The sequence below is a fragment of the Brevundimonas sp. Root608 genome (assembly GCF_001427825.1).
In the GTDB taxonomy this organism is placed as follows: domain Bacteria; phylum Pseudomonadota; class Alphaproteobacteria; order Caulobacterales; family Caulobacteraceae; genus Brevundimonas.
Genome location: NZ_LMGT01000009.1, coordinates 1 through 53918, shown reverse-complemented (window position 1 = coordinate 53918; position 53918 = coordinate 1). Strand labels below are relative to the sequence as shown.

The window sequence follows — 53918 nt, the reverse complement described above, 5'->3', positions numbered from 1 at the left end:
ACCGCCACCGATCCGTCTACGGGAAAGCCCAATCCCTGATCCCGGCCGCCTCGCGAGCCTTCGCTGAATCTACGCACGGAACGACCCGGCCGTCCGGGGATTGGGTTCGGACACAGCCATTGTCCGGATTCCCATGTCGCTTCGCCTGATCCTCGCCTCCGCCAGTTTCCTCGCCCTCGCCGCCTGCGGCGCGCCCGACCCCGTCGAACCCGCTCAACCGGCGCCGGGAGAGCAGGCCCAGGGCCAGACCGGGGGCCCGCCCGTTCTCACCGTCGCCCAGATCGAGGCCGGCGTGCCCGCCGCCCCCGCGCCGGCCGCGTCGGGCGCGTCCCCCCTGCCCGCTCCGGCCCCGGCCACGGGCGAGACAGGCGCCGCGGCCGCGACGACCGCGCCCGACCCCGGACTGGTGCGACTGCAGATCCTGCTGGACCGGACGCCGTTCTCCCCCGGCATGATCGACGGGCTGGCGGGCGACAACACGCGTCAGGCCATCGGGGCCTACCGCAAGGCCAACGGTCTGGGCGAAGGCGACGCCGCCGACACCGCCCTGCTCCAGCATCTCGTCGCCGCGGACACCGGCAAGGTCATGACGCAGTACGTCCTGACCCAGGCGGATGTGGCCGGGCCGTTCAGCCCGCCCTCGACCGGCGATCTGGCGGATCTGGCGCGGTCCGGCGTCAACTACGCCAGCGCCCTCGAACGGCTGGCGGAGCGCTACCACATGACGGAGGCCCTGCTTCAGGGCCTGAACCCGGGCGTCGACTTCCGCCGCGCGGGCCAGACCATCGTCGTCCCCGCGGTGACCGACACGCCCCTCGCCGGCGTCGCCCGCATCGTCGTCGACAAGACCGAACGCTCCGCGCGGGCCTATGACGCCGCAGGCAAGCTGCTGGCCTTCTATCCCGCCACCATCGGCTCCAGCGAGCGCCCGGCGCCGTCGGGCACGGTCACGGTGACCGGCGTCGCACCCGAGCCGAACTACACCTACGACCCCAGCCGGGTGACCTACGACCGCGGCGACGAGAAGATTGTCATCCCCCCCGGCCCCAACAACCCCGTGGGCACGGTCTGGATCGACCTGTCGCGCGACACCTACGGCATCCACGGGTCGCCCGATCCGTCGAAGATCGGCAAGACCGCCTCGAACGGCTGCGTGCGCCTGACCAACTGGGACGCCGAACAGCTGGCCGCCGGGGTCAGGCCGGGCGTCGTGGTGCGGTTTATCTGAGGCGCCCCCGGGCGAGGGCTATCGCGACCTGTAGGCGCCGAGGCGATTCGACCCATAATGCGCGACGGAACGCCGGCGTGGATGGTTGGCGTAGGGGCTCTCATGAGACATCGTCGTGATATTGACGGCTTGCGGGCGCTTGCGGTCATACCGGTCGTATTGTTCCATGCGCGCCGCGAGTGGTTTCCCGGCGGATTCGTCGGTGTCGACGTCTTCTTCGTGATTTCCGGCTTCCTCGTCGCGAGGCTTTTGGTCTCCGAAATTCGCCTGGGCCCCCTTGATCTCTGGCGCTTCTACGATCGCCGCGTCCGGCGACTCTTGCCGGCGTTCCTATGCTTTCTGATCTTCAGCGCGATAGCGGCCTGCATTTTTCTCCTGCCCTCGGAGATGCGTATTTTCGCCCGATCGTCCATCGCTGCGATTCTCTTCGCGTCCAACATCTTCTTCTGGCGATCGGCGGACTATTTCGGGCCAGATGCTGAAGCCAATCCACTGTTGCATACGTGGTCTCTGGCGGTCGAAGAACAGTATTATGTCCTGTTCCCGATCGCGCTGGCGATCATCTTCAGGTTCGGATGGTCGCGGCATTTGCCGGCCTTGATCATGACCGCCGCACTGGCTTCGCTGATCCTCGCGGAAGTCCTGCTGAGCCGATCACCGCCTGCGGCCTTCTATCTGCTTCCCACGCGCGCCTGGGAACTTCTGGTCGGCGCCTGGCTGGCCTGCCGGTCACCGGGCCCGGCGCCCCGGAGGTCCCTGGCAAACGTCGCGGGAATATGCGGTCTGTTGCTCATCCTCGCGCCCATGATCCTGTATGACGATCACACCCGATTTCCCGGTCTAGGCGCTCTGCCCGTGTGCATCGGAACCTTGTTGATCCTCTGGTCGGGCGACAGAAATAAGACGTCGGTTTCTCATCTTCTTTCGGCACGACCCTTGGTCTGGATCGGTCTGATCTCCTATTCCCTTTATCTGTGGCACTGGCCGCTACTGGCGTTCCCGGAGATTGTGCTGCAGCGGGCCTTGGCGACGGATGAACTACTGGTGTCGATCGTCGCCGCCCTCGCCATTTCGACATTGTCCTGGCGGTACGTGGAGCAACCGTTTCGCGGGCCCCCTAAGGCGTACCACGGCTCGGGTCGCCAGCCGCGAACCGTCACGCTGAGCGTGACCATCGCGGTGGCCGTACTTCTCGGAATGACGCCGCTGCTGGATGGAGGACAATGGCGGACGCCGGCTCTGGTGAACCAGCTGGACGCCCCTGGCGCTTCGCCTGCACCGGCCACCCCATGCGAAATGTTTGCGAATCGGCCGGCCTCGTGCCCCCGCTCCGCCTTGCCAATCGTTGTGCTGTGGGGCGATTCACATGCGGCCCACTATCACCGGGCCTTGGCAGGCCTCGGACGCGAGCGGGGCTTCGACGTGCGCATCGCCAGTCTGGCCGGATGTGCGCCCCTCCCTCATTCCGAATTGGCCTCGGCTCAAGGCGCCGTCCGCGCTGACTGTCAGAAATTCAACGATGATGTCCTCCAGGAGCTCAGGGGATCGCCCGGCGTCAGGCTCGTCATCCTGAGTGCGCGCTGGAACCGATTCTTCTTCGACAGCACCGATCCCGAATTGATGATGCTGGGACCGACCGGTTCGGGCGACGACGCCCCGGCGGACCGGCTCGCCGAAGGCCTCGAAGCGACACTGGACGATTTATCCCGAATGGGCCTGATCAACGCCGTGATCGGACCAGGGCCTGAGTTTGTTCTGCCTCTCCCCGGCTGCTTGGCCAGGCCGGTCTGGCAGGGAAGGCCCGCCTCGAACTGTGTGCTCCATCCGCACACCAAACCGGGCGAAAAAGGCGATGCGGTGGTGGCGGCCGTGCTGGCCGAGTACCCGGCGACGCTGACAATCCGGCCCTACGACAGCCTGTGTCCGCGCGGTCGCTGTCATACGGTGGTGATGGGGAGGCCGGCTCTGATCGACACCGACCACCTGAGCTATCACGCCGCAGAGCAGGTCCTTCGATCCGTCGACTGGCCCGAACTCAGGCGGGACCAGTAGGCGCTGACGGCATCTGTCGGACATCGAGGGAAGCAGTATCTGCAAGGCCATCTACGCGAAGCCCCCGCCGGCTTGCGCTGGCGGGGGCTCTGTTAGGCGTGCCCTCGACGAGAGACTATTCGGTGATCTTGCTCACCACGCCGGCGCCGACGGTGCGGCCGCCTTCGCGGGGTGATCAGCTCGACGTTCAGCTCGGCGTTGTCGCCGGGCATGATCATCTCGACACCTTCCTTGAGGTGCACGATGCCGGTCACGTCCGTGGTGCGGAAGTAGAACTGCGGGCGGTAGTTGGTGAAGAACGGGGTGTGACGGCCGCCCTCTTCCTTGGTCAGGATGTAGGCCTCGGCCAGGAATTTSGTGTGCGGGGTGATCGAACCCGGCTTGCACAGMACCTGRCCGCGCTCGACGTCCTCACGCTTGGTGCCGCGCAGCAGCACGCCGACGTTGTCGCCCGCCTGGCCCTGGTCCAGCAGCTTGCGGAACATYTCCACGCCCGTGCAGGTCGTCTTCTGGACCGGRCGGATGCCGACGATCTCGACTTCCTCGCCGACCTTGACGATGCCGCGCTCGACCCGGCCCGTGACCACGGTGCCGCGGCCCGAGATCGAGAACACGTCTTCCACCGGCATCAGGAACGGCAGGTCCAGCGGACGCGCCGGCTGCGGGATGTAGTCGTCGACCGTCTGCATCAGCTTSAGCACCGACTGCTCGCCGATCTCCGGGTTCACGCCGTCGGTCGCGGCCTTGGCCGAACCCGCCGTGATCGGAATGTCGTCGCCCGGGAACTGGTACGAGCTCAGCAGCTCGCGCACTTCCATCTCGACCAGCTCCAGCAGCTCGGCGTCGTCCACCAGGTCGACCTTGTTCAGATAGACCACCAGAGCCGGCACGCCGACCTGACGGGCCAGCAGGATGTGCTCGCGCGTCTGCGGCATCGGGCCGTCAGCGGCCGAAACCACCAGGATGGCGCCGTCCATCTGCGCGGCGCCCGTGATCATGTTCTTCACATAGTCGGCGTGGCCGGGGCAGTCGACGTGCGCATAGTGACGGGCGGCCGTCTCATACTCGACGTGCGCCGTGTTGATCGTGATGCCGCGCGCCTTCTCTTCCGGAGCCGCGTCGATGTCGGCGTAGTTCATCGCCTTGCCGCCGCTGGCCTTGGCCAGAACCATCGTGATCGCCGCCGTCAGCGTCGTCTTGCCGTGGTCAACGTGACCAATCGTGCCGATGTTGCAGTGCGGCTTGTTACGTTCGAACTTTTCCTTGGCCATNCAGAACCATCGTGATCGCCGCCGTCAGCGTCGTCTTGCCGTGGTCAACGTGACCAATCGTGCCGATGTTGCAGTGCGGCTTGTTACGTTCGAACTTTTCCTTGGCCATGGCCAAAACTCCTGTGGCCCGGGAAGGGGCAATTGGGTCAGCTTAAGAATTCTGGAGCGGGTAGACGGAATCGAACCGACATATTCAGCTTGGAAGGCTGCTGTACTACCATTGTACTATACCCGCACGGAGACTGCGTCGGGCGCCTCAGCCCTTCGCAGCCGACCCGAGATGGGGTCCGGACCTTCGTTTCGAAACCGCGTGGTGGGGGAAGCAGGACTCGAACCTGCGAAGCTTACGCAGGGGATTTACAGTCCCCCCCCTTTGCCGCTCGGGACATTCCCCCAGCGCGTTTTCGAACCGTCGGACCGATGCGTCGGCGACCTTTCGGTCGTCGAAACAACAAAAGCTCTCGGTGTCCCGCGTCGCCTGGTTTAGGAGGGGCGCCAGACCCGAAAGCCCTCAGGGCTCCAAATCGGAGGGCGTCTTATAGTGTCGAGAAATCCAGAACGCAACGACCGGAAATCGGGCAAGAAACCGGTCTTCGGCGACAAGTCCGCGCCCCGCTCCGGCGGGCCCGGAACCGGCGCCAAGGCCCCGTCAGCGGGTGGTCCGGACCGCGGCGGCTGGAACCCCAATCCCAAGCCGAAGACCTTCAATGATTCCGCGCCGCGCCCGTCACGCGCGAAGGCGGACGCCGATAATTTCGTCTGGGGCCGCCATCCGGTGCTCGCGGCGCTCGCCAATCCGGCCCGCAGAGGCATGGGGCGGCTGCTGGCGACCGCCGACCGCGCCGCCGAGCTTGAGCGCGATCAGGCGACCCACGGCCACAAGATCGAGATCATCGAGGTCCAGGCCCTCGACCGCATGCTGCCGCCCGGCGCCGTGCACCAGGGCCTGGCCTTCAAGGTCCAGCCGCTGGAAGGGGTGGCGCTGGAGGACATCGCGGGCGAGGGCGGCGTCATCGTCATGCTGGACCAGCTGACCGACCCCCAGAACGTCGGCGCCATCTTCCGCTCGGCCCTGGCCTTCGGCGCGAAGGGCGTCGTGGTGCAGGACCGGCACTCCCCCGCCCTCGCAGGAGCGCTGGCCAAGGCGTCGGCCGGGGCCACCGAACGCCTGCCCTGCGCCCGCGTGACCAATCTCAGCCGCGCGCTCGAGAAGCTGGCCGACCTCGGCTGGCGCGCCGTGGGTCTGGACGGCTCGGCCGAGCTGACGCTGGACCAGGCGCTGGACAGCCGTCCGACGGTGCTGGTCATGGGCTCCGAAGGCGACGGCATCCGTCGTCTGGTGGCCGAGCACTGCGACGTGCTGGCGAAGATCCCCATGCCCGGCGGGTTCGAAAGCCTGAACGTCTCCAATGCGGCGGCCGTGGCCCTGTACGAGGCCAGCCGGAAACAGACCGGCTGATCCGGCATTGATGCCCGGCTGATCCTGTCCTAGAGCGCGCCGTATGGAATTCCTCTCGTCTCCCGAACTCGCCAGCCAGGCCTCTGCGCTCGGCCAGGTGCTGATGATCGATCTGGTGCTGGCAGGCGACAACGCCGTCGCCGTCGGCCTCGCCGCCGCCGCCCTGGCGCCCGAACAGCGCAAGAAGGCGATCCTGATCGGCCTGGCCGCCGCCGTCGTCCTGCGCATCGGCTTCGCCCTGATCACCGTGCAGCTTCTGGCCATCATCGGCCTTCTGCTGGCGGGCGGCATCCTGCTGCTGTGGGTCTGCTGGAAGATGTGGCGCGAACTGCAGGAGCAACGCACCCACGACCAGGCCGAGGCCGAGGCCGAGCTGGAAACCGCCCTGTCCGCCCACCACGGCGGCGGCCCGCCGCCCGAGGCCCTCGGCCTCAAGCGCAAATCCTTCGGCGCGGCCCTGCTCCAGATCATGATCGCCGACGTCACCATGTCGCTGGACAACGTGCTGGCCGTGGCCGGCGCCGCCCATGAGCACCCGTGGATCATGGTCTTCGGCCTGATCCTGTCCATCGGCCTGATGGGCGTGGCCGCGACCTTCATCGCCAAGCTGCTGACGAAGCACCGCTGGATCGGCTACGTCGGCCTGGTCATCGTCCTCTATGTCGCCCTGCACATGGTCTGGGACGGGGCGCGGTCGGTGATCGTGCGAACCGACCGCATGGACGCCTTCAACGCCTCCGCCCCCGCCTTCCTCGACATCAGTGAAGAGGAGAAGGCCAAATTCCTGAAGGGGGTGCAGGGCGAGGAAACGGCGGCCCCGGCCCCGGCGCCGGCGGCGCCGGCGGTGGCTACGCCTCCGGCAGGGTCCCCCACCGCCGCATCGCCCGCCTGAGCGACTCCGGCGCCCCGGCCAGGTCTGGCTGGGGCGTGACGATCGCCGCCGCGCGCGCCTCCATCTCGGCCAGCGGCGGCACGTCGTTGGCGAGGCGCTCGGCGTCGGTTGTCGCCGGATCGACGTCCCACAGCCGCCAGCCGACGCCGTCGGGCACGATGTTGGTGCCGTATTTCTGCGGCCGTTCCGCATACATCAGCGAACGATCCAGCGCCGCGGCGGCGAGCCAGCGGGCGCCGGCGCGGCCCATGTCAGCGGCCCGCGCCGCCAGCCGGCTGCCGAGCGCGGCTTCTTCGGACAGGTCCCCGTGATTCAACACCCAAGCGGCGGCGTAGAGGGCCTCGGCGTCGTCGGGCCAGCCGTCGGCCAGCAGCGCCATGACCGCCTCCCGACGCGCCCGGTCGCGGGTTCGCAGCGCGACATAGGCGGGCTGTCCCGCCAGCACCGCGCGATCCTCGGCCTGGTCCTCGGCCAGCAGCCTCGCAAGGGCGGCGGACCGGTCCACGGTCAGGCGTCCGCGCCGCCGAAGCGTTCGGACCACTCGGCCACCTGTGCATCCTCGATCTTGGTGAACAGCACTCCGGCCGCCGCCACCGTCTGACCGCGTGGCAGGACGTCCAGCAACGGCGCGTCCGCCGAGGGCCAGCCCAGGTCCGTCGCCCCCACCGCCGCCGCGATCCTGACCGCCGAGTCCGGCATCACCGGCGCGGCCAGACGGGCGAACAGGGCCACCAGGTTCAGGCCCGTGCGGACGCCGACGGCGGCCCGATCCACATCGGTCTTGAAGGCGGTCCAGGGCGCCGCTTCCTGCAGATACTCGTTGCCCAGAACCCAGACGGCGCGCAGGGCCACGGCGGCCTTGCGGAACTCCATGGCCTCGAACTGGGCCGTGGCCTCGGCGATGCCGGCGCGCAGGTCGGCCTCCAGTTTCGCTTCCAGCGGCCCGGGCTCGCCCGCGTCCGGAACGACGCCGTCGAATTTGCTCTCGGCGAATTTGACGATGCGGTTGACGAAATTGCCCAGCACGTCGGCCAGGTCCTTGTTGGTCGTCGACTGGAACTGCTCCCATGTGAAGGCGGCGTCGGAATGCTCGGGCCCATAGGCCGTCAGATGCCAGCGCCAATAGTCGGCGGGCAGCAGCTCAAGCGCCTGGTCCATGAAGACGCCGCGCTTCTGGCTGGTCGAGAATTTGCCGCCGTACCAGTTCAGCCAGTTGAAGGCCTTCAGCGTGTCGACCGTCTTCCACGGCTCGCCCGAGCCCAGGATCGTGGCCGGGAAGCTGACGGTGTGGAAGGCCACATTGTCCTTGCCCATGAACTGGACGTAGCGGACGTCGGCGGCGCCCTCGTCGGTGCGCCACCAGTCGCGCCACGTCCGGCCCGTGGCGTCGGCCCATTCCTCGGTCGCGCCGATGTATTCGATGGGGGCGTCGAACCAGACGTAGAAGACCTTGCCCTCCATGCCCGGTCGCGGACCGCCGTCGGGCCCGACCACCGGCACGCCCCACTTGAGGTCGCGGGTGATGCCTCGATCGATCAGCCCCTCGTCGAGGTGTTTCAGGGCGATGGATTTCGCCAGCGTCTGCCAGTCGGTCTTGGTCCCGATCCAGTCGCGGATGCGCTGTTCCAGCTTCGTCTGCAGCAGGTAGAGATGGCGGGTGTCGCGCACCTCGAGGTTCCGCGAGCCGGACACGGCCGAATACGGATCGATCAGATCGGTCGGGTCCAGCAGCCGGCCGCAGTTGTCGCACTGGTCGCCCCGCGCCCCGACGTGGCCGCAATGCGGGCAGGTGCCCTCGACATAGCGGTCGGGCAGGAAGCGGGCGTCGTCGACGGAATAGATCATCCGGTCGACGCGCTCCTCGATCAGCCCGTTCTTCTCCAGCACATTGGCGAAATGCTGGGTCAGGCGGCGGTTGGGCGCATTCGAGGAGCGGCCGAACCAGTCATAGCTGAGGCCGAAAGCCTGACCCGCCGCCTTCTGGACCTCATGCTGCTCGTCGCAATAGGTCCGCACGTCCTGACCGGCGGCGGCGGCGGCCAGCTCGGCCGGGGTGCCGTGCTCGTCGGTGGCGCAGATGTAGAGGACCTCATGGCCCTGCGCCCGCTTGAACCGCGCATAGACGTCCGCCGGCAGCATCGAGCCCGCCAGATTCCCCAGATGCTTGATGCCGTTGATGTACGGCAGCGCCGAGGTGATGAGGATGCGGGACATGGAGGCCAGGGGCTGGGGACTGGGGATGAGGGATCAGGGATTAGTCACGGTTAGTGGCGAGTGCGGTGGCATATCGCAACCCTGCCGCCCCTAATCCCTGATCTCTCATCCCTGCGGCGCCAGCCGCTTCGCCACCCGCACGAAGCGCCCCGTCAGCAGCGCCGACGACACCAGGCTGGCGATGATCACCGCCCAGACCAGGCCGTTGACGCCCATCGCGTGCGCGAACCACCAGCCCAGCGGCATCATGATCAGGCTGTAGGCGGCGAAATGCATGATCGTCGGCCACCAGACGTCGCCCGCGGCGCGGTTGGCCGAGGCTGAAACCACCTGGATGCCGTCGGCCACGAAGAACAGGGTCGTCAGCACCAGGGCCGGAACGACCACCGCCAGCAGTTCGGGGTCGCGGTTGTAGGCGCTGGCGATCAGCGGCGCGCCCGGCCAGACGGCCAGGGCCACCGCCAGGGTCAGGGCGATGACCACGCCGATGCCGACCAGGCCGGCGCGCAGCACGCCGCGCCCGTCTCGCGCCCCGTAGGCCCGGCCCACCAGCACCGCGGTCGCCGACGACAGCCCCATGGGGACCATGAAGACGATGGCCGAAACGTTGAGCACGATGGCCCAGGCCGAGGTCTCGATCGCACCCAGCTGGCCGGCGATGAAGGTCATGGCGGCGAAGGCGCCCACCTCGATGAAGTACGAACTGCCGGCGCCGTAGCCGACCTTGCGCTGCGCCCGCTCGTCGGCCGGGTTGCGCGCCGGGCGGCGGAACACGCCCAGCGCCCGCGCCTCGGGCAGGCGGACGATGTAGACCAGCAGGAAGACCGCCAGCGAGGTCCGGGCGAAGAAGGTCGCCCAGGCCGACGCGATCGCGCCGTCCATCCCGAGGCCGAGGATGTCGGGCACCAGCAGCAGGTTCAGGGCCAGGTTCAGCCCGTTGGCGATCCACATGGCCCACATGCCCGCGCGGGGCCGATGCAGGGCCTCGAGGAAGAACTGGGCCGCCACGCTGACCAGATAGCCCGGCATGGACAGGGCGAAGACCACCAGCACCGGAGAAGCCCCCTCGCCCAGGCCCGGCGCCAGACCCATGTGCTGAAGCGCCCAGGGTCCGATCAGGATCAGGCCGATCATCGAGGTCACGCCCAGCTGCAACGAATAGACCACGCCCCGCCGCAACACGCCGCCGACCTCGCCGCGCCGGCCCTCGCCGATCAGGCGGGCGGTCATGACCTGCACCCCCATCATCAGGCCGACCGCGGTGGTGACTATGATGGCCGTCGGGGCCAGCGCCAGCGAGCTGTAGGCCAGCTCCAGCCCGGACCAGTTGCCGACCACGATCACGTCGGTCAGACCCATGGTCATGATGCCGATGCGCGCCAGCACCACCGGCCACGCCAGGTGCAGCAGCTCACGCAGGGTCGTCCGGGTCTGGGTGTTGAAGCCGATCATGGGACGCGCCTCAGGCCACGGTCGCGCCGCGAGGTCAACCTGGGAAAGCCGACCGACCCATAAGCGGGATCACCACGCGCCCGCGCGTCCGGCCTGCCGGGCGCTGTTGACGGGACGCACCGCACCGGAGACGGTGGCCCCCTCGCTCCGGGAGATGTCCATTGCTGGACCTGCTGTTCGCCGCCGCCCTGATCACCGTTCCCGCCCAGGATGATGAGCCCCCGTGCGAAGCCTATGACTCCGACCAGCTGAGCATCGGCGTAGCCATCGCGCCCGGACGCCCCGGGGGCGAGGTTGCGATCCACGCCAACGACGGCCTGCACGGCATGATCGGCGTGCCGCTGAAATGCTTCAGCCGGTGGTCGTCGTCCGACCCCGCCGTCACCGTCGCGCCCGAGCGCCGCCGGATCGTGATCGGACCTGACGCGACGCCCGGACGGGATGTGGAAATCGCGGGGACGCTGGGCTCACGGACGGTCCGGACCCGATTCCGCATCGCCCCCGCCGAAGGACCCGTGCTGACAGGCTTCTGGTCGCAGGCCTCGGTGGATTGCGGCGGCCCGGTCCCGCGCGACCCGTTGCGCGAACTCCGGTTCAGCAGCGACGGCCGCTTCGCCGTCACCTTCGTGCCGTTCGAGGTCCGCCAGGACTACTGGGGATCGGTCGAGTTCGACCCGGTCGCCGGGCGCATCGGCTTCGTCGTCGAACGCGGCAACACCGTGCCTGCCGACCTGATGCTGAAAGGACGGGCGCGGGTGCAGGGCGACGACCGGTTGGCGATGGACGGCGTCTATTTCGGCGGGCTGGATGTCGGGCCGCCGGCGGGAGGCTGCCGCTACGTGTTCCAGCGGCGCTAGGGCTTTTCCCGGCGCGGCAAGCCCCCTACACCAGCGGCATGCCCAAGCTGACTTCCGCTATCGATCCGCACAGCCCCGCCTTCAAGGCGCTGGACGCCCACAACCGGGGCCTCCGCGACGAACTCCACGCCAGGGTCGCCAAGGCGGCGCGCGGCGGTTCGGAGGCCAGCCGCGACCGCCACGTCGCGCGCGGCAAGCTGCTGCCCCGCGACCGCGTCGAACGCCTGCTGGATCCCGGCTCGCCCTTCCTGGAGATCGGCCAGCTGGCGGCGAACGGGATGTATGGCGACGGCGCGCCCGGCGCGGGCATGATCTGCGGCGTCGGCCGCGTCTCGGGCCGCGAAGTCATGATCGTCGCCAACGACCCGACGGTGAAGGGCGGCGCCTATTTCCCGATGACGGTGAAGAAGCACCTCCGCGCCCAGGAGATCGCCGAACAGAACCGCCTGCCCTGCGTCTATCTGGTCGATTCCGGCGGGGCCAACCTGCCGCACCAGGCCGAGGTCTTCCCCGACCGCGACCATTTCGGCCGCATCTTCTTCAACCAGGCCCGGATGTCGGCGAAGGGAATCCCCCAGATCGCCTGCGTCATGGGCAGCTGCACCGCCGGCGGCGCCTATGTCCCGGCCATGTCGGACGAGAGCGTCATCGTCCGCGAGCAGGGCACCATCTTCCTGGCCGGCCCGCCGCTGGTGAAGGCCGCGACGGGCGAGGTCATCTCCGCCGAGGAGCTGGGCGGGGCCGAGACCCACGGCCGCAGGTCCGGTGTCGTCGACTATGTCGCCGAGAACGACGAGCACGCCCTCGAGATCGTCCGGACCATCGTCGACAGCCTGAACACGGTGAAGTCGGTCGAGCTGGACGTGCGCGAGCCCCGCGCTCCGGCCTTCGACGCCGAGGAGCTGTACGGCCTGATCCCCGACGACGTCCGCGCCCCCTATGACGTCCGCGAGGTCATCGCCCGCCTCGTCGACGGCTCGGAGTTCGACGAGTTCAAGGCCCTGTACGGCACGACGCTGGTCTGCGGCTTCGCGCGCATCTGGGGCTATCCCGTCGCCATCCTGGCCAACAACGGCGTGCTGTTCTCGGAGAGCGCGCTCAAGGGCGCCCACTTCATCGAACTGGCCTGCAAGCGGAAGATCCCGCTAGTCTTCCTGCAGAACATCTCGGGCTTCATGGTCGGCGGCAAATACGAGGCCGAGGGCATCGCCAAGAACGGCGCCAAACTGGTCACCGCCGTGGCTTCGGCGGAGGTTCCGAAATTCACCGTCCTGATCGGCGGCAGCTTCGGAGCCGGCAACTACGGCATGTGCGGCCGCGCCTTCGGCCCGCGCTTCCTGTTCACCTGGCCCAACAGCCGGATCAGCGTCATGGGGGGCGAACAGGCCGCCGCGGTGCTGGCCACCGTCCACCGCGACGCCGACAGCTGGACCCCGGAGCAGGCGGAAGAGTTCAAGGCGCCCGTGCGCCGGAAATACGAGGACGAGGGCAATCCGTACCATGCCACCGCCCGCCTCTGGGACGACGGGATCATCGATCCGGCCCAGACCCGCGACGTTCTCGGTCTGGCCATTTCCGCCTCGCTGAACGCGCCGATCCCGGAGACGACCTTCGGCGTGTTCAGGATGTAAGCGGCGGCCTGACCGTGCCGTCCAGCGCCCAGCGGTAGGAATCCGGGCCGAACGGCAGTTCGAACAGATGCGGCGCCACGTCGGCGGCGGCCGGATCGGCGTGCAGTTCGAAGGCTGACAGCAGGGCGCGCCGCGCGCGGTCGGCCGCCAGTCCGCTCAGGCCCTTGCGCTGCAGGATCCGGCCGATGATCACCTCACGATGGGCGGCGCCGCCCTGGTCCATGAGCTGCTGCCGGATTTCAGCGGCCAGCTTCGCCTTTCCGGGCGTCAGTCGCGCGGGTTTCCGGGATCGCGTGGCGTGCGGCATGTCGTCCTCGCAGGCTTTCCTGAGCTGCCGCGATCAATTCCCTCGTTCCCTGCCCTGTCAAGAAACGAGCCCGGCATCGACAAGCGTCGCTGCCATTCCGCAAGCCATGCGCTACAATCGACTATCCGCGAAGGACCGATCATGACCGACAAGCCCACCGAAGCCGACATCAACGCCCTGGACATCACCGACGCCGAGGCCGCCGAGATCAACGCCATCTCGCACCCTCTGCTGGCCGACCCGGCGCCGGACGCCAATGACGATCTGGTCCAGATCGACTCGACGGCCGACGGGATCGTCTTCGTCACCATCAACCGGCCCGACAAGCGCAACGCCTTCGACGCACCCACCATCGCCGCGCTCTATGAAGCGTTCGAGACCCTGCATGGGGCCGACAATGTGCGGCTGGTCTTCGTTCGCGGCGCGGGCGGCACGTTCAGCGCCGGCGCCGATCTGGGCTGGATGAGCGACGCGGCCGGCTGGTCGGAGAGCGACAACCGCGACGACGCCATGGGTCTGGCGAAGATGCTGAAGGCCCTGCACGACGTTCCCGCCCTGACCTGCGCCATCGTCGAGGGCGCGGCCATGGGCGGCGGAGCCGGCATCGTCGCCGCCTGCGACATGGCCGTGGCCGTCGAGGGCGCCCGCTTCGCCTTCTCCGAGGTCAAGCTGGGCCTGATCCCGGCGACCATCGCCCCCTATGTCGTCGAGGCCGTCGGCGCCCGCCGCGCGCGCCAGCTGTTCCTGTCGGCCAACATCTTCGACGCCGACTATGCGGCCCACGCCGGCCTGATCGATATGGTCCTGCCCGAGGGATCGGTCGACGAATTCATCTCCATGCTGACCGACAGCATCAGCGCCAATGCGCCGGGCGCCATGGGCGAGGCCAAGCGGCTGGTGAATGACGTCGCCGGCCACAAGATCGACCACGGCCTGATGGAGGAAACCGCCAAACGCATCGCCCGCGCCCGCGTGTCGGCCGAGGGTCAGGAAGGCGTTCGCGCGTTCCTGGAGAAGCGAAAACCCCGCTGGGCGGAATAGCGAGCGCCGTCTCCTCCCCCGCCACCTTCTCCGCCAGCGACAGACCGGCTAGACACCTCCCATGTTCAAATCCGTCCTGGTCGCCAATCGCGGCGAGATCGCCTGCCGCGTCTTCCGCACCGCCCGCCACATGGGCATCCGGACCATCGCCGTCTATTCCGAAGCCGACGCCGACGCCCTGCATGTGCGCGAGGCCGACGAGGCGGTGCTGATCGGCCCCGCCCCGGCGCGCGAAAGCTATCTCGACCCGGCGAAAGTGCTGGCGGCCGCGAAGGCCACAGGGGCCGAGGCCATCCACCCCGGCTATGGCTTCCTGTCCGAGAACGCCGACTTCGCCGAGGCCGTCATGGCCGCCGGCCTGGTCTGGATCGGCCCGCCCCCCGCCGCCATCCGCGCCATGGGGCTGAAGGACGCCGCCAAGACGCTGATGATCGAGGCCGGGGTGCCGGTCACGCCCGGCTACCAGGGCGAGGACCAGTCGGACGCCACCCTGACCGCCGAGGCGGCGCGCATCGGCTATCCGGTGCTGATCAAGGCCGTCGCCGGCGGCGGCGGCAAGGGCATGAAGCGTGTCGACCGGCCCGAGGACTTCGCCGCCGGCCTGGCCAGCGCCCGGCGCGAGGGCCAGTCGTCCTTCGGCGATCCGCGCGTCCTGATCGAGAGCTACATCACCCGCCCGCGCCACATCGAGGTGCAGATCTTCGGCGACAGCCACGGCAAGGTCGTCCACCTCTACGAGCGGGACTGCTCGCTGCAGCGCCGCCACCAGAAGGTGATCGAGGAGGCCCCCGCCCCCGGCATGGACGACGCCACCCGCAAGGCCGTCACCGACGCCGCCGTCCGCGCCGCCCGGGCGGTGAACTACGAGGGCGCCGGCACCATCGAATTCATCGCCGACGCGTCGGACGGGCTGAAGGCTGACCGCATCTGGTTCATGGAGATGAACACCCGGCTGCAGGTCGAGCATCCGGTGACGGAAGAGGTCACGGGCGTTGATCTGGTGGAATGGCAGTTTCTTGTCGCCGCGGGCGAGCCCCTGCCGCTGGAGCAGGACGAGATCTCCCTGAACGGCTGGGCCATGGAGGCGCGGCTCTACGCCGAGGATCCGGCCAACGGCTTCCTGCCCAGCATCGGCCGGCTGGACCATTTCCTGATGCCGAACCCGGACAACTACCGGGCGCCCCACGATGTACGGGTCGACACCGGCGTCGAGGAGGGCGGCGAGGTCAGCCAGTTCTACGACCCCATGATCTCCAAGATCATCGCCCACGCCGACACCCGGACCGGGGCGGCCGAACGGCTGGCCGCCGCCTGCCGTCAGGTCGAGGTCTGGCCCGTCCGCACCAACGCCGCCTTCCTGTCGCGCTGCCTCGAACACCCGCGCTTCGTCGCCGGTGACGTGGACACCGGCTTCATCGCCGCCGAGGAAGCGTCGCTGATCAGCACCGAAATCCCTGAAGCGGTTATCGCCGCCGCCTTCGCGGCGCAGGCGGACAAGGACGACTACTACCGCACGAAAATGTACGGCGACGGGCAGGAAATCTGGCGCTCATCGTCCCACGCCCTCTTCGGCTTCCGCCTCAACGGGCCGGGATATTTCCGGCGATCGATGAGCGTCGCCGGTCAGCCGGTGGAGGCTGAATTCCGCGCCATGGACGGCGACACCTGGTGGGAGGTCAAGACCGGCGACCGCACCTGGGGCGCCGGCGCCGTGGCCGGCGGCCAGGTGGTGCTGGACGATGCGATCACAGGCGAGGACGCCTCGGTCGAGGTGGACGACGAGCTGTCGGTCCTCTTCCTCGACGGCCAGGCCTGGCCCTACGGTCCGCTGACGCATGGCGGAGGGTCGGATCATTCCGCCGCCTCCGACGGCTCCCTGCGCGCGCCCATGCCCGGCAAGATCGTCGCCACGCCGGCCAGACCCGGCGACACGGTGACCAGGGGCCAGCCCGTGGTGGTGCTTGAGGCCATGAAGATGGAGCACGCCCTCGTCGCGCCGTTCGACGGCGTCGTCGGCGAAGTGGGCGTCGCGGTCGGCGATCAGGTCTCGGCGGATACGGTGGTGGCGGTCGTCACGGCGACTGACTAGATCCAGACCATGCCTCTCCACATGATCAAGCTGTGCGTCGGCGTCGCAAAGGTCGAGACGCTGGAGCGCCGCGCCGCCAAGGGCGAATGGCTGACGGTCAACACCCGGATGACGCCCAAACGCGCCGCCGAGCTTGAAGACGGCGGTTCGCTGTTCTGGGTCATGAAGGGCTCGGTCACCTGCCGCATGCCGATCCTGGACATCACCACCAAAGGCGAAGGCAAGACGTCGCACTGCCTGATCAAACTGTCCCCCGAGGTGATCCGCACCGCGCCCCAGGCCCGCCGCCCCTTCCAGGGCTGGCGCTATCTGGAGCCCAAGGACGCGCCGATGGACCTGTCGACCCTCGACGCCGGCGAGGTGCCGCCGGAACTGGCGAAGCAGTTGCGGGAGATGGGGGCGTGGTAGGTTCTAGGGATTAGGGGCGGATACTGCGACCATGGCCCTTGTCGATTCCCTAGCCCCTAGAACCTGACCCCTAGAACCCGCTATGCCCGCTCCCCGCTCCGACCGGCTGGAAGACGCCCTGCACCGCATCTTCGAGGGCGGGAAGAACACGCGCGCCAGCTGGTTCGCCCTGACAGGCGGCGAGACCCTGTTCGCCGAGGGCGACGGCGCCGATACCCTGTACCTGCTGCGCAGCGGCCGCCTCGGCGTCTTCCGGCGCGATCACGACGAGGACCGTCCGCCCCAGTTCGTCGGCGTCATCCGGCCCGGCGAGCCGGCTGGGGAGATGGCCATGCTGGCGGGCACGGTCCACACCGCCGACGTCGTCGCCCTGCGCGACTGCGAGGTCCTGGCCCTGCCCCGGGACGCCTTCTTCGAGGCCGCCCGGACCGAACCCGATCTGATGGTCGAGCTGTCGCGGCTCATGATCCAGCGCGCGCGGGACCGCCGGTCCGGCGGCGGCGAACCCAGCGTGTTCGGCTTCGTTTCCGCCCGCCCCCGCCCGATCCGCGCCTTCGTAGAACGCATCGCGGCGGCGATCGAGGCCGACGGTTTCACCTGCCAGGTCATCGACCATTCCGCCCTCGCCTCGGCCGCGGAATGGTTCAGCCGGGTCGAGGATTCCCACGATCTCGTCCTCTATGTAGCCGAACAGGATGAACCCGCCTGGGCCGCCCTCTGCGCGCGCCAGGTCGACCGGGTGTTCGTGGTCGGCAACGGCCTGATGGCGCCGCCCAACCGCCCCATGCCCCACGCCGGGGTGCTTGACGCCCAGCGGCGCACCGACCTGATCCTGTTGCGCGATCCGCGCATGCCCAGGCCCGCCAACACCGCCGTCTGGCTGGACGCCGTCCAGCCGGGACGCTGGTTCCAGTGCATCGAGGGGGATCGGGCCGACGCCGAACGGATGGCGCGCGTCGTCACCGGTTCGGCGGTCGGCGTGGTCATGTCGGGCGGCGGCGCCCGGGCCTATTCCCACATCGGGGCGCTGAGGGCCCTGACCGAGGCCGGCGTCCCGATCGACTTCGTCGGCGGCTCGTCCATGGGCGCGGTCATCGCCGCCGGGCCCGCGCTCGGCTGGACGCAGGACGAACTGGAGCGGCGGATCCACAAGGCCTTCGTCGAGAGCGACCCGCTGTCGGACCTGACCTTCCCCATGCTGGCCATGACCCGGGCGCACAAGGTCGACCGGTTGCTGCTCGAGGCCTATGGCGACATCGATCTGGCGGACCTCAACCGGCCGTTCTTCGCCGTCTCCACCAATCTGACCAGCGGCAAGATCGAGGTCCACCGGCGCGGGCTGATGCGCCGGGCCATCCGGGCCTCGATCGCCATACCGGGTCTGCTGCCGCCGATCGTCATGGACGGGCAGGTTCTGGTCGACGGCGCGGTGCTGAAGAACCTCCCCACCGAGGTCATGCGCCAGATGCACGGCGGCCCGATCATCGGCATCGACATGTCGGAAGCGCGGGGCGTCGATCCGGACCTGATCGAACACCCGCCCTCCATCTGGCGACTGATCGTCACCGGGGCGTGGCGTCGGGGCCCGCCGATCGTCTCCATCCTGATGCGGTCGGCGACCCTGACCACGGACGCGGATATCGAGAGCTCGCGCGCCGCGTCCGACCTCCTGATCCAGCCGACGCCGGACGGGCTCGATATCCGCGACTGGAAGGGTTTCGACCTCGGCGTCGCCGCAGGCTACCGCGCCACCCGGGACGTTCTCGCGACGCTGGACGGGCCGGTCACCGGCCTGCACCGGCGTCGGGCCCTCAACGACGCCGCGCTATCAGGAACAGGCGGGGAAACGGCAGCAGGGTCGCCCCGTCCGGCCGTCGCGGAAACGCTTCGGCGAGCCGCGCGCCGAGGGCGGAAAGAAACGCCGAGCCCGTAGCCGCATCGTCCGCCAGCGTCGACATGTAGGGGCGCAGGGCCGTGCCCTTCATCCATTCCAGCACCGCGTCCGGTCCGCCGAGGACATGCAGATAGCGCGTCGACCAGATGTCGATGCCCGTGAAGTCGCGGTCCAGCAGGTCGTAATAGGCTTCGGCGGAAAGCAGGGGCGCGATCGACCGCACCCCGGCCAGACGGCCCGCCCAGGGTTCCTGCCCCGCGACATCCCGCATCAGCGTATGATGGCGGGTTTCGTGAGCCATGGGCATCTGCACCGCGATCACGCCGCCCGGGGCCAGCGCCACGGCCAGACGCGAGAAGACCGCCGCATGGTCGGGGACCCACTGCAGCGAGGCGTTGGCGAGGATGAGGTCCGCGGGAACTTCGGGGGTCCAGACGGCCAGGTCGCCCTGCCGCCAGTCTATGTCCGGCTCGGCCGACCGCGCGCGCTCCAGCATGGCCGCGCTCGCATCCAGCCCGTGCACGCTCGCGCCGGGATGGCGGCGCTTCAGCTGGATGGCGTGTTGGCCGGCGCCGCAGCCGAGGTCCCAGATCTCCCGCGGCGCCAGGTCCGGGGGCAGGCGCGCGAGCAAGTCCTGGGCGGCGCGATCGCGCTCCGCCTCGAACCGTTGATACTGCACGGGATCCCAGCTTGGGCCGGGCGGCTGGCGGGACGTGTCGGTCATGCCGCGAACGCCTCCACCAGGTGAGGATGGTACCGCCTCTCAGGCTTGAACTGAGGACCTCCGGTTCCACAAACCGGCGCTCTAACCAACTGAGCTAAGGCGGCGCTATCAGCGCGAGGGCGGTATCTACCGGGACAGTCCCGCCCGATCAAGCGACCGGGCGGGAATATTCACCTCCGGACGCCTCAGGCCCAGCCGCGGCTGGCGATGTACTGCTCCAGCGCCGCGATACGGGTCGAGTCCGAGGGGTGGGTCGAAGCGAACTCGGGGTTGGAGCCCTGGCGCTGTTGAGCCATCAGTCGCCACAGGGCGACGGCCTCCGACGGCTTGTAGCCCGCACGCTGCAGGTAATCGACGCCGAGGCGATCGGCCTCGAGCTCGTGATTGCGCGAGAAGGGCAGCAGGAAGCCGAGTTGAGCCCCCAGGCCGCCAATCGCGCCGGCGGCTCGACCATAGTCGCCCGCCGCGCTCTGGACCCCGCTGAGTCCGATGCTGGTGAGAGCGCTGGTCGAATAGCGCTCGGCCGCATGCCGGGCGACCACATGGCCGACCTCGTGTCCCAGAACGGTCGCCAGCTGATCGTCGTTGCGGACGAGCGCCAGCAGGCCCGTCGTCACGCCGATCTTGCCCGACGGCAGGACGAAGGCGTTGGGGCTGTTGCTGACGAACAGGGCGTAGTCCCAGCGGCGATCGGTCAGGCCCGCGGCCTGGACGATCCTGTCGCCCACCCGGCGGATGCGGGCATTGCCGGCGGCGTCGGATGAGACACGCTGGGTGCGCAGGGCCTCGGCCCAGGCGGCTTCCGACTGTTGCGTCAGGGCGCTTTCGTCGACGATCAGCAGCTGGTTGCGGCCCAGGGTCTCGTTGTAGGCGCAACCGCCCAGGGCGACGGCGCTGGCCAGCGCGGCGGCGGCGATAAGGGATTTCATAGGGGCGTCTCCATAGCAGCCCCGCCATAATGTCCGGCCGCCGGAAAGGCTCCCCCGCATGAAAAAACGCCCCGGAGGCGGAGCTCCGGGGCGTTCTGTTCTCGGATGTCAGGACACCCTTAGTCGGCGGGCGCCCGGAAGCTGACCGTATAGCGGACGGTCGCGCCCTGGGCCGCGCCATCCACCGTGCGGGGCGAAACCCGCGAACGGCGCGCCGCGGCGAGAGCCGCCTGACCAAAGCCGGCTCCGGCCGGATCTTCCGACGTGACCGAGCAGTTGGACAGGCTGCCGTCCTGTTGAACGGTGCAGCTGATCCCGACCCGGCCGGACTCGATGCCCCGGCTCATGGCCCGTTCCGGGTACTCAGGAAGCACCTGACGCGCCCAGCTCGGTTGCGTGATCACCGACGGCCGCGGCGGAGCCGGCGGAGCCGGAGGCGGCGGCGGTCCGGGAACGATGACGGGCGGACCCGTATATTCGACCCGGTCCTCCTTCTTCGTCGGTTCGATCGGCAGCGTCACCGGAGGCGGCGGAGCGTTCGGAACGACGACCGGGGGGCGCACCTGCAGCTTGGGCGGCGGGGGCGTGTCCGGCGGAGGCGGCGGCGGAGGCGGAGGCGGAGGCGGGATCGGTTCGATGATCTCCACGTCGACCGCGTCGTCGGAGTAATTGATCTCCTTCAACTTGAACCGCGCGTTGATGAAGTAGAAGGCCAGCACGGTGAACAGGAGGGCGACGATCAGCAGGCTGCCGAGCAGAACCCCCGGCGGGACCCCGAACAGGCCCTTGGCCTTGGGAGCGTCGTACCTGGAACGATGGTATTCAATGTCTGTCATGATTCACCAGCGCCCCTACTCGGCCGAGTTGTCTTCACCCACCAGGGCAACGCTGTAGAAGCCGTTGTCCTGCAGCGAGTTCATGACCTGCATGAAATCGCCGTAGCGGGTGGTCCGGTCCGCGCGGATGAATATCCGTTCGTCCGCGGGATTGCGACGGCCGATCTGCCCCGTCAGCTCCGGACCAATCTGGTCCAGTTCGACGGGGAAATCGCCCAGGAAGGCCCGACCATTGCTCTGGATAGAGATATAGATCGGGACAGGCGGGTTCTGGGCGGGCGGGGCGACAGCACGCGGGAGCTTCACTTCGACCGACGGGGTAGCAAGCGGTGCCGCCACCATGAAGATGATGAGCAGAACCAGCATGATATCCACGAACGGCGTAACGTTGATCTCGCTGTTTTGCTCGACCTGATACTTGCCGCCGCCGCCGCCTGAGAGTTTGGCGGCCATCTGGCTTACGCTCCCTTGTCGAGGTTACGCGAGATGGCGTTGGTCAGTTCAGCGGCGAAGCCATCCGAACGGGTGCCGTACGCCGAGATGCGGGTGTTGAAGTAGTTGTAGAAGATAACCGCCGGGATAGCGGCGAACAGGCCGATACCCGTGGCCAGCAGCGCCTCGGCGATACCGGGGGCGACGACGGCCAGGTTGGTCGTGTTGGTGTTCGCGATGCCGATGAAGGAGTTCATGATCCCGTAGACGGTGCCGAACAGACCGATGAACGGACCGGTCGAACCCACCGAGGCGAGGAACTGCTGGCCGCCCGAGAGGCGCTTGGCGAGGCCGGCCTGAACGGCGGCGACGGCTTGCTGGGCGCGCATCAGGGCCGAGTCGGCGTGATCGCCGGTGACCGAGAGGCCTGCCTGACGCGACAGTTCGATTTCGTCGGTCGCCGCGGCGGCCATGTCGGCCAGCGGGTTGCCGTCGAACTCGTCCGCCGTCGCCACGCGGCGCATGTCGGCGATGGTGCGGGCCTGGCGGAAGGATTCCAGGAACTGGTCCGTCTTGCGGTTCAGCGAGCCGAACTCGAAGATCTTGATGAGCAGCAGCACCCAGGAGAAGACCGAGGCGAGGAGCAGGCCGACCATCACGACCTTAACGACCGGGTCAGCCTGCATGAACATGCCGGCCGGGGTCAGCTTGCCATGGGCCTCGCCGCCGACGACGGCGGGCTCGGGAGCGGCGGCGGCGTCAGCGGCCGGAGCGGGGGTAGCCGGAGCGGCGGCGGCGTCAGCGGCCGGAGCAGCTGCAGCGGCGGCCGGATCGGCGGCGGGGGCATCCTGCGCGAGAACCGGCGTGCCGGCCATAAGCACGCCAGCGGCGGCCATGGCCAGGAGGATGTTGGTTTTCTTGATATCGAACATAGTTCGCCAGTTCCTGCTGTTTTGGTCTGACTTGTGGAACCCAAAAGAAACGGCCGCAGACGACGACCGCTCTCGATGAAATTCTCGCCCGTAGCGACAGGGTTAAGGAACCCCGGACTGCGGAACGCCTGCTGACGCTTCCGGTTGCCAAGTAGCTTCCGGCGCGGCGCCGACGAACCGGGAAAACCGTTTTCCCTTCCCGCCGACCGCCCGCAAAGGAAAGCGGTCAAGCTCCTTTGGCGAACGCATACCAGAGCGTCAAGTGCGGGACGGCGCTTTTCCCCTCGCGAGGGAGCCAACGGCCCGATCACCGAAGATCAGGGCGGAAAGCGACATTTTCGTGATGGCGGCGAACCCGGTTCCGGCCTCGGAAAGGGAGCGATGGTGCCTGGGGGCGGATTCGAACCACCGACACGTGGATTTTCAATCCACTGCTCTACCAACTGAGCTACCCAGGCGCACGCGTCGCGGCGCGGAGGCGGCGTCTATAGGCGAGCGGTCAGGGGGTGTCCAGCCGTCAGATCAGTCTTCTTCGCCATCGTCCGTCGGCACGTCCCCGCCGCTGTCGGGCAGGACATATCCGCCCGTGAACCAGCGCTGCAAATCCACGTCGGCGCAGCGCTTCGAGCAGAAGGGTTTGTATTTCTCGTCCGCCGGGTGACGGCGGCAGATGGGACAGGTCGTCATGGCTGCTCCGCCTCGACTGCGAATTCACTGTACCGCAGCGCGTCGTCGCCCTTCACATGGGCGCGCGGCCCCAGTCGCGCCACCAGCGGCGCGGCCAGTTCGGCGGTCCTCGGGGCGCAGCGGACCGTGACGCGCGCCGTCGTTGTGTCTCCGAGCATCGCGTGCCGCAGCCGGCGTGTCGCCTCCACGGCCCCGGCGCGCGGGTCCCAGGACTGCATTCGCGGATGACGGAACAGCCGCTCCTCGAGAGGCTCGAACCGCCACGGCAGGGACAGCATCATGACCCCGAAGCGGTTGACCGGGCCGAACACGATATCCGGGTCGCTCCCGAACTCAGCCCTGGCCGTCTTCAGCAGGGCGTCGCCATCCTGACCCGCGCCCACCAGGTCGATCGCCACGAGCCCGCCCACGCTGCGTAGACGGAGCGTCCGGGCCACCGCTTTCAGACCCCGTCGATTCGCCTCCAGCCGATCCTGCGGCGCTGCACGCCGGCCGGGCGTCGGCATATAGTCAAAGTCCGCCGCGATCATGGCCCGCGTTCGCTCGACCGTCACCACGGGCCCCTGAGACAGGAAGGGCTGTTCCATCGCTTCGCGAACGGCGCTCCATCCCGCTTCGATCGCCCTGACGCCTTCGATCGGCTCGACGCCGGGTGCGAGCCGTCCCAGCCATTCCCGCACCGTCGGTCCGGGCGTCAACAGCCGGGGCTCGCCCTGCCCCTTGCCCGACAGCTTCAGCGTGACCCCCTTCATCTCCCGGCGCTCGGAGACGACCTCGACCTCGATCTTTTCGCCCTCGTGCAGCCGCTGTCCGCCGCCGACCGGCAAAAAGGCCCGCCCGCCATCGCGCTGTCCCAGATCGACGAAGACGCCTTTCAGACTGGGCTCGATCCTCTCCACCCGGCCCACCGAGCGCGCGCCCAGTTTCTGCTGCGGGTCTTCGCCCTCGAAATCGGTCAGGACATGCTGCCAGCCGATGTCATCGAAGATGATCCCGCGCGTCTCACCCGGCGTATCGTCCAGATAGGTCAGCAGAGGCGGCTCTCTCACGCCCGCCAGCCCGCGCCGTTCAACAGATTGACCGTCTCGAACAGCGGCAGACCCATGACGGCGGGATAGCTGCCGACCAGACGGGTGACGAAGGCCCCTGCCCGGCCCTGGATGCCGTAGCCGCCCGCCTTGCCCCGCCATTCGCCCGAGGCGACATAGGCGGCGATCTCGGCGTCGGACAGAACCTTGAAACTGACGCGGGTGTCGACGACCCGGTGCGTGGTCCGCACCCCCGCGGTCACCGCCACGCCGGTGAAGACCCGGTGATTGCGGCCCGAAAGCAATTTCAGGAACCGGACGGCCTCGGCCTCGTCGGCGGGCTTTTCCAGCAGGCGTCGGCCCACGGCCACCACGGTGTCGGCGGCCAGCACGACCGCGTCCGGCGCCCCGGCCGCCACGGCCTCGGCCTTCGAGATCGCCAGCCGCGCGGCGAGGCGCGTCGGCGTCTCGTCCTTCAGCGGGGTCTCGTCGATGTCGGCGGGATCGACGCGGTCGGGCGCGATCCCGATCAGCGCCAGCAGTTCGATGCGGCGCGGGCTGGCCGAGGCCAGCACGAGTTCAGGACGGCTCATGTGAGCCCGTCCTTACTTGAAGCGGTAGGTGATGCGGCCCTTGGTCAGGTCATAGGGCGTCATCTCGACCAGGACCTTGTCGCCGGCCAGCACGCGGATGCGGTTCTTGCGCATCTTGCCGGCGGTATGGGCGATGATCTCGTGGTCGTTGCCCTCGAGCAGCACGCGGAACGTCGCATTCGGCAGCAGTTCGCTGACGACGCCGGGAAACTCGAGCAGTTCTTCCTTAGCCATGCGGCCTCTCGCGCCCTGTGAATACGAGTCAGGACGCGCGCCGGGCGAAAGCGCGCGTCGAAAAGAGCGGGCCTAATGCCCGAAAACGCCGGGATAGTCGAGATCAACCGCGCCGGTACAGCGCCGTGACCAGGGTGAACAGCCGACGCGCCGTCTCGTGGTCGATGGCGATCTTGCCGTCCAGCCGCGCCTTCAGCAGCTCGGCGCCTTCATTGTGCAGACCGCGCCGGCCCATGTCGACGGCCTCGATCTGGGCCGGGGATGTGCCGCGAAGGGCCTCGTAATAGCTGTCGCAGATGGCGATATAGTCCTTCACCACCTTGTTCAGCGGCGTCAGCGACAGGCCATGGACGCGATGGAAGTCCGGGCCCGTGATCTCGAACGCCAGCCGGCCGTCCACCAGCGACAGCTTCAGCGCATAGGGTCCGCCCGCCGCGCCCGCCGGCTCGAAACTGTTCTTCTCGATCAGGTCGAAGATGGCGACCCGCCGCTCGTGCTCGATCTCGGCCGTGGCGGCCGACAGGGTCGCGGCGTCCAGATCGACCGAGGCGAGGCGGTGCTCCCTCACGCGGGATCCGCCTCTTCGGACAGATGGGTGGGCGCCATCTTCACCGGCCAGCGCTCGGACAGGTCCGTCAGCACGGCGTCCAGGCATTCGACGTCGATCCGCAGGTCGCCGCCGCCCGCGAACATCAGGATCACGCGTCCGCCCGGCGCCTCGTCCGGCACGAAATCCATGGCCAGCAGCTCAAGCGCGCTTTCGGGCAGGCGCGGCAGGCGCCGGCTCTTGACCGCGATCACGTCGCCGAACTGCATCGCCGCCATCACCCGGGTGCCGCCGCATTCCCAGCAGAACCGGCTCAGCTTCAGCGTCACCCGTCGCCCCGACGGCTCCCAGACGATGTCCACCGGGCGCAGGATGGCGTCCTGCAGGGCCGCCGAGATGATGTGCAGGTCGTCGGCGTCCTCGGCCAGCAGGCGCAGCGGCTCGACCGGCGCGCCCGCCGCCGCCTCCGTCTCGCCGCTGCGGCCGTCAGTGGTCATGCTCGTCGCCCTTGATCCGGCGAATGTCGGCGCCGCAGGCGCCCAGCTTCTCTTCCAGCCGTTCGAAGCCGCGGTCCAGATGATAGACGCGGCCCACCGTGGTCTCGCCCTCGGCCGCCAGGCCGGCGATCACCAGGCTGACCGAGGCCCGCAGGTCGGTGGCCATCACGGGGGCGCCATGCAGGACCGGCACGCCCCGAACCACGGCCTCGCCGGCGTGCACATGGATGTCCGCCCCCAGCCGCGCCAGTTCGGGCGCGTGCATGAAGCGGTTCTCGAAGATGTTCTCGTGAATGACGCTGTCGCCCTCGGCCGTCGTCATCAGGGCCATGAACTGGGCCTGCAGGTCGGTGGCGAAGCCCGGATAGACCTCCGTCGCCACATTGACCGCCTTCAGCCGGACCGCCGGATCGCGCTTGACGATCACCCCGTCCGCCGTCGGCGTCACCTCGACCCCGGCCTCGATCATCTTCTCGCTCAGCGCTGTCATCAGTTCGGGCCGTGCCTTCGTCAGCCGCACCTCGCCCCCGGCCATGGCCGCCGCGACGGCGTAGGAGCCCATCTCGATCCGGTCGGGAATCACCGACCAGGTCGCGCCGCCCAGGGACGACACGCCGGTGATGACCAGTTCGTCGGTGTCGATGCCGCTGATGTTCGCGCCCATCGCCGTCAGGCAGTGCGCCAGATCCCCGATCTCGGGCTCGCGCGCGGCCCGCTTCAGCACCGTCACGCCCTCGGCCAGCACGGAGGCCAGCAGGGCGTGTTCGGTCGCGCCGACCGAGACGAACGGAAACTCGATCTCCGCGCCCTTCAGACCGTGGGGCGCGCGGGCCGTGACATAGCCTTCGTCCAGTTCGATCTCGGCGCCCAGGGCCGTCAGCGCCTGCAGGTGCAGATCGACAGGCCGCGCGCCGATCGTGCAGCCGCCCGGCAGCGACACCTTGGCCTCGCCCGTGCGCGCCAGCAGGGGCCCCAGGACATTGAACGAGGCCCGCATCTGGCGGACCAGATCATAGGGAGCGAAGGTCGAGCTGATGCGCCCGGCGTGGAACAGGGTCTCCTGCCCGTCGGCCCCGTCGCGTTCGGTCACCTCGACGCCCAGTTCGCGCAGCAGCCGGCCCAGGAATTTCGTATCCGCGAGCCTCGGCATGTTGGTCAGCAGCAACGGCTGGTCCGTGAGGATCGCCGCCGCCATCAGCTTGAGGGCGGAGTTCTTGGCGCCGCTGATCGGAATGCTTCCGTTCAGCCGGGCGCCGCCGGTGATGGCGATGCTGTCCATGTCGTCTCTTGCGGCCCCGTGCGGGGCGCAAGGGGGATCGGCTATCTAGCGCGGACGGTTGCGGTTGCGAAAGGCCGGCGGCGACGCGGCCGATGACATTCAGTTGCTCGGCGCTGCCGGCTTGACCGCCCGGCTCGCCGCCTTGCGTCGTCTCAGGTTGTCGCGAAGCGCCGTGGACAGCCGCTGGGCCCGGGCCGTGGCAGGCGTTTTCGCCGGGGCCAGCGGATCCGGCAGGCTTGTCGGCAGTGGGGGCTGAGGCCCTGCGATCTTCGACTCATCCATGGGTCGATCTGACCCGGCGCCGCACTTTTCCGCAAGCATCGGAAATGGGGGCTTCCCCCTTTGTCCCCGGTTGGCTATAGGGCCGCTTCCTCAGATCAGGCCGCCGTAGCTCAGTGGTAGAGCGCATCCTTGGTAAGGCTGAGGTCGTGGGTTCGATTCCCCCCGGCGGCACCACTCTGAAACCCTGACGGGGCCTGACTTTGCAGTCAGGCCCCGTTTGGCGTTCAGGGCCGGGCGATTCGCTCCGGCGACCGGCGGCCGGACGCAAAAAAGCCCCGCCGGCGGAGCCGGCGGGGCCTTGTCGGCCTTGTGGGGCGAGACTTAATCGCTTTCGGAATCGTCGTCCGTCGCGACGACGATGGTGGCGATGATCACGGCGGCGCCGATCAGCAGCACCGGCAGCGGCACGCCAGCGAACTCGCTGGATTCCGCCGTCGAGGCGCCGACGCGGTCGCCGATGCGGGCGGCGGCAGTGTCATTGGCCGCAGCCGCCTGACCGGCGACGAGCAGCAGGCCCGCCGTAACGGCGGCGATGGTTTTCTTCATGGGGTGACTCCGATAGCCGTGGTTATGAGGCGGGTCGACACACCTTGCTGTGCGTCGACTCGCCTCATGCCATACAACTAATGGGATTGCGATCCGGTTTACGCGATTAAGCTTGGCCGTGCCCCCCGGAGCGCAGTAGCGCGCCGCATCACGGCGGTTCTCGTTTAAAGCGAAGGGCCCGACGCCGTCAGGGCTCGGCGCGTTCCAACTGAACCAGGGGCCGCCGGTTCGGCGGTCCCTCGGGCCGCATGACCTCGGCCTCGAACCGGGCCGCGGCGCCGGGGCGATATCCCGGAAACACGTAGCCGCCGTCGAACGCCGCCCCGCCATGACCCTGACCGTAGGTGTAGCCGTCCCCATAGCCATATCCATGGCCGCCATAAGGATAACCGTTCTCGGTCTGGCGGTAGCTGAGGCTGAGCCGGCCGTTCTCGCCGATGGGCATGGAAACCGCCGCTCCATAGTCGCGATAGCCGCCGGTTCCGATGCTGGCGCTGAACGCGCCATGCGGCAGGCCGTCATCCAGCGGCTCGCCGGGGTCACGGCCATAGGGCCTGTCATCCACGGATCGCGTCGCGATCCAGCGGTCGATCTGCTCGTCGGTGGTCAGATTGTGGGGCACGCCCGCTTGGGCCGCGCCCTCGACCGACGGCCCGACGGGCTGGACCGTCGCCCCCAGATCGACCCGGGTGGCCGGGGCGGTGGCGACCACGCCGTCCGGATCCCCCATTGTCAGGGCTCCGGCCATCAGCATCGCGGTGATCAGCATGCGCCCGACTCCAGTACTGTCGCCACCCTAGCCCCAATTGCGGCCAAGGTCAGGCCTTGCCGTCGCCGCGTCCCAGCGGGTCCGGCAGGGGCGAGCCCTCCGGCACGAAAGTCAGCGCCACGGAATTGATGCAGTAGCGCAGGCCGGTCGGTCCGGGGCCGTCCGGGAAGACATGGCCCTGATGGCTGCCGCAGCGGGCGCATCGGGTCTCGGTCCGCGTCATTCCATACGAGCGGTCAGTGATCGCGGTCACATGAGTCGCATCGACCGGCTCGGTGAAACTGGGCCAGCCCGTGCCGCTTTCGAACTTGGTCCCGGCGCGGAAGAGCGGCAGACCGCATTCGCGGCAGCAGAACACCCCCGCCCGCTTTTCGCCGAGGAGCGTGCCGCAGAACGGGGCCTCGGTGCCGTGCGCCAGCAGGACGCGCTTCTCCTCCGGCGACAGGTCCGCCTCCAGCGCGAGCCGCTGCGCCTCGCCGGGCGGCGTCAGGTCGTAGCCGGAGGGGGAACGCAGGCTCGGGGCGATGTCGGTCTCGGTCATTGTGTCCACGTAGGAGGCGTCCGGGCCGTTCGCAAACCCCGTGTTCGGAACCGGGCGGTCGTGCAGACCGTTCCGCGCCCATGAAGAAAAAATCCGAAGCCGAACTGATCACCGATCCGTTGACGCCCAAGGCCACTCATGGGGTCGTTGTGGTCAAGGATCCGCCCGAGGCGGCCATGAACCTGACCGCCGACGCGGCCGAGATGTCCGGCCTGCGCCTGATGGACGCCGCCGACCGGGCCCGGAAGCGCGATTAGGCGGGCGTCACCGGGGCAAATGAAAGGCCGGCCCGGGTTTCCCCTGGCCGGCCTTTTTGTCTCATGGAAGTCCCGGATCAGCCGCCGAACAGGCTGCCCACCCAGGCCCGCACCGCCGTCTCGTCGGCGGGACTGCCGGTGTAAACCAGGCCCTGCGCGGGCGTGTAGGGCTGGTTGTTGGCGCGCGGACGCGAGGTCCAGGCCTTGTGGCCGTAGCTGAGGTCCGAATAGTTCGACGGCAGACGCATCACGGTGGGCTCGACGAAGATCGAGTCGGTGGCCGTGGTCGAACCGGCGATGCGCACGTTCGGCAGTTTGGACAGCAGGTCCAGGGTGTCCAGGCAACCGCCCGAGCAGCCGGCGTCGACCAGAACGACCACCGGGCCCTGCACGGGGTTCGAAGCGCCCGTGTCGGCGACCGCGGCGCGGCCCGCCAGGGTGAAGGTGGGCTGGCCGGCGGCGATGGCGGCGTCGAAGGCGGCCACGATCTCGCGGGTCTGCTCGATCACCGGGGTGGCTTCCTGCACGAACTGCGGATCAGCCTCCATGCGACCGAGCGCTGCGGCGTACCAGTCGCGGTTGCCCTGGGTGGCGCGATAGGTCAGCTCGCCGGCCGCCGGCTGGCGGCTGACGGTGAACTCCGGCGTCCAGATGCGGTTGGCCAGGCCATAGCCGCGGGCGGTCGACGAGTTCAGACCCGAACCCGAGGCGGCGCGAAGGTCCAGCACGAAGCCCTGCGGCCCCCGCAGGGTCGCGGCCTGGCCCTCGACGGCGGCGTTGAACGCCTGCCAGCCGGCGCTGTCGGCGAAGGAGTGCACGTGCACCCACGGCCGGCCGTTGACGGTCTCGACCGCCAGCGGCGCCGCGGGCGGCATATAGACCGTGGCGCGGTAGGCGGCCTCAAGGTCGCCCGCGACCACCGGAATGGGCCGGATCTGGATGTCGCGCGGGCGGCCGCGGCCCGACTGGAAGCTGCACATCGACGGCACCCCGGCGGCGAACGGGTTGTTGCGATTCCACAGGAGATAGGGGGCCGAGGTCACGCGGCCCGCCTCGGTTTCGAGGTTGCCCTCCCACAGGTCCAGCTTCTTCCGGGCGAATTCCTCGATCGGGGTCAGGTTGCACTCGACCACCGCATCTCCGATACGCGGCGCGCCGCGGGTGCCCGGCTTCACATAGGTGACGACGTATTTGCCGCCGCGCCAGCCGGTGGTGAAACCGGGCCAGCTGGTGCCGAAATACGGCCCCATGCCCTCGAAGGTCGGGGTGATGGCGATGTTCGAATCGCGGAAGCCCGCCGCGTAGTAGCGCATCAGATAGGCATGGGCGTCGCCGCTGTTGGCCTGACCTGCGCGGCCCAGGGCGTCCTGGAGGCCGGCGTCCAGCCAGCTGCGGAAGCTCTGGCTCGCTGCGCCCGACACGGCCGGCGCCGGATGGTTGGCGGCCAGTTCGTCGTGAGCCCTTTGCAGGTCCTGGCGCGCCAGGGCGCGGAAGTCCTGGGCGGCGACAGGCGCGACACCAGCCGCGAGGGTCAGGGTCGCAGCAGCGGCGAAGGTAAGGATGCGGGACATCAGGTCAGGCTCCGGGCCAGTAAGCGGGACGGGGGAGTGGACAAAAATGAACGGGCGTCGATGAACGGGACTGGAACGGCTTTAACCCCATCGATACAGGCTTTGCCAAGCCCGAACGCTGGCCGGTTGAAAGCCCCCTTGGTTTACTCACGCCAGATCGCGGCCTAATCGGGGCAGCCGCTTCACGCCGCGATCACGTTCGCCTCAGATTCAAAGACACATGTTCTCCAAAATCCTGATCGCCAACCGCGGCGAAATCGCCGTCCGCATCATCAAGACCTGCCGCCGCATGGGCATCAAGACGGTGCAGGTCTATTCCGAGGCCGACGCCGGCTCCCTGGCTGTCGAAATGGCCGACGAGTCCGTACTGATCGGTCCCGCCCCCGCCGCCCAGTCCTATCTGCTGCAGGACAGGATCGTCGACGCGGTGCGCCAGACGGGCGCCGAGGCGGTCCACCCCGGTTTCGGCTTCCTCAGCGAGAACGCCGCCTTCGCCCGCCGCCTCGAGGCCGAGGGCATCACCTTCATCGGCCCCAATCCCCACGCCATCGAGGCCATGGGCGACAAGATCACCTCCAAGAAATTCGCCGCGGAGGCCGGCGTCTCGACCGTCCCCGGCCACATGGGCCTGATCGAGACGACCGAACACGCCGTCGAGATCGCCAACCAGATCGGCTATCCGGTCATGATCAAGGCCTCGGCCGGCGGCGGCGGCAAGGGCATCCGCGTCGCCCACTCGGACGCCGACATGGCCGAAGGCTTCGCCGCCGTGAAGGCCGAGGCGCTCAACGCCTTCGGCGACGACCGCGTCTTCCTCGAGAAATTCATCATCGACCCGCGCCACATCGAGATCCAGGTGCTGGGCGACAAGCACGGCAATGTCGTCCACCTGTTCGAGCGCGAATGCTCGATCCAGCGTCGCAATCAGAAGGTCATCGAGGAGGCGCCCTCCCCGCTGCTCGACGAAGCCACCCGCGCCGCCATGGGGGCCCAGGCCGTCGCCCTCGCCAGGGCCGTCAACTACGACAGCGCCGGCACGGTCGAGTTCGTGGCGGGACAGGACAAGTCGTTCTTCTTCCTTGAGATGAACACGCGGCTTCAGGTCGAGCATCCGGTCACCGAACTGATCACCGGCGTCGATCTGGTCGAGCAGATGATCCGCTCGGCCTGGGGCGAGACGCTGGCGTTCGCACAGGATGATCTGGCCATCGACGGCTGGGCCATCGAGAGCCGCATCTACGCCGAGGACCCCTATCGCGGCTTCCTGCCGTCGATCGGCCGCCTCGTCCGCTACGAGCAGCCGGAAGAGGGCGAGCACGAGGACGGCTATGTCGTGCGCAACGATTCCGGCGTCCGCGAGGGCGACGAGATCAGCATGTTCTACGACCCCATGATCGCCAAGCTGTGCGCCTGGGGGCCCACCCGTGACGAGGCCCTGACCGGCATGGCCCGGGCGCTGGAGGACACCCACCTGCAGGGCGTCGGCCACAACATCCCCTTCCTCTCCGCCGTCATGGACCAGCCGCGCTTCCGCGGCGGGAACATCTCGACCAGCTACATCAAGGACGAATTCCCCGACGGCTTCCACGGCCTGAGGCCCGACGCGCGCCAGACGCAGATCATGATCGCCGCCGCCGTGGCCATGAACGAGATCGCCGCCGAACAGGCCGGCGACCCGTCCGACCGCACCGACTGGGTCGTGCTGATCGACAAGACCCCCCACGGCGTCGACCTGTCCTACGACGCCGACGAGGCCCTGCTGCTGGCCTTCACCGGCGGCGGCCACGCCCGGCTGACGGAGATCGACTGGCGCCCCGGCCTGGCCCAGTTCCGCGCCGAGCTGGACGGCGAGCCCTTCACCGCCGAGGTCGCCCGCGTCGCCGACGGCTTCGTCATCCGCCACCGCGCGGCGAAGGCCCGCGTCCGCGTCCTCACCCCGCATACGGCCGAGCTCTACGCCCGCCTGCCGGAAAAGGTCGCCGCCGACACCTCGAAACTGGTCGTCTCCCCCATGCCCGGCCTGGTGGTAGCCATCCCGGTGACCGTGGGCCAGGAGGTCAAGGCCGGCGAGACCGTCGCCATCATCGAGGCCATGAAGATGCAGAACATCCTCAAGGCCGAACGCGACGGCGTGGTGAAGGCTGTCGGCGCCGCCGCCGGCGACCCGGTGGCCGCGGATGACGTGCTGGTGGAGTTCGCCTGACCGCGCGCCGCCGCCTCAGTCCGCGCCCTGCCGCGTGAACCGCAGGCCGCGCAGCAGCGGATCGCTGTAGCTGAAGGCCACGACGGCGCCGCCCGCGTCGCGGTGGAACCGCGCCACCATCGCCCCCGTCCGGAACACGTCCGGCGCCGCCGCCGCCAGCTCCAGCCGGCTCAGCGACCCGCGCCCGAAGCGCACCGCCACCCCGCGCTCCCCGGTCGTCACCTCGGCGCAGGTGCCCAGGGCGCCGCTGTCGTAGCGTCCGGCGTAGTCGGGCAGTTCGGGCGTCGGGGGCATGGCGTCACCGGGGTCTGAGGGAGCCCGCAGACTGACGCGCCGCCGGGTGAGCGGCATGAGGGAAAGGTGAGGAGTTGGTGAAAACGGCGCCGACGCGTTGGCGTGGGCCGCCCGATGCACGGCGAGGCGTGCCCCCTAGCCCGCCGCCGCCAGAACCGCCGCCGGGACCGGCACGGTCGCCTCGATCGCGGCCATCAGGGCCCCGGGGGTGATGGGCTTGGCCAGGTGGCTGTCGGCGCCGGCGTCGGCGGCGTCCTGGACGTGGCGGGCCATGGCGTTGGCGCTGAGCACGATCAGGGGAGTGCGGGGCCGGCCCTGGGCCTGTTCGGCGGCGCGGATGGCGCGTGTGGCGGTCAGTCCGTCCATGACCGGCATCTGCATGTCCATCAGGATGACGTCGAATTCCCCGGCGGCGAAGGCCTCCACGGCCTGGGCGCCGTCGCCGACGGTGGTCACCTCCATGCCCGACAGGATGGCCTCGACGACGCGCTGGTTGACCGGATGATCCTCGGCCAGCAGCACCCGCAGGGGCGCTGCGCCGATCCACGGCGCGGAACCGATGGCCACCGGCTCGGGGTCGCCGGCGCGGGCGCGGACGGCGTCGGCGGCGGCGTCGTGGGCGGCCACCGAGCGGGTGCGCGACAGCGGCAGGGTGACGGTGAAGCAGCTGCCCTCGCCGGGCGTGGAGTCGGCGGTGATCTCGCCGCTCATGATCTCGACCAGCGAGCGGCAGATCGACAGGCCCAGGCCGGTGCCGCCGAAGCGGCGGGTGATGGTGCTGTCGGCCTGGCTGAAGCGCTGGAACAGGGCCTCGCCAGCGGCGGCGTCGAAGCCCACGCCGGTGTCGCGCACGGTCAGGGTCAGCAGGGCGACCCCGGGTTCGGGCGTGTCGTCGGCGACCTCGATCGAGACCGAGACCTGGCCCTCGGGGGTGAATTTGATCGCGTTGGACAGCAGGTTGGACAGCACCTGGCGGATGCGGGTGGCGTCGCCGAGGAAGTCGCCGCGGGCGCCGGGGCCGCGCTCGACGCGGAAGGCGAGCCCCTTCGCCTCGGCCTTGACGCGGGCGGTTTCGATCACGCCGTCCAGCTCGCGCTCCAGGTCCATGTCGCCGATGGCGAAATCGAGATGGCCGGCCTCGATCTTGGCCACGTCGAGGATGTCGGACACCAGCCGTTCCAGGGTCACGCCGGACTGTTCGATCAGCCCGACCAGCTCGCGCTGGGTCGGGGTCAGCTCGCCCTGGGCCAGGGCCCCGATCAGGCCGATGACGCCGTTCAGGGGGGTCCGGATCTCGTGGCTCATATTGGCCAGGAAGTCGGTCTTGGCCTGGTTGGCGACCTCGGCCGCCGCCTTGGCCTCCAGCAGTTCGCGCTCGGCGGCGACGCGGTCGGTGACGTCGCGGGCCACGCCGTAGACGCGGTCCCCGACCCGCCGCGCGCGCCATTCAATGGTGCGGTAGCCGCCGTCCTTGTGGCGATAGCGGTTCTTGAAATCGACCATCGGGTCACGGGGCCCGCGGGTCTCGACCTCGATGACGCTCTCCAGGGTGGCGATCTCGTCGTCCGGATGGAGCAGGCGCAGCAGCGGCAGGCCCTCCATCTCGTCGGGCCGCCAGCCGAGGACGGTCTCCCACGATGGACTGGCCCGGACGACCCGTCCGTCCAGCTCGCGGATGACCAGCAGGTCCAGCGACACGTCGAAGAAGGTGCTGATCGCCAGGGCGTCGGCGTCCTGTTCCGGGCGGGACAGCGGGGATGGCATCAAGCGGAAATCCTGTCGGGGCGGCGGACGCGCCGATTCTGCACCGGCCAAGGTTAAGACGGCCCTCGCAACAGTCAAAGTTCCATCCGAAGCCCGCCCGCCATTTGCGGCTGTATCCGGGGCCGGGTTCCGTCGTAGGAAAGCGGTGTTCGATCCGGGAGGCGCGGCCGTGGCCGCCGCCGGGAGGCGATCGCCGGTCAGTGGGGGGCGGCGGAGATCACGACGCCGCCCGCACGGGCGCGCGGGGGGAACCAGCAACCATGGGCTCGCTTATCCGCGCCAACGCCGCACGCGGCGCACCGAAAACGGTCGCCGCAAAGGTTTCGACGACGAAGGGTCACGGCGGGGCGGTGACGGCGGGGGAACGCCTGCGTTACGCCTTCGACAAGAGCATGGCGGCGGGGCCGGTCGCCCTGGCCGGCTGGCTGGCGCTGGTGTCCCTGCTGGTGATCGGGATGGCCGCGACGGTGCTGGCCCTGACGCGGCTCGGTCCGGACGGCGGCTTCGACTTCGGCGAGGCGGCCTGGCAGTCGCTGATGCGGACCATGGACGCCGGCGCCATGGGCGGCGATTCGGGCTGGGTCTTCCGCTTCGTCACCCTGTTCGTGACCCTGATGGGCATCCTGGTGTTCTCGGCCCTGATCTCGATCATCTCGGCCGGGCTGGACTCGGCGCTGGAGGGGCTGCGCAAGGGCCGATCGCGGGTGCTGGAGAGCGACCACACCATCATCCTCAACTGGTCGCCGTCGATCTTCGACATCCTGTCCGAACTGGTCATCGCCAACGCCAGCCGGAAGAATCCGCGCATCGTCGTCATGGCCGACAAGGACAAGGTCGAGATGGAGGACGAGATCGCCGACAAGGTCCCCGACCTCGGCAACACCCGCATCATCTGCCGCAGCGGCGACCCCACCGACCTGTTCGACCTCAGCCTCGTCAACGCCCAGGCCTGCCGTTCGATCATCGTCGTCTCGCCCGGCGGCGCGGCCGATCCAGACAGCCAGGTGATCAAGACCGTCCTCGCCCTGACCAATGACCCCAAGCGCCGCACCGAACGCTACCGCATCGCCGCCGAGCTGCGCGACGCCCGCAACGCCGAGGTGGCCCGCATCGTCGGCGGCGACGAGGTCCAGCTGGTGCTGGCCGACGACCTGATCTCGCGTATCGTGGTCCAGTCCAGCCGCCAGGCCGGCCTGTCAGCCGTCTATTCCGAACTGCTCGATTTCGACGGCTGCGAGATCTACACCACCGAACTGGAGGAGTTGGTCGGCCTCACCTATGGCGAGGCGGTCATGGGCTACGAGGACTCGGCCCTGATCGGGCTCAGCTATCCCGACGGCCGGGTGCGGATGAATCCGCCGATGGACGAGATCATCACCGCCGGAAGCCGCGCCGTCATCATCGCCGAGGACGACGCCGCCATCCGCCTGCGGCCGATGCCGGACGAGGCCGTCGACGCCGCCGCCATCCGCAAGCCGGCGGCGATCCGCCGCGCCGCCGAACGGGTGCTGATCATCGGCTGGAACCGGCGCGGCCCGATGATCGCCCACGAGCTGTCGCGCTACGTCAAGCCGGGCTCGGTGCTGACCATCGCCGGCGACGTCCCCGGCCTGGCCGAGGAAGTCCGCGCCATGCCCTTGGGCTCGAAGAACATGAAGGTTGATCTCCGCCTCATCGACACCGGCCACGCCGCCTCGCTGGAGGCGCTCGAGCCCCTGACCTACGACAGCATCATGGTGCTGGGCTATTCCGATCACATGGAGGCCCAGTCCGCCGACACCCGGACGCTGATCACCCTGCTGCACCTGCGCAAGCTGTCCGAGCGGCTGGGCGAGCACATCAGCGTGGTCTCGGAGATGATCGACATCCGCAACCGCGAGCTGGCCGAGGTCACCCGCGCCGACGACTTCGTGGTGTCCAACCGGCTGGTCAGCCTGATGCTGGCCCAAGCGTCCGAGAACGAATACCTGTCCGCCATCTTCGACGATCTGCTCGACGAGGACGGCTCGGAAATCTACATGCGGCCGGTCGGCGACTACGTCGATCTGGACCTGCCCGTCAGCTTCTACACCATCGTCGAGGCCGCCCGCCGGCGCGGCGAAACCGCCATCGGCTATCGCCGTCGCCGCGCGGATGACGCCGACGACGGCCGCAACATGGGCGGCGTGGTCGTCAATCCGTCGAAGTCGGAACAGCTGTCGTATGAGCCCGAGGACCGGGTGATCGTGCTGGCGGAGGACTAACCTGTCCGGCCCTCATCGGCGGGGGTTCGGGTCTCCAGCAGACAGGCCAGCAGGGCCTCATAGTGGCGGGCCAGTTCGGCGCTGGCCGCGCGCTCGCGGGCGTCCAGCGCGTCGGCGGCGCGGCGGCGCCAGCATTCGACGCGGCTGCGCAGGGTTTCCTCGTCCATGCGGACCTCGTCGGGATCGGGTCGAAAGCGCCCGTCGTCCAACGAACGGCCCCGCCTGTTTCATCCCGCCGCGGTCAGCGCCAGCCGGCGTCCCGCGCCTGCGCTTCGGCCGCGGCGTCCAGCGTCTCGTCGGCGATCAGGGCGTCGACCGCGGCCAGCACCGCCGCCGGCGTGTCGGCGCCCGCCGTGCGAACCTCGGAGTCTGAAGCCTGGAACGGCGCGAGCGCCTGCATGCGCCAGTCCCCCTCCGTGCGGCAGGCGAGGCCGGCCACCCCGGCGTCGCCCGCCCGGAAGGTGCGGCACCAGCGCCCGTCGGCGTCGCGGAAGGTCAGGCCCACGGCCCGCCCCTCGCCGTCCGCCCCGTCCGCCGCCAGGCCGCGATCCAGCACCCGCACCAACGCCGCGTCGGCGAGGACGCCGTCGGTCGCGACCGCGAAACCCTCGGGCGTCCGGTCCTGCCCCAGCCAGCCCACGGTCAGGCCCAGCACGAAACAGGCCGCCGCCGCGCCGGCCCAGACGGGCGCGTGACGCACGGCGAACCCCTCGCGCAGGCCGCCCGCCAGCCGGGCCGTCCAGGGCTCGCGCCGGGTGGCGCCGTTCAGGATCAACCGCGCCAGTTCGCCGTCTCGCAGGTCCTGCGCCGCCGGGAAGGCCTCGCGCGCCAGCGTCCGCAGGCCCCGCAGCCGCTCCAGCCGCCGCGCCAGCGCCGGATCGCCGGCGGCGGCCGCGTCGATCGCCGCCCCGGCGTCGGGGCTCAGTTCGCCGTCCACGCGGCGCATCAGGATTTCGTCGTCGTAGAGGTCGGTCATGCGCTCACTCCCTGATCGGTCAGGGTCTGGATCAGGGTCTGGCGGCCGCGCACCAGTCGGCTGGTCAGGGTGCCCGCCGGCACGCCCAGCACCTGGGCCGCCTCGGCGTAGGACAGGCCGTCGATCAACACCAGCGCCACGGCCAGCCTCTGATCGTCGGGCAGTCTGTGGATCGCCTCGCGCACGGCCAGGGCGTCGGCGCGCAGGCCCTCGTCCGCCTGCCCCGCGTCCGCGACCCCGGGCGTCATGGCGTCTTCGGGCGAGACCACGCGCCCCCACCGCGTCCTCGACCGTCCCTCATCGATGTGGATCCGTCTCATGATCGTGAAGGCCCAGCTGTCCAGCCGCGTTCCGGGACGATAGCCGCCGCGTTTGGCCAGGGCCCGCTCCACGGTCGCCTGGACCAGGTCCTGGGCGTCGGCGTCGGAGCGGCAGACGGCGCGCGCGAAACGACGCAGCCTTGGCAGAAGCGCCACCAGCTCCGTCTGAAATCCATCCAAGCGCGCACTCCGGTCATGGGGATGAAACGCCCCGTCCCCGACGTTTCATCCATTGTCGGGCCCGGGCCAATGGCCTTTGATGAATTGTCCGAACGGAGCCGCCCGTGTCGATACGCTTTCCTCTGGCGACCGCCCTTGCGGGACTGGTCCTGGCCGCCGCGGCCCCGGCATGGGCGCAGCTCGGCCTGCCCGGCGGCGTCCCGAGCCTGCCGCGCATCCTGCCGGACCGCCTGCCGGTCGACGCCGGCCGGCTCCAGGACGATCTGCTCGGCCGCGTCGAAGGGGCGCTGCAGGCCCCGTCGCGGCTGCGCAACCTGATCCGGCGCTCGGACGGCGCGCTGGAGGCCGATCCGGGCGGCTGGCCGGCGGTCCGCGCGGAAATCGTGGCGGTCGATCCGTCGCCCGCCGGCCGACGCATGGTGCTTGACGCCGGTTTCACCGTCATCCGCGAGGAACGGCTCGAGGACCTCGACCTCGCCGTCGTGGTGCTGGCCCCGCCGCGCGGTCTGTCGCTGCGCCGGGCCGTCGAACGCCTGCGCGAGCTCGATCCCGACGGATCGTACGAATTCAACCACGTCCACGCCCCGGCGGGACTACTGGCGGGGGAGGCTGCGGACACGCCGGAAGCCGGCCCGAACGCCGCGCCGCCCGCTCCGGCGCAGGCAGGGGGCGTGCGGGTCGGGCTGATCGACACCGGGGTCGACGCCGGCCATCCCGCCCTCGCCGGCGCCACGGTCCGCCGACAGGGTTTCGCCGGCGCCTATCACTCCGACGCCCATGGCACGGCCGTGGCGTCGCTGCTGGCCGGGCGGTCCGGCGCCTTTTCCGGCGCGGCGCCCGGCGCCGTCCTGTTCGCCGCCGACGTCTATGGCGGGTCCCCTTCCGGCGGCTCCTCGACCGGGATCGCCGAGGCTCTGGCCTGGATGGTCCGGAACGAGGTGCCGGTGGTCAACATCAGCCTGGTCGGCCCCCGCAACGCCCTCGTCGAGGCTGCTGTCCGCCGGGCGTCCGCACGCGGGGTGCTGATCGTTGCGGCGGTCGGCAATGACGGACCCGCCGCCGCCCCTCTCTATCCCGCCAGCTATCCGGACGTGGTCGGGGTGACGGCCGTCAACGCGCGCGGCCGGGTGCTTCCGGAAGCCGGCCGGGGCCCGCAGGTCGATTTCGCCGCCCCCGGCGCGGACATGGCCGCCGCCGGCCCGGGTCAGGGCTATGTCTCCGTGCGCGGGGCCTCGTTCGCCGCGCCGCTCGTGGCCGGGCTTCTGGCGCGGCGGCCGGGACGACGCGAGGCGGTGCAGGCCCTCGCCGCCGAGGCGCGGGACATGGGGGCTCGCGGACCGGACCCGGTCTATGGCCGCGGGCTGGTCGCCGCCGAGCTGCGCGTCGATCCGGCCGCTGTCGGGGCGAGAGGTCGGCTTTCGCGCTGATTTCCCGCCCGATCTTCTCCTGACGGCGTCGGGGCGGGATGAATCCCCGGAGGCCGGTCGTTGGACCCTGCGAGGGCGGCTTCCCGCCCGCTCAACTCCAGGAGAAGCTCACATGCGCAAGACCCTTATGCTCGTGACCACGGCGGCCTTCAGCATGGCGCTGGCCGGCGCCGCGAACGCCCAGATTCTGGGCGGTTCCGGCGGATTGGGGGGCGGCCTCGGCGGCCAGGTCGGGGGCCTCGGCGGTCTCGGCGGCCGGGCCGGCGGCAGTCTGACGGGCGGCCTTTCCGGCTCGGTGGACGGCTCCCTTGTCCGCGACCGTCTGGGCGAAACCACCAGCCGCGCCGACCGCCTCCGCGCGCGGGCCGAACGCCGCGCCAACGCCGCGCGCGATCGCGCCTCGGCCACGGCGGACGAAGCGCGCGGAACGGCCGGCTCGGCCGCCGCGAACGCCTGGGGCTCCGGCCAGGGCGCGGTCGCCGGCGCCGCCGGTTCGGCCTCCGGGTCCCTGACGGGCGTGCTGAACGGTGCGGCCTCGGCCGGCGGCGACTCGATCTCCGGGGACGCATCGGGCTCGGCCGACGGTTCCGCGCGCGCGGGCCGGGAGTCCGGCGATCAGCCGCGCCAGAACCGCCGCCGGCGCGTCGACGCCAACGGCTCGGCCGACGGTTCGGCTTCGGCCTCCGTGAACCGCGACACCGGCGCGTCGGTCAGCGCCGGTGCAAGCGCGGGGGCGTCGGCCAGCGCGCGCCGCGACGACTGATCACGGAAGAGGGTGACCGGATCGCTCCGCCGGCCCGCGCCGGCGGAGCGTTCTCGGTCAGACGGGCGGGCCCGCCGGGACCGTTTCGCCGAACACCCGCCGGAAACTGACCCTCAGGGCCTCGTCCGCCTCGTCCAGGGTCGCGGGAACGCCGAGATCGACCAGGCTGGTGACGCCGTGCTCATTGATGCCGCACGGCACGATGCCGCTGAAATGGCCGAGGTCCGGCTCCACGTTCAGGCTGATGCCGTGGAAGCTGACCCATTTGCGCACCTTGACGCCGATGGCCGCGATCTTGTCCTCGCGCGACCAGCCGGGGCCTTTCCGGGCGACCCAGACGCCGACGCGGCCCTCGCGCACGTCGGCGGGGACGCCGAACTCGCCCAGGGCGCCGATGATCCATTGCTCCAGCCCGCGCACGAAGGCGCGCACGTCCCTGCCGCGCGCGTTGAGGTCCAGCATCACATAGGCCACGCGCTGGCCCGGTCCGTGATAGGTGAACTGCCCGCCCCGCCCGGTCCGGTGCACCGGGAACCGCGTCGCATCCAGCAGGTCGCCGTCCTTCGACGACACCCCCGCCGTGTAGAGCGGCGGATGCTCCAGCAGCCACACCAGTTCGGGCGCCTCGCCCGCGGCGATGGCCGCGGCCCGGGCCTCCATGGCCACGACCGCCGCCTCATAGCCGACAAGGCCCTGCGACACGGCCCATTCGACCGGCCGGCCGTCGGCGCGGGCCAGTTTCGATCCGGTTGAGCTTAAGGCTTGGGAAAGCATGATGCACCCAATGTGGGGGTCGGGAGCGCCATGCAAGACCAGACCGCGCCATCAGAGTCAGTAACCGAGTCCCCCATGAGCCAGATCGAAGCCGTCGAAGTCGAGATCTCGGTCGTCCTGGGGCGCTCCGTGCTGCCGATGAGCCAGCTGCTGCGCATGGGCCGCGGCGCCGTGATCCCGCTCGACGCCTCCGAATCCGACGAGGTCTGGATCCTGGCCAACAACCACCCGGTCGCCCGCGGCCAGATCGAGATCCGCGAGGACCGCATCGCCATCACGGTGACGCGGGCGGCGGACGTTTACGACTTCATGGCGGGCGCTGCCTAAACCGCTTGGCAGCGGCGCATCTCTCCGCTATCAGCCCCCCTCCGATGCGAGCGGTCGTGGCGGAATTGGTAGACGCGCAGCGTTGAGGTCGCTGTTCCTTAACCGGAGTGGAAGTTCGAGTCTTCTCGACCGCACCATCGAAACAACAGGGCGAATCTCGGCTACGATTGAGCTGACATAAAAGCAGGGAGGCCAAGCGTGACTGCCACCGCAAACGCCCCCCTGCCGCCTTCCTCCGACGACATCGACCACGACGCCCTCGACGAGGACTACGTCCTGACGGCCTCGTTCGTCGAAAAGGTCGTCGACGCCTCCGACGCCGGCGACGGCCTCAAGCTTCGCTCCCTGCTGGAAGACCTGCACCCGGCCGACGTCGCCGACCTCATGGGCTTCCTGACGGCCGAGCATCGCGCCGTCGTCGTGCTGTGGCTGCCGGCCGACCTGCTGGCGGAAACCCTGCCCGAACTGGACGACAACATCCGCGAGGAGGTGCTGGAGCGCGTCCCGCACCTGACCCTGGCCGAGGCGCTGCAGGAGCTGGACTCCGACGACGCCGCCGCCGTGGTCGAGGACCTGGAGGACGACCAGCGCGAGAAGGTGCTGGCGGCCATGCCCGAGGTCGACCGCGCCGCCATCGAGAGCTCGCTGCGCTACGCCGAGGATTCCGCCGGCCGCCTGATGCAGCGCGAGGTCATGGCCGCGCCGTCGTTCTGGAACGTCGGCGACACCATCGACCACATCCGCAAGCAGGGCGAAGACCTGCCCGAGCTGTTCTTCGACATCTATATCGTCGACCCGTCCAACCGGCCCGTCGGCGGCCTGCCGGTCAGCGGCCTGCTGCGCGCCGCGCGTTCGATCGCCCTCGTCGACATCATGGAGCCGGTCAACGAGATCGCGGTCGACCAGGACCAGGAAGAAGTCGCCTACATCTTCGAGAAATACCACCTGATCTCGGCCCCCGTCATCGACGCGGAAGGCCGGCTGGTGGGCCAGATCACCGTCGACGACATCGTCAACATCATCCAGGAAGAGAACCGCGAGGACATCCTGCGCCTGGCCGGCGTCTCGGACGAGGACCGGGGTTCGTCGGTTTCGGAGATCGTGCGCGGCCGCGTGCCGTGGCTGGCCATCAACCTCGCCACCGCCATGCTGGGGGCCAGCGTCATCGCCTTCTTCGGCGCCACCATCGAGCAGATCGTGGCCCTGGCGGTGCTGATGCCCATCGTCTCGGCCATCGGCGGCAACGCCGGCACCCAGGCCCTGACTGTGACGGTCCGGGCCCTCGCAACCCGCGAGCTGAACAGCTCCAACGCCCCGCGCACCTTCCGCCGCGAACTGGCCGTGGGATTGGCCAATGGCCTGGTGCTGGCGCCCCTGATCGGCGTCGCCGCCGCCCTGTGGTCGGGCGACTGGCGCATCGGGGCGGTGATCGCCCTGTCGATGGTGCTGAACCTTGTGGTGGCGGCCACCGTCGGCGTGCTGACGCCCCTGACCCTGTCGCGGCTCAAATTCGACCCGGCCGTGTCCTCCGCCGTGTTCGTGACGGCGACGACGGACTTCTTCGGATTCCTGATCTTCCTCGGTCTCGCCACGCTTGTGTTGATCTAATCCCGGCCCGGGCCTTGCTCGTTCTCCCAGCGGGCGAGCACGCCCGTCTCGATTTGGGTCAATCCGTGTCCGACGCGACCACGCCACGTCTGAAGGTCTCCCGTGAGGGGATCGTCCTCATCAAGAGTTTCGAGGGCTTCCGTCCGCACGCCGTGAGAGGCGAGGACGGGCGCTGGATCATCGGCTATGGCCACACCGCCTCGGCCCGCGAAGGCCTGAGCGTGGGCGAACAGGACGCCGAACTGCTGCTGCAGTACGACCTGCTGCCGGTGGTGCGGGCGCTGAACGAGCGCGCGCCCGCCGGGCTGAACCAGCATCAATTCGACGCCCTCGCCAGTTTCGCCATCTCCGTCGGGGTCGAGCGGTTCCTGGCGTCCGATGTCCTGCAGCGGTTGAACGAGGGTCGCGCCGGCCTCGCCGCGGACGCCCTGATCGGCTGGCCGGAGGCGGCCTCGCCCGAGGTCCGCCTGCGCCGCCGCGCGGCCGAACGCGCCCTTTTCGTCGCCGACCCGGGCTCCGCCGTGACCCTGGCCGACCTGCTGGCCGCTCCCCTTCCGGCGCCTGTCGAGCCGGAGCCTGTCGCCGTTACAGCGGACGCCCGCGCCGCGGCCGTCGCCGCCCTGCTGGGAGAGACGCCGCCCACGGGCGCGGAGGCCGAACCCGGCCCGCCGCCCGAGGCCCCCGCGCCACCGGCCGCCCCCGGGAACGGCGTCTATCTGAGCCGCTATTCGCCCTATGCCGCCGCCATGATCGGCCCCCTGCCCGGCCTCCTGCCCTTGGCCCCAGCGGCGGCCGACGCCGACGCGCCTGAGCCCGCCGTGGACGCCGCCCCGACCGAAGCCCCTGCGAGCGAGGCGGAGACGGCCCCGCTGGTTCCGATCACGCCCGAACCCCTCCACCTCGGGCCCGTGATCCCACTTGTCTCGCCCGCGCCGTCGATTTCGCCCTTCCCGGCCTTGGAAGAGCCGCTGGTCCTTACGCCGCTGACGGACGCCGACATGGTTTCGGCCGAGCGTCCGGTCTGGCCGGAGGAGGCGCGCGCGCCGGCGCCCGTCGACGACGAAACCGTACTGTTCGGCGACGAGCCGACGGCCCCGGTGATGCGTCACGAGGTCGAGCCCGCGGGCCCGCGCCGATTCGACTGGAGCGAAACGGGCGCCTTCCTGTTCATGGGCGGCGTCGGCCTTGCGGCCTGCGCCTTTTCCGCCGCGGCCTTCCGGCTGGCGGTCGAAGAGCCGTCGCCCATGGGCGAGACGGTGGTGCTGGGCTGGGCCCTGGCCCTGATCGGGGTGATCTGCGTCGGCGTGTCGTCGTGGAACCTGTATGTCCGCTGGGGCAAGACAGACTGAGGCCGCCTCTCCCGCGCGGGAGGGTTCGGGCGGCTTTGCGGCGGCGCCGCGCGGTGCTAACCCCGCCCTCATGAGCATTCCCAACGCCCCCCAATCGATGGATTTCGGCCTCGGCGAGAACGCCGACATGATCCGCGAGACCACCGCCCGCTGGGCGACCGACCGTCTGGCGCCCCTGGCCGCCGAGATCGACGAGAGCAACGCCTTCAAGCGCGAGCTCTGGCCCGAGATGGGCGACCTGGGCCTGCACGGGATCACGGTGGAGGAGGAGTACGGCGGTCTCGGCCTCGGCTACCTTGAGCATGTCGTGGCGATGGAGGAGGTGTCGCGGGCCTCGGCCTCGATCGGCCTCGCCTACGGGGCCCACTCCAACCTGTGCGTCAACCAGATCCGCCGCTGGGGCACCGACGAGCAGAAGCGCAAATACCTGCCCAGGCTGATCTCGGGCGAGCACGTCGGCTCGCTGGCCATGTCCGAGGCCGGGTCGGGGTCCGACGTCATGTCGATGCGGACCCAGGCCCGCAAGGACGGCGACCGCTATGTCCTGAACGGCACGAAATTCTGGATCACCAACGCCCCGCACGCCGAGACCCTGGTGGTCTACGCCCGCACCGGCGAGGGCAACGGCGGCGTCACCGCCTTCCTGATCGAGAAGGGCATGAAGGGCTTCAGCGTCTCGAAGAAGCTCGACAAGATGGGCATGCGCGGCTCCGACACCGCCGAACTGGTGTTCGAGGACTGCGAGGTCCCGGAAGAGAACGTCATGGGCCCGGTCGGCGGCGGCGCCGGCGTGCTGATGAGCGGCCTCGACTATGAGCGCGCCGTGCTGGCGGCGGGCCCGCTTGGCATCATGCAGGCGGCGCTGGACGTGGTTCTGCCCTACGTCCGCGAGCGAAAGCAATTCGGCAAGGCCATCGGCAGCTTCCAGCTGATGCAGGCCAAGGTCGCCGACATGTACGTGGCCCTGAACAGCGCCCGCACCTACGTCTACGCCGTGGCCCGCGCCTGCGACGCGGGCAGGACGACCCGCTACGATGCGGCCGGCGCCATCCTGCTGGCCTCGGAGAACGCCGTGAAGGTCAGCCTCGAGGCCGTCCAGGCCCTCGGCGGCGCCGGCTACACCAAGGAGTGGCCGGTCGAACGGCTGGTCCGCGACGCCAAGCTCTACGACATCGGCGCCGGCACCAACGAGATCCGCCGCTTCCTGATCGGGCGCGAACTACTCGGCAGCTGAGGCGGCCGGGCAGTCGCCCAGCCGTTCGGCGGTCATCACCATGGCGACCTCGGCCATCTCCGGGCTCGGCGGGGGCGTCATCCGGCTCTTCACCTCCATGGTGTAGTTGCGGGTGAAGTCGCCCGAGACCCGGGTGTCCGTCTCCGTGCGCATGCCATCGGCCGAGGTGCAGACCATATGGCCGACCATGGCGGCGCCCTCGCGGCGGAAGGATTGCTGTTCGCAGGTCATGCCCGGGGACTCCGGGGCGCCCCGGGGCGTCTCGAACTTCGCCTCGCGGATGCAGGTTTCGACCGCCGGCGCCTCCATGCCGGCCGGCATCCCGCTCATCCGGGTCGTGACGCGCCACAGGCCGGGCGTGGGCCCGGCGGGCATGCCGGCGGCGGCGGGGTTCCCCGCCGTGTCGGTCGCCTTTTCGGCCGGCGAGGCGTCGCCGCCCTGCCCGCAGGCCGCCAGGGAGAAGGCGGCGAGCCCGGAAACGAGAGGGATGATGCGCATGTCGTTCCTCCACCCAGGACCCGACCCCTACCACATTACGGGTTACGGCTGAACCGGCGACCGGGAACCGGGCGGACCGGCGATAGTTGGTTGGGACGCAAAGGAGCCTCCCATGCCCGCGAAATCCGCTGCACAACAAAAAGCCGCCGGCGCCGCCTTGTCGGCCAGGCGCGGCGACACGCCGAAGTCCGAACTGAAGGGCGCGTCGAAATCGATGCTGTCGATGACCGAGAAGCAGCTCGAGGAATTCGCCCGCACCAGCCGCAAGGGCAAACCCCAGCACGTGAAACACTGACATATCCCGTCGCGCGAGCCCGAATGACCCCCTCATGCCGCGCCGCTAGCGTCGCCGCATGAGCCTGACCGAAACCTCGACCGGCCGGCCGCGCGCGTTTTCGGACGTGCTGGATATCCTGGCGGCGCGCCGGGCCGAAAAACTGTGCCTGGGCGAAGTCGTCGAGGCCTTCGGAGACCGGGCCTTCGGGCCGGTGATGTTCTTCTTCGCCCTGATCAACCTGCTGCCATGGCCCCCGGGCGGCACGAGCCTGACCGGTGCGCCGCTGCTGCTGTTGTCGGCCGAACTGGCATGGGGCCGCGAAAGCCTGTGGGTTCCGCGCTGGGCCGAAGGCCTGGCGATCCACCGCGAGACCTTTCGCCGGCTGATCCGGCGGTTCATGCGCCCCCTGCGTTGGGCGGAGGCGGTCTCACGGCCGCGCCTGTATGTCCTCACCGGCGGGTTCGGCCAGGGTCTGATCGGCCTGGCCTGCCTGTTCCTGTCGGCCGTGCTGGTGCTGCCGATCTTCGGCGGCAACCTGATCCCGGCGGTCGCCATCGCCTTCTTCTCGCTCGGCGTGATGCAGCGGGACGGCCTGTCCGTCTTGCTGGGATGGCTGACCACGGCCGTGGCCGTCGCCATCCTGTTTCTGGCGTGGAAGCTGATCGTCGCCGGGTTCCGCCACGGGATCGACGCGGTCCAGGGCCTGATCTGAGCGCCGCCAGATTGACGTTTGTTAAGTGGCGCCCGCCTATCGTCGCGCCTAGATCGGATCATCACCTCCGGACGCCGCCGATGCCCGACTATGACTATCAGAGCGACAGCCGGCCCTTTTCGCAGGTGATCCAGGACATCGGCGCGAAGAACGATCCGAAACTGTACCTCGGCGAACTGGTCAACGCCTTCGGCGAGCGCGGCTTCGGCGCCCTGATGCTGTTCTTCGGCCTGCTGAGCGTCGCCATCGGCATCATCCCGGGCACGACGACGGTCCTCGGCGCGCCGCTGTTGCTGATGGGTCTGCAGCTCATGATCCGCCAGGACCAGCTGTGGCTGCCGCGCTGGGCGTTGCGCCGCTCGATCGAGCGCCAGACCTACCGGCAGGGCGTGGAAAAGGTGCTTCCGCGGCTCAGGCAGATGGAGCGCCTCTCGAGACCCCGACTGTCCATCATGACCAGCGAACTGTCCGAAGTGCTGATCGGCATCGCCACCTTCCTGCTGGCCCTGATCCTGATCCTGCCGCTTTGGGGCGGCAATCTGATCCCGGCCCTGATCATCTCCGCCTTCGGCTTCGGCCTGATGCAGCGGGACGGGCTGGCCATCGTCATCGCCTGGAGCGCCGTGGGCGTGATCTGCGGAGCGGGCCTCGTCATCTGGCTCGCCTGGACCTGGGTCTCGCCCTATCTCCTGCCGGTCTGGGAATGGGCGAACGGCCTGCTTCCCCAGTTCTGGACGTGGCTTACGGGCCTGTTCTGAACGACGAAACGCCGGAGGGGTCTCCCCCTCCGGCGCTTGTTCGAACCTGAAACAGTCAGTTGCGGAACAGCGACAGCACCAGCTGCGGCGTCTGATTGGCGATGCCCAGCGCCTGAACTCCCAGCTGCTGCTTCGTCTGCAGGGCCTGGAGCTTGGCGCTTTCCTTCGCCAGATCGGCGTCGACCAGATTGCCCACTCCCGCCTCCAGCGCGTCCGACAGCTTGCCGACGAACGTCAGGTGGGTCGAGAGCGCCTTCGACTTGGTGCCCAGCCGCGCGAGCGAGGCCGAGACCTTGTCGATGGAGGTGGAGACGGCCGTAAGCGAGGCCGCCGCCTTGGTCAGGGTGTCGATCGTCTGCGTCGCCGCGATCGTCACATTCGCGCCGCCCAGGGCGAGAACTTCCGCGCCAACCGTCAGGCTGGACGTGCCCGTCACATTCGCCAGGGCCTGGAACCCCGTCGCTCCCGTCTTCAGCAGGTTGACCCCGTTGAATTCGGCATTGCCGGTGACCGTGGCGATCTGGTCGCGAAGGGCCTTGAAATCCTCGTTCAGAGCCGCGCGCGCCGACGTCTTGAGTGACGCGTCCGTCGCAGCGAGTGCCTTCTCCTTCAACTGGAGCAAGAGGTCTGAGACCGTCTCGCCCGCCGCCAGGGCCACATCGACCGCGGCGATGCCACGATCGAGCGACTGTTTGACCGCGCTCAGCGCGCCGATATCGGCCCGTTGCCCCTGGGCGATGGCCCAGATGCTTCCGTTGTCCTTGGCGCTGGAGACAGATTTCCCGGTGTTGATCCGGTTCTGCACCTGCCCAAGGGCTGCGTTGGTCGCGTTCAGGTTCTGGAGCGCGATTTGCGCGCCCGTGTTCGTGTTGACCGACATAACCATCGGCTGTCCTTCCATTCTGGTCGGGTGAAGAACGGCCTTCTGGCCGTCGAACCAGTTCTGGCTCGCGCACGGCGACGCAAGGATCGGGCCGCTTCCCGGGCCGGACGGACATCAATCTTTTCAGAGGCTTGGCTACAGGGCCGTGTCGGCCCCGGCAGGTCTGGCCGGGCCGCGTGGCTCGTCTTGCCTACCCGGCCCGGGTCGGACGGCTAGGCGGCTCCCTGACCCGACAGGCCCTGCATGACCATCTTGTTGATGTCGATCAGGGCTTCGAAATCATCCTCGCCGCGCATGATCACGGACGAATGGCGGCTGACGAACAGGCTGATCGAGATGATCTGGGCCCGCAGGGCCTTGTCCATCGCATTGTCCGGATTGGCGCAGTCGGTCGCCAGCGCGGACCACAGCCGGCGGTTCCAGTCGAGGGCGTCGATCCGGGTCGCGACGTCGGCAGGATCGACGGTCGAGGCGTGCATCAGCGCCCGGGTCACCTGCCCGAACAGCCGGTATTCCGTTTCACGCGGGTTTTCAGTCCGCGTGGCCGCGGTCTTGTACGCCTGCAGCGACATTCGACAGCCCTTCCTCGTAATCCACCAGTTTCCGCGCCGCCATCAGGGCCTTGTAGTATTCGCGCGCCATGACGTGGCGCGACGCCGCCACGCAGTCCGCCAGCACCTGGGGATTGCGCGTGGCGCTCATGAACTCGGTCAGACGCCGCGCGAACTCGTCATAGACCTTGGGCGCCTGGGCCTCGTCCAGGTACATCATCATGACCGGGAAATAGACGCGGGTCGCCGGACTCTTGACGTCCTCGGGCTGGAGAATGTCCTTCTCGCGCAGCACCGACGCCTTGTTCTGAAGGATGAGGACGCCGCGACGATCGCCGTTCTGGACAACCGCGCCGTTGAGCACGAATTTCTCGCCGGGTTTGAGCGACAGCTTGAGCGGCATTTGCGGGAGCGTCTCCTGACAGGCTCGCGGCGACGTTAGGAAGCCGGGAACGAACGCACGCTAAACAGTCGTGGTTAACCATGTCTTGTGACCCCGGCGGCGATCCTCCGGAACACACTCGGGATCGATCCATGTCCGCAGCCGATCTGGCTCCAGAATTCGTCCACGCGCCCCAGCTCGCCGCCCAGGGAACGGTCGGCGATTCGGCCTCTCCCGAGGCCATCCGCAAGCTCTCGCGGCAGCTGGCCAGTCCCAGGCTGGCGGTGAAGGCCCAGCGCAAGAGCCTCGAAAAGCTGAAGGCCGCCCTGATGGCGATCCGCGCCGGCGACTTCGCCCTGGGCGCCCGGCGCGCGCTGGACGCCTTGCAGATCGACGAGACCAGCGGTCTGGCCTGGCACGTGCTGGCCATCTGCCGCGAGAAGTCGGGCGATTTCGGCCAGGCCCTGCTGGCCTATGAGGCGGCGCTCAAGCTGCTGCCCAACGAGACCGACGTGGCCCATGACCTCGGCCGGCTGGCGCAGCAGCTGGGCCATCTCGACATCGCCGAAAAGCTGCTGGTCAAATATCTGGCCGCCGATCCCGGCCACGTCGAGGCGACCAACAACCTGGCCTGCGTCCAGCGCGATCAGAAGCGCTACGGCGACGCCGTCGAAACCCTGCGCGCCCTGCTGGGAGTCGAGCCCGAATCGCCGGTCCTGTGGAACACCCTCGGCACAGTGCTGAGCGACCAGGGCGAGATGGCCACGGCCCTGACCTTCTTCGAGGAGGCGCTGCGGCACGACCCGGCCTTCGCCAAGGCCCGCTACAACCGCGCCAACGCCCGCCTGCCCCTGGGCGATGCCCTTGGCGCGCTCGAAGACCTGGACGCCGCCCTGCCCGGCGCCGAAAGCCCATACGAGCGGGCCATGATGAACATGGCGCGGGCCATGCTGCTGATGACCCTCGGCCGCATCCCGGAAGGGTTCGAAGCCTATGAGGTGCGGCTCGACCCGCATCTGCCCGAGGCCATGCGGGTCGCCGTCGAGGCCCCGCGCTGGGATCCGAAGACGGAAGACATCCGCGGCAAGCGCCTGCTGATCGTGGGCGAACAGGGCATCGCCGACGAAATGGTGTTCGGAACCTGTGTCGGCGACGCCATCGAAGCCGTCGGTCCGGACGGCAAGGTGTTCGTGGCGGTCGAGCCGCGCCTGATCGGGATGTTCCAGCGGGCCTATCCGGAAGCCGTCTTCGGCTCGCACCGGGCGGTCAAGCTGGAAGGCCGCATCACCCGCTATGTCCCGTTCATCGAGGAGATGGAGGAAGGGATCGACCGCTGGATTCCGCTGGCCTCGCTGCTGGCGCTCTACCGCCCGTCGATCGACCGCTTCCCCGACCGCCGGGGCTATCTGAAGGCGGACCCGGAGAAGGTGGCCTATTGGCGCGCAGAACTGGAAAAACTCGGGCCGGGGCTGAAGGTCGGCCTGCACTGGAAGAGCCTGGTCCTGACCGGCTCGCGGGCCCGCTATTTCTCCAGCTTCGAACGCTGGCGGCCCGTGCTGGAGACGCCGGGCGCGGTCATGGTCAACCTGCAGTGCGGCGACGTGGCCGACGACCTGGCGGCGGCCGAGGCGGCGGGGGTGTCGATCTGGACCCCGCCGATCAATCTGAAGGACGATCTCGAGGATGTGGCGGCCCTGTCGGTCGCGCTGGACGTCGTCATCGGGCCGGGCATCGCCGGGACCAATCTGGCGGCGGCCGTCGGCGGGACGGCGTGGATGATCACCGCGCCGGACGACTGGCATTTTCTGGCGACCGACAAATACCCCTTCTATCCGCACCTGCGGCATTTCCGGCGCGACGGCTTCGACGCCTGGGAGGGTGCGATCGATCGCGTCCGGGCCGCACTGGACGAGGCCGTCAGGACGGGGAACGCCGGATAGCGGAGCAGCGTTGATCTCCCGAACAGGAGCTACGCCATGCCGGAGATCAACGGCTACTCGGACGACCAGGAACAGTCCGAAGTCTATGACGAAACCCACATCGACGATGAGGGCGACGGCGACATCCTGCTGGACGAGGCCGATCCGGTGCTGGACGTCACCCAGGCCGACGGCGACGCCGACGAGGAAGAGTTTGACGAGGACCAGCTGGACGATCTGGATGAAATCCAGGGCGCGTCCGGCATCGAGGCCGAGGCCGACGCCCTGCTGGGCATAGACGGCGAGCGCCTGACCGAGATCGACGGCGAAAGCGCCGGCGGCCGCGGTCCGGACGAGGTCGAGCTGGTCTACTCCGGCCTGATGGAGAACGCCCGCGGCGCCCAGGCCAGCGCCGCCCACTGGGAGGCCAGACGCCTGTCAGACGATGACATCGCCGGCCTGGGTTACGGCCCCGACGGCGATGAAGATCACCCCACGGAATAAGGAGGGCGGCCATGACCACTCAGACGCACAAACCCGATCATCAGCAGTCCCCCGCCGACGACGCCCCCCACGCCCGCAAGGCGGAACGGCAGCACGGCAAGCCGGACCAGCTGTGCGAAGAAGAACGCCACGCCGAGGACCGCCAGGAAGCCCTGCTGGACGAGGGACTGGAAGAGACCTTCCCGGCCAGCGATCCGGTGTCGGCAAAACGGATCACGTAAACACCGGTGTCGCCGTGGGAGGAGGGACCGCCCTCCCCCCTCCGTGCATCCCCGCGAAGGCGGGGACCGCCGCCCCCATCCGTGCATCCCCGCGAAGGCGTGACGCTGCCGGCCGGCTATATAGTCGGGTTCAGAAGAAAATATCCCGCCTCTTCAACACCTTCCGCTTTTCTCAAACTCTATTGTCAGCACCGCCCCCCGGCGGCCCCATACTATCTGCATCCCGTCGCGGGGGAGGGCGTCTGGCGCCAGGGCCAACCACGTGCGGCGGG

The 53918-nt window shown here is 69.2% G+C and carries 56 protein-coding genes, 6 tRNA genes and 2 pseudogenes (1 of these 64 running past the window's edge); 28 read left to right on the top strand and 36 right to left on the bottom strand.

Annotated elements, in window-relative coordinates; translation table 11 throughout:
• From ASD59_RS14460 to ASD59_RS12360, 3 genes are all read left to right on the top strand, one after another.
• Positions 1 to 39: the 3' end of a hypothetical protein gene (locus ASD59_RS14460; protein ID WP_200943735.1), read on the top strand. It extends 132 nt beyond the left edge of the window; 39 of the gene's 171 nt are visible here — the last part of the coding sequence; the start codon falls outside the window, past its left edge; the stop codon is at positions 37 to 39.
• A 94-nt stretch (positions 40 to 133) separates the two neighbouring features.
• On the top strand, positions 134 to 1228 hold the full coding sequence (locus tag ASD59_RS12365; protein ID WP_055832122.1) for a L,D-transpeptidase family protein: 1095 nt from the start codon (positions 134 to 136) through the stop codon (positions 1226 to 1228).
• 102 nt (positions 1229 to 1330) lie between these two features.
• On the top strand, positions 1331 to 3280 hold the full coding sequence (locus tag ASD59_RS12360; RefSeq protein ID WP_162246635.1) for an acyltransferase family protein: 1950 nt from the start codon (positions 1331 to 1333) through the stop codon (positions 3278 to 3280).
• Positions 3281 to 3395: 115 nt separating this feature from the next.
• On the opposite strand, the pseudogene tuf reads toward ASD59_RS12360, so the two are convergent.
• The 4 genes and pseudogenes from tuf to ASD59_RS12345 form a co-directional block, all read right to left on the bottom strand.
• Positions 3396 to 4551 (bottom strand): annotated as a pseudogene (gene tuf, locus ASD59_RS12355) (elongation factor Tu); the annotation flags it as partial.
• Between the two features lies 1 nt (position 4552).
• On the bottom strand, positions 4553 to 4660 hold a 108-nt coding region (locus tag ASD59_RS14775; protein WP_200947909.1), incomplete at its 3' end, for a GTP-binding protein.
• A 52-nt stretch (positions 4661 to 4712) separates the two neighbouring features.
• Positions 4713 to 4786: transfer RNA gene (locus ASD59_RS12350), tRNA-Gly, on the bottom strand.
• 76 nt (positions 4787 to 4862) lie between these two features.
• Positions 4863 to 4946 (bottom strand) — tRNA-Tyr (locus tag ASD59_RS12345).
• 146 nt (positions 4947 to 5092) lie between these two features.
• Between ASD59_RS12345 and rlmB the strand changes: the two genes are divergently transcribed.
• A complete protein-coding gene (rlmB, locus tag ASD59_RS12340; RefSeq protein WP_082560193.1) occupies positions 5093 to 6010 on the top strand; it encodes a 23S rRNA (guanosine(2251)-2'-O)-methyltransferase RlmB in 918 nt (305 codons plus the stop codon).
• 43 nt (positions 6011 to 6053) lie between these two features.
• A complete protein-coding gene (locus tag ASD59_RS12335; RefSeq protein WP_055832119.1) occupies positions 6054 to 6902 on the top strand; it encodes a YjbE family putative metal transport protein in 849 nt (282 codons plus the stop codon).
• Here the strand turns inward: ASD59_RS12335 and ASD59_RS12330 are convergent.
• From ASD59_RS12330 to ASD59_RS12320, 3 genes are all read right to left on the bottom strand, one after another.
• Complete coding sequence (locus ASD59_RS12330; protein ID WP_156377027.1) at positions 6859 to 7407, bottom strand: hypothetical protein; 549 nt, start codon at positions 7405 to 7407, stop codon at positions 6859 to 6861. The genes ASD59_RS12335 and ASD59_RS12330 overlap by 44 nt on opposite strands.
• A 2-nt stretch (positions 7408 to 7409) precedes the next feature.
• Entirely contained in the window at positions 7410 to 9116 is a 1707-nt protein-coding gene (gene metG / locus ASD59_RS12325) for a methionine--tRNA ligase (protein ID WP_055832115.1), read from the bottom strand.
• Between the two features lie 105 nt (positions 9117 to 9221).
• Positions 9222 to 10568 carry an MATE family efflux transporter gene (locus ASD59_RS12320; protein ID WP_055832113.1) on the bottom strand — a complete coding sequence of 449 codons (1347 nt, stop codon included), beginning with the start codon at positions 10566 to 10568 and terminating at the stop codon, positions 9222 to 9224.
• Between the two features lie 161 nt (positions 10569 to 10729).
• Between ASD59_RS12320 and ASD59_RS12315 the strand changes: the two genes are divergently transcribed.
• Positions 10730 to 11425, top strand: a complete 696-nt coding sequence (locus tag ASD59_RS12315) for a hypothetical protein (protein WP_055832111.1) — start codon at positions 10730 to 10732, stop codon at positions 11423 to 11425.
• A 38-nt stretch (positions 11426 to 11463) separates the two neighbouring features.
• Entirely contained in the window at positions 11464 to 13056 is a 1593-nt protein-coding gene (locus ASD59_RS12310) for a carboxyl transferase domain-containing protein (protein WP_055832109.1), read from the top strand.
• Here the strand turns inward: ASD59_RS12310 and ASD59_RS12305 are convergent.
• Entirely contained in the window at positions 13046 to 13363 is a 318-nt protein-coding gene (locus tag ASD59_RS12305; protein WP_055832107.1) for a hypothetical protein, read from the bottom strand. The genes ASD59_RS12310 and ASD59_RS12305 overlap by 11 nt on opposite strands.
• A 141-nt stretch (positions 13364 to 13504) precedes the next feature.
• Here ASD59_RS12305 and ASD59_RS12300 point away from each other — a divergent pair, with 141 nt between their 5' ends.
• The 4 genes from ASD59_RS12300 (at position 13505) to ASD59_RS12285 (ending at position 18834) form a co-directional block, all read left to right on the top strand.
• Entirely contained in the window at positions 13505 to 14404 is a 900-nt protein-coding gene (locus tag ASD59_RS12300) for an enoyl-CoA hydratase-related protein (protein WP_055832105.1), read from the top strand.
• Positions 14405 to 14465: 61 nt separating this feature from the next.
• The gene (locus ASD59_RS12295) at positions 14466 to 16493 is read left to right on the top strand and encodes an acetyl/propionyl/methylcrotonyl-CoA carboxylase subunit alpha (RefSeq protein WP_055832103.1); all 2028 of its coding nucleotides are present in this window, start codon (positions 14466 to 14468) and stop codon (positions 16491 to 16493) included.
• Positions 16494 to 16502: 9 nt separating this feature from the next.
• Complete coding sequence (locus tag ASD59_RS12290; protein WP_055832101.1) at positions 16503 to 16901, top strand: DUF1489 domain-containing protein; 399 nt, start codon at positions 16503 to 16505, stop codon at positions 16899 to 16901.
• Positions 16902 to 16983: 82 nt separating this feature from the next.
• Positions 16984 to 18834: a patatin-like phospholipase family protein gene (locus ASD59_RS12285; RefSeq protein WP_235561820.1), complete on the top strand. Its 1851-nt coding sequence runs from the start codon at positions 16984 to 16986 to the stop codon at positions 18832 to 18834.
• Positions 18835 to 19063: 229 nt separating this feature from the next.
• Here the strand turns inward: ASD59_RS12285 and ASD59_RS14625 are convergent.
• The 14 genes and pseudogenes from ASD59_RS14625 to murA all read right to left on the bottom strand — a co-directional run.
• Positions 19064 to 19519, bottom strand: a pseudogene (locus ASD59_RS14625) (methyltransferase domain-containing protein); the annotation flags it as partial.
• Between the two features lie 27 nt (positions 19520 to 19546).
• Positions 19547 to 19623 (bottom strand) — tRNA-His (locus ASD59_RS12275).
• An 81-nt stretch (positions 19624 to 19704) separates the two neighbouring features.
• Positions 19705 to 20448 carry a M48 family metallopeptidase gene (locus ASD59_RS12270; protein WP_055832097.1) on the bottom strand — a complete coding sequence of 248 codons (744 nt, stop codon included), beginning with the start codon at positions 20446 to 20448 and terminating at the stop codon, positions 19705 to 19707.
• A gap of 119 nt (positions 20449 to 20567) precedes the next feature.
• Complete coding sequence (locus ASD59_RS14710) at positions 20568 to 21284, bottom strand: TonB family protein (protein WP_055832095.1); 717 nt, start codon at positions 21282 to 21284, stop codon at positions 20568 to 20570.
• 15 nt (positions 21285 to 21299) lie between these two features.
• Positions 21300 to 21737: a biopolymer transporter ExbD gene (locus ASD59_RS12260; RefSeq protein WP_055832093.1), complete on the bottom strand. Its 438-nt coding sequence runs from the start codon at positions 21735 to 21737 to the stop codon at positions 21300 to 21302.
• A gap of 5 nt (positions 21738 to 21742) precedes the next feature.
• Positions 21743 to 22648, bottom strand: coding sequence for a tonB-system energizer ExbB (gene exbB, locus ASD59_RS12255; protein WP_055832091.1), 906 nt, complete (start codon positions 22646 to 22648; stop codon positions 21743 to 21745).
• A gap of 382 nt (positions 22649 to 23030) precedes the next feature.
• A tRNA-Phe gene (locus tag ASD59_RS12250) sits at positions 23031 to 23106 on the bottom strand.
• Between the two features lie 64 nt (positions 23107 to 23170).
• Positions 23171 to 23335 carry a DNA gyrase inhibitor YacG gene (locus tag ASD59_RS14035; protein WP_082560192.1) on the bottom strand — a complete coding sequence of 55 codons (165 nt, stop codon included), beginning with the start codon at positions 23333 to 23335 and terminating at the stop codon, positions 23171 to 23173.
• Positions 23332 to 24384, bottom strand: a complete 1053-nt coding sequence (locus tag ASD59_RS12245) for a ribonuclease E/G (RefSeq protein ID WP_055832089.1) — start codon at positions 24382 to 24384, stop codon at positions 23332 to 23334. The genes ASD59_RS14035 and ASD59_RS12245 overlap by 4 nt, the downstream gene beginning before the upstream one ends.
• Positions 24381 to 24956, bottom strand: a complete 576-nt coding sequence (locus ASD59_RS12240; RefSeq protein WP_055832087.1) for a Maf family protein — start codon at positions 24954 to 24956, stop codon at positions 24381 to 24383. The genes ASD59_RS12245 and ASD59_RS12240 overlap by 4 nt, the downstream gene beginning before the upstream one ends.
• A 12-nt stretch (positions 24957 to 24968) precedes the next feature.
• The gene (gene infA / locus ASD59_RS12235) at positions 24969 to 25190 is read right to left on the bottom strand and encodes a translation initiation factor IF-1 (RefSeq protein WP_013269122.1); all 222 of its coding nucleotides are present in this window, start codon (positions 25188 to 25190) and stop codon (positions 24969 to 24971) included.
• Positions 25191 to 25293: 103 nt separating this feature from the next.
• Positions 25294 to 25758, bottom strand: a complete 465-nt coding sequence (locus ASD59_RS12230) for a UPF0262 family protein (protein WP_055832085.1) — start codon at positions 25756 to 25758, stop codon at positions 25294 to 25296.
• A complete protein-coding gene (locus ASD59_RS12225) occupies positions 25755 to 26234 on the bottom strand; it encodes a DUF2948 family protein (protein WP_055832083.1) in 480 nt (159 codons plus the stop codon). Before ASD59_RS12225 ends, ASD59_RS12230 begins: the two co-directional genes overlap by 4 nt.
• Entirely contained in the window at positions 26224 to 27513 is a 1290-nt protein-coding gene (murA, locus tag ASD59_RS12220; protein WP_055832081.1) for a UDP-N-acetylglucosamine 1-carboxyvinyltransferase, read from the bottom strand. The genes ASD59_RS12225 and murA overlap by 11 nt, the downstream gene beginning before the upstream one ends.
• Positions 27514 to 27894: 381 nt before the next feature.
• On the opposite strand from murA, the gene ASD59_RS12215 reads away from it, so the two are divergent.
• Positions 27895 to 27969, top strand: a tRNA-Thr gene (locus tag ASD59_RS12215).
• Between the two features lie 147 nt (positions 27970 to 28116).
• On the opposite strand, the gene ASD59_RS12210 is transcribed toward ASD59_RS12215, so the two are convergent.
• The 3 genes from ASD59_RS12210 to msrB form a co-directional block, all read right to left on the bottom strand.
• Positions 28117 to 28341, bottom strand: a complete 225-nt coding sequence (locus ASD59_RS12210; protein ID WP_055832079.1) for a hypothetical protein — start codon at positions 28339 to 28341, stop codon at positions 28117 to 28119.
• Positions 28342 to 28528: 187 nt separating this feature from the next.
• On the bottom strand, positions 28529 to 29110 hold the full coding sequence (locus tag ASD59_RS12205; protein WP_055832078.1) for a hypothetical protein: 582 nt from the start codon (positions 29108 to 29110) through the stop codon (positions 28529 to 28531).
• A gap of 49 nt (positions 29111 to 29159) precedes the next feature.
• Complete coding sequence (gene msrB, locus ASD59_RS12200) at positions 29160 to 29651, bottom strand: peptide-methionine (R)-S-oxide reductase MsrB (protein ID WP_055832076.1); 492 nt, start codon at positions 29649 to 29651, stop codon at positions 29160 to 29162.
• Positions 29652 to 29731: 80 nt separating this feature from the next.
• Here msrB and ASD59_RS14310 point away from each other — a divergent pair, with 80 nt between their 5' ends.
• A complete protein-coding gene (locus tag ASD59_RS14310) occupies positions 29732 to 29908 on the top strand; it encodes a hypothetical protein (protein ID WP_156377026.1) in 177 nt (58 codons plus the stop codon).
• A 77-nt stretch (positions 29909 to 29985) separates the two neighbouring features.
• Here the strand turns inward: ASD59_RS14310 and ASD59_RS12195 are convergent, their stop codons facing one another.
• A complete protein-coding gene (locus tag ASD59_RS12195; protein ID WP_055832075.1) occupies positions 29986 to 31479 on the bottom strand; it encodes a hypothetical protein in 1494 nt (497 codons plus the stop codon).
• Between the two features lie 220 nt (positions 31480 to 31699).
• On the opposite strand from ASD59_RS12195, the gene ASD59_RS12190 reads away from it, so the two are divergent.
• On the top strand, positions 31700 to 33682 hold the full coding sequence (locus ASD59_RS12190) for an acetyl-CoA carboxylase biotin carboxylase subunit (RefSeq protein WP_055832073.1): 1983 nt from the start codon (positions 31700 to 31702) through the stop codon (positions 33680 to 33682).
• 15 nt (positions 33683 to 33697) lie between these two features.
• Here the strand turns inward: ASD59_RS12190 and ASD59_RS12185 are convergent, their stop codons facing one another.
• Positions 33698 to 33976 carry a hypothetical protein gene (locus tag ASD59_RS12185; protein WP_055832071.1) on the bottom strand — a complete coding sequence of 93 codons (279 nt, stop codon included), beginning with the start codon at positions 33974 to 33976 and terminating at the stop codon, positions 33698 to 33700.
• A gap of 135 nt (positions 33977 to 34111) precedes the next feature.
• On the bottom strand, positions 34112 to 35740 hold the full coding sequence (locus ASD59_RS12180; RefSeq protein WP_055832068.1) for a PAS domain-containing hybrid sensor histidine kinase/response regulator: 1629 nt from the start codon (positions 35738 to 35740) through the stop codon (positions 34112 to 34114).
• Positions 35741 to 36000: 260 nt separating this feature from the next.
• On the opposite strand from ASD59_RS12180, the gene ASD59_RS12175 reads away from it, so the two are divergent.
• Positions 36001 to 37983 carry a CASTOR/POLLUX-related putative ion channel gene (locus tag ASD59_RS12175; RefSeq protein ID WP_082560190.1) on the top strand — a complete coding sequence of 661 codons (1983 nt, stop codon included), beginning with the start codon at positions 36001 to 36003 and terminating at the stop codon, positions 37981 to 37983.
• On the opposite strand, the gene ASD59_RS12170 is transcribed toward ASD59_RS12175, so the two are convergent.
• The 3 genes from ASD59_RS12170 to ASD59_RS12160 form a co-directional block, all read right to left on the bottom strand.
• Positions 37980 to 38150, bottom strand: a complete 171-nt coding sequence (locus tag ASD59_RS12170) for a hypothetical protein (protein ID WP_156377025.1) — start codon at positions 38148 to 38150, stop codon at positions 37980 to 37982. The two genes, ASD59_RS12175 and ASD59_RS12170, sit on opposite strands and share 4 nt — an antisense overlap.
• 74 nt (positions 38151 to 38224) lie before the next feature.
• Entirely contained in the window at positions 38225 to 38959 is a 735-nt protein-coding gene (locus ASD59_RS12165) for a hypothetical protein (protein ID WP_055832064.1), read from the bottom strand.
• Entirely contained in the window at positions 38956 to 39459 is a 504-nt protein-coding gene (locus tag ASD59_RS12160; protein ID WP_055832062.1) for an RNA polymerase sigma factor, read from the bottom strand. Before ASD59_RS12160 ends, ASD59_RS12165 begins: the two co-directional genes overlap by 4 nt.
• Before the next feature lie 104 nt (positions 39460 to 39563).
• Between ASD59_RS12160 and ASD59_RS12155 the strand changes: the two genes are divergently transcribed.
• Together ASD59_RS12155 and ASD59_RS12150 are read left to right on the top strand one after the other, a co-directional pair.
• Positions 39564 to 40886, top strand: coding sequence for a S8 family serine peptidase (locus tag ASD59_RS12155; RefSeq protein WP_082560189.1), 1323 nt, complete (start codon positions 39564 to 39566; stop codon positions 40884 to 40886).
• 112 nt (positions 40887 to 40998) lie between these two features.
• Positions 40999 to 41649: a hypothetical protein gene (locus ASD59_RS12150; protein ID WP_055832060.1), complete on the top strand. Its 651-nt coding sequence runs from the start codon at positions 40999 to 41001 to the stop codon at positions 41647 to 41649.
• A gap of 57 nt (positions 41650 to 41706) precedes the next feature.
• Here the strand turns inward: ASD59_RS12150 and lipB are convergent, their stop codons facing one another.
• Entirely contained in the window at positions 41707 to 42423 is a 717-nt protein-coding gene (gene lipB / locus ASD59_RS12145; RefSeq protein WP_055832058.1) for a lipoyl(octanoyl) transferase LipB, read from the bottom strand.
• Positions 42424 to 42498: 75 nt separating this feature from the next.
• Between lipB and ASD59_RS12140 the strand changes: the two genes are divergently transcribed.
• From ASD59_RS12140 to ASD59_RS12120, 5 genes are all read left to right on the top strand, one after another.
• On the top strand, positions 42499 to 42750 hold the full coding sequence (locus tag ASD59_RS12140) for a FliM/FliN family flagellar motor switch protein (protein ID WP_055832056.1): 252 nt from the start codon (positions 42499 to 42501) through the stop codon (positions 42748 to 42750).
• A 50-nt stretch (positions 42751 to 42800) separates the two neighbouring features.
• A tRNA-Leu gene (locus tag ASD59_RS12135) sits at positions 42801 to 42887 on the top strand.
• 61 nt (positions 42888 to 42948) lie between these two features.
• Complete coding sequence (mgtE, locus tag ASD59_RS12130; RefSeq protein WP_055832054.1) at positions 42949 to 44358, top strand: magnesium transporter; 1410 nt, start codon at positions 42949 to 42951, stop codon at positions 44356 to 44358.
• A 65-nt stretch (positions 44359 to 44423) separates the two neighbouring features.
• The gene (locus tag ASD59_RS12125) at positions 44424 to 45707 is read left to right on the top strand and encodes a lysozyme (RefSeq protein ID WP_055832052.1); all 1284 of its coding nucleotides are present in this window, start codon (positions 44424 to 44426) and stop codon (positions 45705 to 45707) included.
• Between the two features lie 70 nt (positions 45708 to 45777).
• Positions 45778 to 46941 carry an isovaleryl-CoA dehydrogenase gene (locus ASD59_RS12120; RefSeq protein WP_055832050.1) on the top strand — a complete coding sequence of 388 codons (1164 nt, stop codon included), beginning with the start codon at positions 45778 to 45780 and terminating at the stop codon, positions 46939 to 46941.
• On the opposite strand, the gene ASD59_RS12115 is transcribed toward ASD59_RS12120, so the two are convergent.
• Positions 46927 to 47439 carry a DUF3617 domain-containing protein gene (locus tag ASD59_RS12115; RefSeq protein WP_055832048.1) on the bottom strand — a complete coding sequence of 171 codons (513 nt, stop codon included), beginning with the start codon at positions 47437 to 47439 and terminating at the stop codon, positions 46927 to 46929. The genes ASD59_RS12120 and ASD59_RS12115 overlap by 15 nt on opposite strands.
• Positions 47440 to 47551: 112 nt before the next feature.
• On the opposite strand from ASD59_RS12115, the gene ASD59_RS12110 reads away from it, so the two are divergent.
• From ASD59_RS12110 to ASD59_RS12100, 3 genes are all read left to right on the top strand, one after another.
• On the top strand, positions 47552 to 47734 hold the full coding sequence (locus ASD59_RS12110; protein WP_055832046.1) for a DUF3008 family protein: 183 nt from the start codon (positions 47552 to 47554) through the stop codon (positions 47732 to 47734).
• 58 nt (positions 47735 to 47792) lie between these two features.
• A complete protein-coding gene (locus tag ASD59_RS12105; RefSeq protein ID WP_055832045.1) occupies positions 47793 to 48428 on the top strand; it encodes an exopolysaccharide biosynthesis protein in 636 nt (211 codons plus the stop codon).
• Positions 48429 to 48508: 80 nt separating this feature from the next.
• A complete protein-coding gene (locus tag ASD59_RS12100) occupies positions 48509 to 49186 on the top strand; it encodes an exopolysaccharide biosynthesis protein (protein WP_055832042.1) in 678 nt (225 codons plus the stop codon).
• Between the two features lie 55 nt (positions 49187 to 49241).
• Here ASD59_RS12100 and ASD59_RS12095 read toward each other — a convergent pair whose 3' ends face one another.
• The 3 genes from ASD59_RS12095 to flbT all read right to left on the bottom strand — a co-directional run bounded on the left by ASD59_RS12095 (position 49242) and on the right by flbT (position 51023).
• Positions 49242 to 50072, bottom strand: coding sequence for a flagellin (locus ASD59_RS12095; protein WP_055832039.1), 831 nt, complete (start codon positions 50070 to 50072; stop codon positions 49242 to 49244).
• A gap of 209 nt (positions 50073 to 50281) precedes the next feature.
• Positions 50282 to 50641, bottom strand: coding sequence for a flagellar biosynthesis regulator FlaF (gene flaF, locus ASD59_RS12090; protein WP_055832037.1), 360 nt, complete (start codon positions 50639 to 50641; stop codon positions 50282 to 50284).
• Positions 50601 to 51023 (bottom strand): flagellar biosynthesis repressor FlbT, encoded by a 423-nt coding sequence (gene flbT / locus ASD59_RS12085; protein WP_055832036.1) that lies wholly within the window; start codon positions 51021 to 51023, stop codon positions 50601 to 50603. Before flbT ends, flaF begins: the two co-directional genes overlap by 41 nt.
• 131 nt (positions 51024 to 51154) lie before the next feature.
• Between flbT and ASD59_RS12080 the strand changes: the two genes are divergently transcribed.
• Genes ASD59_RS12080 through ASD59_RS12070 form a run of 3 tightly spaced genes read left to right on the top strand, consistent with a single transcriptional unit; the run spans position 51155 to position 53646 of the window.
• Positions 51155 to 52942 (top strand): tetratricopeptide repeat protein, encoded by a 1788-nt coding sequence (locus ASD59_RS12080; RefSeq protein WP_055832033.1) that lies wholly within the window; start codon positions 51155 to 51157, stop codon positions 52940 to 52942.
• 36 nt (positions 52943 to 52978) lie between these two features.
• On the top strand, positions 52979 to 53425 hold the full coding sequence (locus ASD59_RS12075; protein ID WP_055832031.1) for a hypothetical protein: 447 nt from the start codon (positions 52979 to 52981) through the stop codon (positions 53423 to 53425).
• 11 nt (positions 53426 to 53436) lie between these two features.
• Complete coding sequence (locus ASD59_RS12070; RefSeq protein WP_055832028.1) at positions 53437 to 53646, top strand: hypothetical protein; 210 nt, start codon at positions 53437 to 53439, stop codon at positions 53644 to 53646.
• Positions 53647 to 53918 lie beyond the last annotated feature (272 nt).

What these genes read in the sequence shown, in the direction of transcription:
- ASD59_RS12365 (WP_055832122.1), top strand. Translation starts at nt 134, where the DNA reads ATGTCGCTTCGCCTGATCCTCGCCTCCGCCAGTTTCCTCGCCCTCGCC.
- ASD59_RS12360 (WP_162246635.1), top strand. Translation starts at nt 1,331, where the DNA reads ATGAGACATCGTCGTGATATTGACGGCTTGCGGGCGCTTGCGGTCATA.
- ASD59_RS12335 (WP_055832119.1), top strand. Translation starts at nt 6,054, where the DNA reads ATGGAATTCCTCTCGTCTCCCGAACTCGCCAGCCAGGCCTCTGCGCTC.
- metG (WP_055832115.1), bottom strand. Translation starts at nt 9,116, where the DNA reads ATGTCCCGCATCCTCATCACCTCGGCGCTGCCGTACATCAACGGCATC.
- ASD59_RS12320 (WP_055832113.1), bottom strand. Translation starts at nt 10,568, where the DNA reads ATGATCGGCTTCAACACCCAGACCCGGACGACCCTGCGTGAGCTGCTG.
- ASD59_RS12310 (WP_055832109.1), top strand. Translation starts at nt 11,464, where the DNA reads ATGCCCAAGCTGACTTCCGCTATCGATCCGCACAGCCCCGCCTTCAAG.
- ASD59_RS12305 (WP_055832107.1), bottom strand. Translation starts at nt 13,363, where the DNA reads ATGCCGCACGCCACGCGATCCCGGAAACCCGCGCGACTGACGCCCGGA.
- ASD59_RS12300 (WP_055832105.1), top strand. Translation starts at nt 13,505, where the DNA reads ATGACCGACAAGCCCACCGAAGCCGACATCAACGCCCTGGACATCACC.
- ASD59_RS12295 (WP_055832103.1), top strand. Translation starts at nt 14,466, where the DNA reads ATGTTCAAATCCGTCCTGGTCGCCAATCGCGGCGAGATCGCCTGCCGC.
- ASD59_RS12290 (WP_055832101.1), top strand. Translation starts at nt 16,503, where the DNA reads ATGCCTCTCCACATGATCAAGCTGTGCGTCGGCGTCGCAAAGGTCGAG.
- ASD59_RS12285 (WP_235561820.1), top strand. Translation starts at nt 16,984, where the DNA reads ATGCCCGCTCCCCGCTCCGACCGGCTGGAAGACGCCCTGCACCGCATC.
- ASD59_RS12270 (WP_055832097.1), bottom strand. Translation starts at nt 20,448, where the DNA reads ATGAAATCCCTTATCGCCGCCGCCGCGCTGGCCAGCGCCGTCGCCCTG.
- ASD59_RS14710 (WP_055832095.1), bottom strand. Translation starts at nt 21,284, where the DNA reads ATGACAGACATTGAATACCATCGTTCCAGGTACGACGCTCCCAAGGCC.
- ASD59_RS12260 (WP_055832093.1), bottom strand. Translation starts at nt 21,737, where the DNA reads ATGGCCGCCAAACTCTCAGGCGGCGGCGGCGGCAAGTATCAGGTCGAG.
- exbB (WP_055832091.1), bottom strand. Translation starts at nt 22,648, where the DNA reads ATGTTCGATATCAAGAAAACCAACATCCTCCTGGCCATGGCCGCCGCT.
- ASD59_RS14035 (WP_082560192.1), bottom strand. Translation starts at nt 23,335, where the DNA reads ATGACGACCTGTCCCATCTGCCGCCGTCACCCGGCGGACGAGAAATAC.
- ASD59_RS12240 (WP_055832087.1), bottom strand. Translation starts at nt 24,956, where the DNA reads ATGAGCCGTCCTGAACTCGTGCTGGCCTCGGCCAGCCCGCGCCGCATC.
- infA (WP_013269122.1), bottom strand. Translation starts at nt 25,190, where the DNA reads ATGGCTAAGGAAGAACTGCTCGAGTTTCCCGGCGTCGTCAGCGAACTG.
- ASD59_RS12225 (WP_055832083.1), bottom strand. Translation starts at nt 26,234, where the DNA reads ATGACCACTGACGGCCGCAGCGGCGAGACGGAGGCGGCGGCGGGCGCG.
- murA (WP_055832081.1), bottom strand. Translation starts at nt 27,513, where the DNA reads ATGGACAGCATCGCCATCACCGGCGGCGCCCGGCTGAACGGAAGCATT.
- ASD59_RS12210 (WP_055832079.1), bottom strand. Translation starts at nt 28,341, where the DNA reads ATGAAGAAAACCATCGCCGCCGTTACGGCGGGCCTGCTGCTCGTCGCC.
- ASD59_RS12205 (WP_055832078.1), bottom strand. Translation starts at nt 29,110, where the DNA reads ATGCTGATCACCGCGATGCTGATGGCCGGAGCCCTGACAATGGGGGAT.
- msrB (WP_055832076.1), bottom strand. Translation starts at nt 29,651, where the DNA reads ATGACCGAGACCGACATCGCCCCGAGCCTGCGTTCCCCCTCCGGCTAC.
- ASD59_RS14310 (WP_156377026.1), top strand. Translation starts at nt 29,732, where the DNA reads ATGAAGAAAAAATCCGAAGCCGAACTGATCACCGATCCGTTGACGCCC.
- ASD59_RS12195 (WP_055832075.1), bottom strand. Translation starts at nt 31,479, where the DNA reads ATGTCCCGCATCCTTACCTTCGCCGCTGCTGCGACCCTGACCCTCGCG.
- ASD59_RS12190 (WP_055832073.1), top strand. Translation starts at nt 31,700, where the DNA reads ATGTTCTCCAAAATCCTGATCGCCAACCGCGGCGAAATCGCCGTCCGC.
- ASD59_RS12185 (WP_055832071.1), bottom strand. Translation starts at nt 33,976, where the DNA reads ATGCCCCCGACGCCCGAACTGCCCGACTACGCCGGACGCTACGACAGC.
- ASD59_RS12180 (WP_055832068.1), bottom strand. Translation starts at nt 35,740, where the DNA reads ATGCCATCCCCGCTGTCCCGCCCGGAACAGGACGCCGACGCCCTGGCG.
- ASD59_RS12175 (WP_082560190.1), top strand. Translation starts at nt 36,001, where the DNA reads ATGGGCTCGCTTATCCGCGCCAACGCCGCACGCGGCGCACCGAAAACG.
- ASD59_RS12170 (WP_156377025.1), bottom strand. Translation starts at nt 38,150, where the DNA reads ATGGACGAGGAAACCCTGCGCAGCCGCGTCGAATGCTGGCGCCGCCGC.
- ASD59_RS12165 (WP_055832064.1), bottom strand. Translation starts at nt 38,959, where the DNA reads ATGACCGACCTCTACGACGACGAAATCCTGATGCGCCGCGTGGACGGC.
- ASD59_RS12150 (WP_055832060.1), top strand. Translation starts at nt 40,999, where the DNA reads ATGCGCAAGACCCTTATGCTCGTGACCACGGCGGCCTTCAGCATGGCG.
- lipB (WP_055832058.1), bottom strand. Translation starts at nt 42,423, where the DNA reads ATGCTTTCCCAAGCCTTAAGCTCAACCGGATCGAAACTGGCCCGCGCC.
- ASD59_RS12140 (WP_055832056.1), top strand. Translation starts at nt 42,499, where the DNA reads ATGAGCCAGATCGAAGCCGTCGAAGTCGAGATCTCGGTCGTCCTGGGG.
- ASD59_RS12120 (WP_055832050.1), top strand. Translation starts at nt 45,778, where the DNA reads ATGAGCATTCCCAACGCCCCCCAATCGATGGATTTCGGCCTCGGCGAG.
- ASD59_RS12115 (WP_055832048.1), bottom strand. Translation starts at nt 47,439, where the DNA reads ATGCGCATCATCCCTCTCGTTTCCGGGCTCGCCGCCTTCTCCCTGGCG.
- ASD59_RS12110 (WP_055832046.1), top strand. Translation starts at nt 47,552, where the DNA reads ATGCCCGCGAAATCCGCTGCACAACAAAAAGCCGCCGGCGCCGCCTTG.
- ASD59_RS12105 (WP_055832045.1), top strand. Translation starts at nt 47,793, where the DNA reads ATGAGCCTGACCGAAACCTCGACCGGCCGGCCGCGCGCGTTTTCGGAC.
- ASD59_RS12100 (WP_055832042.1), top strand. Translation starts at nt 48,509, where the DNA reads ATGCCCGACTATGACTATCAGAGCGACAGCCGGCCCTTTTCGCAGGTG.
- ASD59_RS12095 (WP_055832039.1), bottom strand. Translation starts at nt 50,072, where the DNA reads ATGGTTATGTCGGTCAACACGAACACGGGCGCGCAAATCGCGCTCCAG.
- flaF (WP_055832037.1), bottom strand. Translation starts at nt 50,641, where the DNA reads ATGTCGCTGCAGGCGTACAAGACCGCGGCCACGCGGACTGAAAACCCG.
- flbT (WP_055832036.1), bottom strand. Translation starts at nt 51,023, where the DNA reads ATGCCGCTCAAGCTGTCGCTCAAACCCGGCGAGAAATTCGTGCTCAAC.
- ASD59_RS12080 (WP_055832033.1), top strand. Translation starts at nt 51,155, where the DNA reads ATGTCCGCAGCCGATCTGGCTCCAGAATTCGTCCACGCGCCCCAGCTC.
- ASD59_RS12075 (WP_055832031.1), top strand. Translation starts at nt 52,979, where the DNA reads ATGCCGGAGATCAACGGCTACTCGGACGACCAGGAACAGTCCGAAGTC.
- ASD59_RS12070 (WP_055832028.1), top strand. Translation starts at nt 53,437, where the DNA reads ATGACCACTCAGACGCACAAACCCGATCATCAGCAGTCCCCCGCCGAC.